The organism is Deinococcus humi, from assembly GCF_014201875.1.
Lineage (GTDB): Bacteria > Deinococcota > Deinococci > Deinococcales > Deinococcaceae > Deinococcus > Deinococcus humi.
This window is the reverse complement of sequence record NZ_JACHFL010000011.1, coordinates 57672-114927: the sequence shown is the minus strand read 5'-3', so window position 1 is coordinate 114927 and position 57256 is coordinate 57672. Positions and strand designations below refer to the sequence as shown.

Here is a 57256-nt window from a genome sequence, read left to right as displayed (position 1 = left end):
GCCAGATCGGCCAGCACCAGCACTGCGGGGTCCGGAGCTGCCAGCGACGCGCCCCAGCCGTAGACCAGCGTGGGCTGGGTGCGGCGGGTCAGCCGTGCGGCGAGAGCTTCCAATTTGTCGGCGTCGTAAAACTCGCGCAGCGTGTGCGGCGCCATCACACCCAGCACTCGGTCAGGCGTCAGGAAGCGTTTCAACAGCGCGCCAAGGCTGTCACCGTCCAGGGCGGCCTCCTCAGCGTCAATCAGTTCGTAGTCAGGCCACTGCTGGGCGGCAGCGGCCTGGAGTTCGTTCAGATCGGTGCCGGGATAGGTGTCCACCACGATCAACGGCGCTCCGGTCTGCTGACCGGCGTGACGGCGCAGTTCGGACAGCACCTGGGGCCAGCCACGCCACGCCTGCTGACCGGGCACGGCGATCTTCGGGAACTTGTCGTAGTTGGAGGGTAGGCGCTGGGCAATGTCGCTGGCGGGGCCATCCAATTGAATAGTCATGCTGACCTCGGAGCAGGTGGGGAAAATAACGCGGCATGGGCAACAGCCGCCTGGATCCTCTGATCGTCTCGCCTCTAACCACTTCGCTTTTCGACGTTTGGTCTATACCATTGTTGATGCGTGGAGCCTAACAGGTTGCCCCACGTTCGTCAAGACTCACTTAAGGACCACATATTGTTGCAGGGCAATGACATTGCAATTTAACCCTTAATCCCCGGAAGAACGTTGAAAACGGCTGATACCAACACCACGCAGCGCCCGCATTTGACCCTCCGCCTCATCGACTGCTACAGTCGGCAGGACTTAAAATGGTATAGACCAAGACACGCAGACGGGATAACAGAGTGTCAGCCAGGCGACTCGCTGCAAAGATTCAGCTCTAGGAGAGATATGGGGAATGGTGAATTCATTTTCGTCACGGGAGGCGGCAGCGGCATCGGGCGGGCCTTTGCTCTGCATTTCTCAGGGCTGGGCTACGGCGTGGCAGTGGCGGACCTGAACGGACAGGCCGCTGAGACCACAGCGCAGGACATCCGCACGGCCGGCGGTCAGGCCCTTAGCTTCGCACTGGACGTGAGCGACTTTGCCGCCACCCAGAGCGTCGCGGCGCAGGTACTGGACGCTTTCGGACAGGTGGATGTGGTCTTTGCCAACGCCGGGGTACTGAGTCCCGCCGATTACTTTGATGTGCAGCCTGCTGACTGGGACCTATCGCTGGACGTAAACGTCAAGGGCGTGGCGTACACCTGCCGGGCCTTTATCCCCAGCATGATGGCACGCAAACAGGGGCGTATCCTGACCACTGCGTCCTACAACGGGTTCCGGGCTGGAGCACATGTCATTCCCTACCGCGTGACCAAAGCGGCGGTAGTGATGTATACCCGCTGCCTGGCGCTGCTGCTGGCCGAATCCGGCATCACGGTGAACGCCATCTGTCCCGGCGTGACCCTCACCCCTATGCAGCTCGAATACGCTGAGAAAACGGCTGGGGAGCGCGGTATCACCCGCGAGGCATACCTGGCGGAGCGGACCGCCAAGATCCCTATGCACGAGCTGACCACCGTGGAAGACTTGAACGCGCTGGCAGAATTTCTGGCCTCCAAAGGAAGCCGCCTGATCACTGGACAAGCAATTGCAGTGGACGGTGGGGTGCTGGTGTCCTCGTGAAGTGTGCCCAGGTGGAGGATCCCATGCTCTCATGGCCGTTCTTCGGAGGCGGACTGAGCGGCGTGGGCGTTGGTGGACAGCCGGTGTTGGAAGCCATTCCCAACCCTGGCCCTGATGAGCTGCTCGTCAGGGTGGACGCGGTGACGCTGTGCGCCTCGGATGGCAAGATGCTGCGGCTGGGAGCCAGCTATCCCCTGCTGCGCGGACGTGACCTGGCGGCGCAGCCTACCCGCCTGGGCCATGAAGTCGCGCTGACCGTGGTGGCGGTGGGTCAGCAGCGGCGCGGGACGTACCGGGTGGGTCAGCGGCTGGCCCTGCAACCCGACGCGTTCGTGGGGGGCGAGCGCCGCTGCTTCGGGGTGACGCTGCCCGGCGGCCTGACCGAGTATCTGGTGCTGGGCAGCGATGTCCTTGAAGGCGACGGTGGGCCCTACGTCTTTTCGGTAGATGACCTGGACCCGGATGGGCGGCTCAGTCTCGCGGACGTGGCCGTCACCGAGCCGTGGGCCTGCGTGGAGATGGCCTATCAGCCCAAACGGCGACTCCGGCCCCTGAAGGGCGGACGCCTCTGGATTCATGGGGACAGTGCGGCGGCGGGGTTTGTGCTCCCCACATTCGCAAGCGGTGAGGTGGTTCTGAGTGGAGAAGCGCGGGACTATGCGCAGACGCTGGGCACAAAGGGTCATGCGGTCAGGGCAGCCGAACTGGCAGACGTGTTAGACGGTTCACAGACCTTTGACGACATCATCCTGCTTGACCCAACCGATGGTCTTCCCGAACTTGCACTGCCGCTCCTCTCGCGAGGTGGGCTGCTGAACTTGAGTGTCTCGGTAGACAACACGCGGCGCTATGAAACCAATGTGGACGCCAGTCGATTGCACTATGAACCGATCAGCCTGGTAGGTCAGGCAGGACCAGACATCAGCGCCGCTTACGGTGAACACCGAGCCGAATTGCGCCCCGGCGGCACGTTGCTGATCCACGGCGCGGGCGGAGCGATGGGCCGGATGCATCTGGAACGCGCCCTGAGTCTGCCAACTCCACCCAGCACCATCGTTGCTACCAACCGAGGGGTGGCGCGGCTCTTGGAATTGAAGACGTCCTTCGCAGAGCGGGCGGCCGAACGTGGCATCACGCTGAAGCTCATCAGCCCCGTGCAGCAACCGGGCCTTCTGGAGGCAGAAGCGCGGCGGTTGGGTGGTTTTGACGATGTGGTGGTGAATATTCCCAGCGTGACTGAGATGCAGTACGCTGCTGGTTTTCTCCGCCAGGATGGGCTGCTGGCCCTCTTCGCAGGCATTCCAGAAGGCCAAAGCCTGTGCCTGCCACTGCAAAACGTCGCCCACTTCCGCGCCGAGTTTACCGGCACCAGCGGCTCCACCATGGCTGATCAGCGCCGGGTAATTCAAAAAACACTGAGCGGTGAGTTGGAAGCCACATCGGTCATCGCGGCAGTGTGCGGCCTGCGGGCGGCGCGGGAGGGGCTGGCTGCCGTGATGGACGGGCGCTACACCGGCAAGATCATCGTGTATCCACCGCTGCTGGATTTGCCGCTGCTGGGGCTGGAGGAGTTGTTAGCGGTGGCTCCCACGGTTCACGCTCGTCTGCGCGAGGGGCGCTGGACGAAAGCCGCCGAGAAGGCCCTGTTCGCGCAATTCGCGCGGCCTGATGGACCGGAAGCGATCCGCCCATGAGCGCCCCGCTGATGCTGTGCCTTGATCTGGGAACCAGCGTGATTAAAGCAGGCGTGCTGGACGCTGGGGGGACAGTGCTTGCCCTGGCCACCACGCCGACGCCGATGCACCAGCCCGCGCCAGGGGTGGCCGAGCAGAAGGCGGACGGAATCTACGCGGGGGCCTTGCGGGTTTTGCGCGAGGTCATGGAGCAAGTGCCCCAGCGTAGCATTGCCGCCCTAAGCGTCTCCGGGCAGATGGGCGGCGTGATGGCCCTGGACGCGGCGGGCGAGGCGCTGTCGCCGTGGTTTCCCTCTACCCTGGACCGCCGCTATCAGGCTGATCTCGAGCAGGTGTGGAATGCGGAGCAGGACTGGCTGCCCCAGCGCATCGGGGCCAGACCCATCAGTGCGCCACGTCTGCGCTGGTGGAAGCGCGAGCAGCCTGAGATGGCGCGCCGGATCGCCAAACTGTCCACGCTGGCGAGCTACGTCGTAGGTCGGCTCTCGGCCCAGACGGCGGAGGCCGCGTTCATAGACTCCACTTATCTGACATGGTTCGGTGTGGCCCACACCGCCCAGCGGGACTGGGACGCGGAGCTGCTCGCGGCCTTCGGCGTCTCGCCCGATCAGGTACCGCGCATTGTGGCGGCAAACGACGTGGTGGGCCACCTGAGCGGAGCCGCCGCTGATCAGATCGGGCTGCGGGCCGGGGTACCGATCTTCGCCGGAGTGGGCGACTCGGCGGCAGGCTTTCTGGGCGCGGGCCTCAGTGATCCGGCGATTGCCCTGGACATCGCCGGAAGCTACAGCGTCTTCACCCAGTATTCGCGTGGCTATCCTGCCGATCCCAGCCTCACGCTGCAACCTATTGCCAGCCCACTGGGGCCGGACGACTGGTACGCGCTGATGTACATCAACGGCAGCGGCCTCACGCACCGCTGGTTCGTGGATGAGTTTGGCGGCGGCGATTACGCGGCGCTGGACGCGCGGGCCAGCCTTGTGCCGCCCAACCGGGGCCTGTATTTCTCACCGCACGCACTGGGCCGCGCCTGCCCAGACACGCCCGCCTTGCAGGGCGGCTGGCACGGACTGACCCTGGCGCACCGTCCAGCCCACCTGCACCGCGCCCTACTGGAGGCGGTGGCCTACGAATTCAGTGGCGCGGTGCGGCAGCTCGGCACACTCTCGGCGCGTCCACCCTTGCAGCAGGTGCGGGTGATGGGCGGTGGAGCGGTCAGCACACTCTGGAACGGGATCAAGGCCGACGTGTTGAATGTGCCGTACCTGACGCTCACTGGCACCGAGGTCACGTTGCGCGGTTTGGCGCTGGTGGCCGCGCAGGGACTGGGCCTGCACCACGACCTGCGCGCCGCCTCCACCACCGGAGCGCAGACCGAAAATGTCGCCACACCCAACCCTGAGCGTCACCGCGAATACGCCGTGCTGGAAACGGAATATCACCGCTGGCTGTCCGGGTATGCGCGATTGTGTGAAGAGTTGAGGGCTGCGTCCACCCTTGCGCTTTCCGGGAAGGAGGGCCAAGAATGAGCCGCATGGCCCCTGAGGCAGCTTCCCCGCTCTACCTGCAAGTCAAGCGAGATCTCCGAGAAAAGATGTTCAGCGGCGAGCTCAACCCCGGTGACCGGGTGCCGTCCGAGCGCGAACTCGCCGAGCGCTTTCAGGTCAGCCGGATGACTGCCCGCCACGCCCTGCGCGAGATGGAAGCCGAGGGAACCCTGACACGGGTACAGGGATCGGGCAGCTTCATCAGTCAGCCCAAACTGATTGAGAATGTGGTGGAACTGGCCTCCTTCACCGAGGACATGGAGCGGCGCGGTCTGACGCCGAGCGCGCGGGTTCTCAACGTGTCCCTGCAAAAGCCGGATGAGGTGGTGCGCGGGGTGCTGCACCTCAATGTCCGCCAGCAGGTCTGGCAGATCAATCGTCTGCGCTTTGCCGATGGGGTGCCGATGGCGCTGGAGACGATGTTTCTGGTGGCCGATCAATTCTCCACCCTGGGCGAACATGACCTCAGCGGCTCCATCTACCGCCTGCTGGAAGAGACCTATGCCCTGAAGATTGGAGATGCCACCCAGACCATCGAAGCAGTCTTTCCCAGTGCCATGGAAACCCAGATGCTGTGCGCCCCGCCTCAGACCGCCCTGCTACGCCTGAAAAAACTGACGCGTACCCAGGGAGGCCAACCCTTCGAGTTCGTGACGGCGCTGTACCGGGGAGACCGTTACGCCTTCGAGGCGACGCTGTCACGCACTCAGGACACCCTTCCACGCTGAGAACGGAAAACGGCTCTGGCAAGCTAAAGCTGTTGGGATGGTTGTGTTGCCTTAACTTGTTTCGCGGCAGACTGAGGGCAGGGGTGGTCTGAATCTCAGACCACTCCTGCCGCGACCGTTAACCAAGTCTGGAAGGCTTGGTTTTGGTTGTTTCTTCGAGTCGTGGCGGGAACGCTGGTACGTGAATGATGGTGGAGGTTAGTGATCCGGGCATGCAAGCGCAGGAATTCTTGAGCACGTTTCCGCCGTTTAAACCCTTGTTGGGATCGTTCTTGTCGTCGCGTAGACCGGTGTTCTTGCTCAATGACGTTGTTGCAGCGTGCAGTGGACATCACCTGCCAGTGATCGACGTTGGTGAGGCTCGGGATTTCCCGAATCGCGGCACGGTAACTGCGCAGCTGATCAGTGCAGATCGTGTCTGGAACACCGTATGCGCCAAGCAACCTGGTCAGGAAGGTTCTCGCCGCCTCGGTATCACGATGTCTCTGGAGCAGGATATCAAGCACGAAGCCGTGCTCGTCCACGGCCCGCCACAACCAATGTCGGACACCGTCCACCGTTGTGCAGACCTCGTCTAGAAGCCAGCGGGAACCCCGGCGGGGTTCCCGCTGACGAAGTTCCTCAGCGAACAGAGGCCCGAATTTTATGCACCACTCGCGCAGCGTTTCGTGGCTGACCTGGATATCGCGCTGGTGGAGCAATTCCTGCACGTCACGGTAGCTGAGAGGGAAGCGGTGGTACAACCAAACGGCGTGTTGGATGATCATCATCGGAAAGCGATGGCGGTAGGGCTTGGCATCGCTCACGGACGGTCAGCCTACCCTGAACTGGTTAAGGCAACACAACCGTCCCGAATGATCCAAACCTGCCCTTCCTGCACCCAGCACGGCACGTTAAGTCCCGCAACCGGCACTTGCTGGGGGCTAATGGCCGGAGGGTCCGGGACAGGGCCAGATCGGATCTTCACAACGCGGCTGGGGTCTGATCCACTGGAATACCCCCAGTGGCGCCGCAGCCATGGCCTGGTCTCCGGACCAAGACCGATCAGGTGCATCTCCGCGTCCAGGCTCAGGAAGCGGTCGAGATGGCTGGTCATGGCGCCACAGAACGAGGGGTACAAACCTGTATGGCCCGTTCAGGAGCTTCCGCTGGCATTCCGGCAGCCTAGCGCGGCTGGACGTCAGGACGAGGATCACCTGCACACCTCTCCATGGAGGACACGCAGGTGATCTTCACGGTGTCAAGATTTAGCGGAGAGTGTAGACGCCGGTTGAGTTATCGCTAAAGGTCACGCGGAAAGTGATTGTTCCGTCCGCCGCCAGGCCCATGGCCCGGCCGTCCTGACCGCCCGAACCCGACGTGAAGGAGATGCTGTTGACGGTCTTCAGGGTTTCGATATCGGGACTGGGGTTGGTGTCGATCTGGTCTCCTTTGCGGGCCACCAGTCTCAGGTTCTCAGGCGTACCGACATACAGGGCCTGACCGTTGCCAGAAAGCGTGGTGGTGAATGCCACCTGCCCGGAGTCGTTCAGGGCGACAGTGGTCCCGAACGCGCCAAGGGTCAGTCCCGGAGCATCCGGCGCAGGTGAGCCCTGCAGGGCCACCATCTGAACCGAATCCGGCGTGCCCAGGAAAATGCCGGCGGTGGTTGTCCCGCCGCTCAGATTTGCCTGAAACGCCACCTGACCATTGCCATTGATCGCCGGCGCGCCCAGAGCCCCATACACCGCGCCACTGGCATTCGGAGCCTGGGCATTCTGCCGCGCCAGGATGGTCAGACTGTCAGGGGTGCCCATCGCAACGGCCAGCCCACCTCCGCTCAACGTCCCCAGGAAAGCCACCTGCCCCACGTCGTTGAGCGCCGGTGGGTTGGTGTTGAAACTGCTGAACTGCTGGCCCGTTGTCCCCCGGAGGGCCACGGGTGCGACGGCCCCGCCTTGCTGCAGGAACACGCCCCCATTGCCGCGAGAGGAACCCGTAATGGATGCGACGAACGCCACATCCCCACCATTGTTGAGCGTCGGTGTGACAGGGCTGGGAAAGCTGTACGTCCCACCGACTGGAGTGCTGTCCCCTGAGACCACCACACGGGTCAGATCGCCCGGCTGGCCTGAGAAGATGCCCACGAGTTCAGTCGTCGACGACGAGTCGGGGGGCGAATAGAAAGCCACCTGCCCCGCGGCATTGGACACGAAGTTGTTCAGCCCAACATTGAAGGTGCTCCCGGCCGTCCCTGGGGCCGCCTGGCCCTGGATCACGACCGGGGTCACCGCGTCTGGCGTCCCCACGAAGATCGCGGTCCTGCCATTGTTCAGCACGGAAGAGAACACAAGCTGACCAGCTGGATTCAGCACGGGGCTCGTACCGAACGTGTTGTACGTCGCGCCCCCAGCCTCAGGCGCCTCCTGTCCAGCCCAGGCCACCGCAGACGGAGCAAGGTCTTCAGCCGATTTCAGGAAGACGCCACGGGTGGCGCTTCCCATCAAGGTCGAGTAGAACGCCACCTGCCCCGCGTCGTTGACATTCGGCGTGGCGCTGAGGGCGTCGAACGTGCTGCCGCCAAGGTTGGCGACGGCCTCGCCCGTCAACGCCACTTGGGCCCGGTGGGCAGGATCAAGCAGGCGGACGCTGGCCGCTGTCTGAGTCCCCATGGTGCGGACATTCATGATGTTGGTGGTGACGCAAGACGCGCAGCTCGTGATCGCCAGGTCTCCTGGCATGGTCGCGACCGTGACGGGCGCCCCCCCGTTTGCCACACTCAACGCGTTCGCGCGGGTGGCGGTGCCATTGCCATCCAGGTCCTTGTTGCGCTCAACAACGTCACGGGTGGTGCGGATCTCGCTGTCCGTCACCACCGCGACTGCCATAACAAGTGAGGCTACATTGGTGGCTTTGGGGACGCGAACGGCAAGGGTGAAGTTCGCTGTTGCGTTCGCCGTCCCGTTGGGCCCAAGGGTACGCCCCCCATCCTCACGGGTGGCCACATAGCCCCAGGGGAACGCGTTCTTGATGTCGCGAATGCCATTCAGCTGGGAGACGTCCCCTTCCTCGTACGCCTGGAAGCTCGCCCGCGTCACACTCGTGTCAGGGACACCAGGGCCCACGAAGCCGTGAGACGGACGAATGTCCGCCGCGATCGCTGAATCCAGCCCTTCGCCGTTCTCGTCCCTGAACACCCTGTAAGGGCTGCCAGGAATAGTGGCGTCCGTTCCGATGGCCAGCAGGGTCACGTTGCTCCGGGGGGTGGAGGACAGATTGCGTATCACGAAATCGACGCTGACATACCGATAGAACGCGTCCTCATAGACTGCGCTCTCCCCTCTGGTGAGGCTCATGCCAGGGATGACACCTGAGCTGACCGCCTGGCCGCCCAGCGTGGTGTCCACGTTCAGCTCCAGGGTGCCCAGGACCTGGATCGAGGAGTTGGGCTGCGCCGCGTTCGGAGGCGTGACGCTGGGCGCCTGGTTACAGGCGGCGAGGAGTAAACACAGGGAGATGCCCAGGCCGGCGAACGCACGCACGATTACAGGCCGCCGTTCTTGGGCTTCCCGGCGAGGAGATTGCCCAGGCCAGTGCCGAAGCCGATCTCACCCGTCCCGCCGCTGAGCTGCAAGGTGACGACGGTCCACGCACCAAGGTCCTGGACCTGTGGGCGCTCATAGGCGGGCTTCTGAACGGTGTCGATGGACTGCAGGGTGACGGTTGCCGTGATTTGCTGAGACATGACACTTCCTCCAAAGTTGGCGGGATAATGAAATGCGGACACATCAAATTAACAGCCCTTTCTTACAAGGACTCGAATGATGAAGAGATTCATTGATGAAGTGAAATATCTTATATTTTAAATGCGAAGTATTTAATAGAGCTGGCACTTTCTGTTTAAAGATGAGATCTGGTTATCAGAGAGGTTTTAGGAGGGCCTCCTTCCGCTCACCGCTCGAAGAGTGGCAGGAACGGCCTGAAGGCTGAAAACCCCGACAGCAGATCGTGCCTTATCCTTGACCAACCATGTGGACGAAGGAAGCAAATGTCCTAGAGACGGACCTGGGGGATGAGATGGTGCTAATGCACGCTGGTCTCGGCGAAATGTTCAGCCTCAACGATTCAGGCCGTGTGATCTGGCAGGCCCTGCCAGCCACGGAAGACACCCTGGAACAGCTGCTGATCACCACCTATGGCCTTGACGCCGACCAGGCCCGCGCTGATCTGCGTAGCCTGCTGTCCGAACTGGCCCACCGGACCCTGATTCATCAGCATTAATCTCGAGCGCGGGCGCCCGTCTTCAACGCACCCACCACGGGGCCCGTTATCAAGATGCATGCCTGGACGTTTCCCGAGGTCCCCGCTTTCCTCACGAGACTGTTTGCCGAAGAGTCACCCGTTGATGGGCGATAGTGGGTCCTATGGTCACTCTTGATCGGAACGTCATTGTCCGGGCGCTCACGACCGATCCCCCGGATGTGGCGGAGGATGACCTGCCGCACCTGCTCCAGGCGCAGATCGCCGGTGAAGTGCGGGCCCGTCTCCCCCAAGGGCATCCACTCAGGGCAAAGCTGCAACACCGACATCTGCAACTTGGATTGCGGCACGCCGCCATCCGGGCAGAATTGAGACCTCTATTGGCGGCCTGGGCCCAGGAAGACATCCCGGTGCTCCTGTTCAAGGGGTTTGCGCTCGCTGAATTTGAGTACGCGACGCCCGGAGAACGGTTTTACGGAGACGTTGATGTCCTGTTGCCGAATGACCCGGCACAGCTGACCCGCGCCGTTCATATCGCCCTGGCGCATGGATGGCGCAGCGACGGATTTCACGCCCTCCCTGGGCAGTGGACCCATGAAAGCGGACGCCTGATGGGCCAGCACACCCGAATTGACCTTCACCGGTTCGCGCTCGCATGGTTTGGTGGTCCTCACCACCGCCGTCCTCAAGACCAGGTTCGCTCCATCACTCAGCAGGTGTGGGCCAGAGCGCTGAGGGTGGACTGGAGCGGCATCCCCATCTGGCGCCCACACCCAGAGGACGCTGTTGTGGTCAACGTTGCGCTGGCCCGGCAATGGGGCAACGATGTGGGCCACCTGAAAGCAGCGGATTATCCTGATACACGTTTGCTGATGTCCAAGTATGGCTTGACCTGGGACGCCCTGGCCGCCCGGGCACAGTCCCTTGGAGGACCGAACACCTGGGCCGCCTTCCGTTCCGTCTGCGATCCAGAGCGTCATTCTTTTGCGTGGAACTCGCCGACCCTGTGGCGCCTGAAGACCGCTGCCCAACGCGACGGCCATCACACGCTCCGCGCCCGCTGGTTCACCTGGTGGTTTCCCTGGTCGGTCGCTTGGCGTCCTCGGCTGCGCAAGCTCACTCGCCTGCCTGGGCTGTTGCCTGACGTCCTGGCTGCCTGGCAGGCGGTCCGCGCAGGCGGTGATCCCCGAGAACATCTGGACAGGTGGACGCCGATTCCGCCCGGGCGCACCGTATCGGCAGCGGCCGTGATGGACATCGTCGCGGGCGTTCGTGTGCTGACGAAGCTGTTCTACCCTCGCCAATCCCTGCGCGGCACTTGTGTGCCGCGGGCCTATGCGACGTATCGGGCGTTGCGGCGACGTGGCTTTCCGGCCGTCTTTATCAGCGGCGTCCACCGTGACGAACAGGGCATCCAGGGACATGCATGGATCGAAGAACTCCACGCACCCCTGAAGAACTATGGCGAGCCTCTCAACCATCTGCGCTTCAAAGAAATGTTGAGATATCCGGAGGTGCAGGACCCACCTCGGGTGGGCTGAACAGCAAGACGTTGTGATGGCATGCGAGCGACCTGGCCAGGGCACGACCCCCAACTGCATCTGGCCCAGTGGACACACAGATTCCTCCCTTCGCCAGAAATCGTATGGGAGATCGTGTTGGCCTCCCCGCGTCTACGCCACCTGCCATTTGGATCACCTGGCGGACACGTGAGCGACGCCATTCACACGAAAACGAATATTGTGGGGTACGCATGGTGCGAGGTCATCTCCCCGCGCTGAACGAATCCAGCAAGTGGGAGTATCGGCAAGGCTTCAAGGAAACGCTTTAGGATCCGGATTGATCCCAGTTGTCCAGGCCAAGCCTGGGCCTGACAACTCTCAGCACGTCCTCTCGGGTGACGCCTTGAATGTGGAGATGACGCAGCAGGACACCAACTCCGGACGCCGTGGCTTGACGGCCCGTCTGTGTCAGGGGAACTCCAGTGGCGTCCCATAAAGCGCGAATCCGCTCGGCGAGACTGGGCTCTGGGGAAAGACCGAAGACCAACAGGCTCTGGAGCGTTGCCTGAGCGCCTGGATGCGTGAGCGGCAACAGCAATTTGCCGTAGGCGTCGTGGCCTGCCGCTTGCGACAGCAGGTGAGGCGCAAAGGTCCGCACGCTGTCGTCAAAGGCCCGCAGGTGTTGATCGAACCCCACCACCCGCTGGTCTTCCGGCCGGACCCAGGCTTGGTCCTCGGAGAGAATGGTGACGCCCAGCCCCGCGAGACGAAGGGCAGCCGTACTTTTTCCTGCCCCACTGACGCCCGTCAGGCCTACCGCCTGCTCGCCCTGCATCAGGACGGCAGAGTGCAGGGGCAGCCATCCCCCAGCACGGTGTGCCTCAGTCCAGGCGAGAAACCAGGCCTCTGCTGGAACCGGATGGTTTCCCAGAGTCAGGCAGACGTCGCCGCCCTGGACCTCCAGATGCAGCGCCTCTCCCAGCCACAGCTCATCACCTCTCACCCTGACGGGGAGGGGCATGCGTGCCACCATCACTTCCACAGGTGCCACGGGTGGCACAGGAGCAAGGGATCCGTAGCGCAAGATGATCTTGCGGGACGGTGAGCTCACTCCGGCGTATCCCCACTGCTGCCGCAAGGGCCCCAGCACGTCCTCGCCAATCCCGCTGGTGGTCACCAGAGCGTCGAGGCTCAGAAAGTCCTGTGCCCCCCGGGTCATCTGCGCTGAATCAGGTTTTTGGCTTCGAGGTCCGCAAGGAGGGTATCAGCGTCCCTTTCGGCCTGCGAATCCTCCACCTCAAAAGCTCCTGTCAACGTCGAGGCGATCTGCCTGGTCGTTGCGGGCAGGGCCTGCCACACGACTCGCCCTGAGCCATTGAGCTGGAACATCTGACTGCTTCCGGTGTGCATCAGGACGAGTTCGTCCCCGAGATCGGTGACGAGCACCTCTGGATGGGCTTCCCACATGCAGAAAGGGTAGCGCGATGCGAAACGGTCAGCATGGAGTCTGCTTCATGGACGAGGAGTGGCAGCTCGTGAGCTGACCGTCAAGAACCTGCGCCCCTCGAACCAATGGTGCCCTATCTCAGCTGGAAGGGACGTCGTAAGGAAGCTACGCCCACATTGACACCATGCTGGCCACCCACAGGACGATATTCAACACGTCTGCGTGGGCCGACGTCTGCTGCCCAGTATTTTCAGACCACTTTGCCCTCTTCCGAGGCTTTTCCTAAAAATGAGACCTGTTCTTCGCAGTCTTCGAGCGCCACTCCGTCTTAAGGCTCATGAGTTCACTCTACATGCAATAACAATCTAAAGGTCATGAAAGTAATATCATCCGCTCATGTCAAATCAGAACTCGGCTGCGATTCCGCCAGCACAGCTTTCGCCTGCCCATAAGGAACCCTATGAGCGGCCCAGCCTGACCGCTCTGGGCGCGTGGAGCGTGGTCACGCTGCAACAGAGTGTTCCCATTACCATCCTCCCCAGCGTCACGTCCTGGCTCAAGGGCCGCGATAGCTGAAGCTCTTGTCCCAGGTCATCAAGCCCTCAGGAGGGGCTCGCCCTATGGTTTCCAATTTGCCCTTGCAGCGCCTGCTCCTCCTCACCCTCACTGGTCTTCTCGCCAGTTGTGGGACTTCACCCCTCCAGTCGGTCCCCGTACCCAACGCACTGGGCGTGATGGAACTGACCTTTACTGGCCTGGGAACTTCCCACGTCAGCGCCACCGTCGAGCCCCTGGGGGTTTTGAGACCTCAAGACACCACGGCGCTGGCCTCCGGCATCCAGCTGCGCAGCGTTGCCACCTCTGCTTTCGACGTTGGCCCTCGGGGTGCTGGCGGGCAACGGTACCTCTCGGCCACCTTCGAGGTCCGGAACGCGAGCGCTGACGGTACGGCTTACTCCACTGTACGGCAGAATCTGACGTTCTTCGCAGCCAACAGGGTCAGCAACCTCAGTGGTACGGCCGTGACCAAGCTTGTGCGGTTTGACAACACCGACGCAGATCCTGCCATTGCGCTCAATATGCTTCCCACTCACGGCATGCAGTTCAGCCCCACGTTGAATAACGTGATCGTTGATCCCCAAGCCGCAGACTTCCAAGCCTTCCGGGAAACGGAGGTGGACGCCAGCACCTTCACGCCCGCGAGTACCGTGGCCCTCTTTCCCTACGGCTTTGTGGTCCGCAATGCCAGTGGCACCGGACGTGATCTGCCGGGCAACCCCACTCCGGAACAGTTTAACGGCCGGGTGACTTTCGCGTACCGCTTGCCCCTGCAGAGCGCGGCTGACGCCGATCCCTACCAGGTTCGCATTCTCGTCCAGGCCGCGGATACCAGCCTTGTGCGTGTCACCGAAAGCCTGGAAGAGCAGAGCACCGCCGCAGCGCAGACGCCTGCACAGCGGGCGGCAGCCCTCGGAGGCGCGGAAGTGGCGACCTTCAAAGGCAGCACCTACAGCGGCGCGAACGCCGTTCCCCTCTGTCAGGTCCGCACCGCAGGGACCTCAGCAGCCCCCACCGCCTTTCTCGGAGGTCCCTGCTGATGAAGCGCTCCACGTCCCTCGGCCTCGTCACCGCCCTGACCCTCAGCCTCATCGCGGGTTGCGCACAACCCTCGGTTCCGCAAACCCCGAGCGCAGGCATCACCCCACCCACCACTGGGGTGAGCCCCGCGCCGGGAACGAAGCCTCCAGGTGTGACCCCCACACCAGCGACCCCAACCCCTACGCCCCTCCCAGGAGACGGCCTGGTGGAGATCACGTTCAGTGACATCGGCAGCGAGGCCATGGGCAGCAGCGCGAAAACCTGGGTGGCGCCGCACCTGGCCGGTCAGGGGTTACAGGCGACCTCCGGCAACATTCAACTTGAACCAGTCTCGCGCGGTTCGTTCACGAGCGGCATCCGGGGCAGCGGGGGGTACCGGTATCTGTACGCCACCTTCAAGGTCCGAAATGCGGGCACAGACGGCACACCGTATGCCACGGCCCGCAGCAATCTGACCTTCGTGGCGGCCAGCACGTCCGGAACGCTCAGCGAGAGTGCCCTGCGCACCTTCAAGAAGTTCGACGGGACAAACGCCGATCCGAGCATCGCGCCGACCATCGTTCCGACGCACGGCATGCTCCTCAACCGGCTGAGTGGACAGCCCACCCTGATGCCGGGCGGAGAGGACTTCCAGATCTTCACGGAAGACGAAGTGGATCCCTCCCGCTTCACCACCCCCACCACCCCCGCTGCTCTCGGCGTCACCAAGCTGTTTCCGTACGGCTTTGTGGTGCGCAATACGAGCACCCCGGGCAGCCGGAGCCTGCCGGCCAACCCTGGCGTGAATCAGTTTGACGGCACCGTGACGTTCGCGGTGAAGGTGCCGTTGCAGACCACAGCGAGCGAGGATCCGTTCACGTTCAGCATGATGTTCCGTGCGGTGGACGATCCCGTGACCCGGGTGACCGAGAGCGTGGAGGAGCAGGGCGCCAGCACGCAGGTGGGCACGCGGGCGGCGGCGCTGGGAGCAGCGCAGGTTGCGGCCTTGTGCGGCTCGAATTACGCCGGGGCGAACCTGAAGTTCATTCCCAGTGTGACCCTGGCGGGCAACACCCAGCGTCTCTCGCGCCTCGGTGGTGACTTCATTTTGAGGGACACGACGGTGCCGACCGTTTCAGTGGTGGGCAACACCAGCGTGAACGGAACTGGACTCCTGACGCGGGTGGAGGCCCGGCCGGTGAGCGACGCGCCAGCCCCGACACTGACGGTCTCTGCACCTGCGAGCAGTGCACAGGGCGGAGATGTGACGGTGACTGCTGATGGCAGTTACGTGTTCAACCCGAAGGCTGGGGCAACCAACGTCACCGATACCCTGAATTACGCGGTGTCGGACGGGACCTGTATTACGCCTGCGGGAACGCTGCAAGTGCCACTGGCCATTGGTCAGCGCGTCTGGTATGTCAACAACACCAACACCACGGGGACGCCGGACGGCCGCCGGTCTGGACCATTCTCCACCCTCGCCGCCGCGCAGAGCGCCTCCAGTGACGGAGACATCATCTACGTGTACCGGGGAGACGGAACCAGCACCGGTCAGAACGCTGGCATCACCCTCAAAACCAACCAGAAGCTCATCGGCCAGGGCGTCCCGCTGACTGTCAGTGGCACCAGCATTGAAGCTGCGGGGCAAGCGCCTGTGATCGGACACACTGCTGGCGCGGCCATTACGGTGGCTGCAAACAATGCGCTGCAGGGACTGAGCGTCAGTGCCAATGGAACGGGTGCCAAAGGCATTGCCGGGACCGGTTTCGGCACCCTGGATCTCTCGAACGTGGACGTTTCGAGCACCGGTGGACCAGCCCTCGATCTGACGAACGGGACGCTGAACGGAACGGTCAATGGCCTCTCCAGCTCCAACAGCGCCACCACCGGAGTGAACCTGAATGGCGTTGGCGGGACGCTCACAGCTGCGGGCGGCTCCATCAGTGGCGCCACTGGAACGGCCTTCAACGTCACTGGCGGCAACGTCAATGTAAGGTACGGCGGCTCGATCACCTCGGGCAGTGCCCCGCTAAGTGCATTGCTCAGCGTGTCCGCCGGCCACACCGGGACGCTGGCCTTTGAGGGGGCCCTCTCCGCCACCAATGGCACTGGACTGCAGTTCGACGACGCCGATGGCACCTACAACTTCAATGCACCCACCAGCACGACCTCCCTGAACGGCGGGGATGCTGGCATTGATATCTTGCATGGCTCAGGCGGGACGTTTGCATTCGGTCGCAGCGAAGCCCCTGCGGACTTTGCAGTGACCAACCCCTCGGGTTCGGCCCTGGTCGTGAACGCTTCTAGACCGAACATCACGTACAACGGGAACCTCACCAAGAGCGGGACAAGTGCGGGCCTGCTCGTGGACATCACCAACCAGGCGAGCGGCACCGTGACCTTCCAAAATGGCACGTTGAGTTCGTCCTCCACGACTGGGACGGGACTGAACTTCTCGAATGCCGACGGCACCGTCAACTTGAACGGCATGACCACTTTGAACGGTGGAGACGCCGGGATCGACGTCATCGCTGGGTCAAGCGGGACGATCAAGATTGCCGACGGCACGGGCAGTGCCAGCATCACGAACCCGACAAATGAAGCGGTACGCATTGACGCGAGTACCCCAACGTTCTCCTATGGCGGGTCGATCAACAAGACGAACGGTTCGACGGGCATCACCGTGAGCAGCAACACCGGTGGAACCATTGACTTCAAGGGCACCACGAAGACCATCACCTCGTCGGGGAGCGCTGCCGTGAACCTTACAAGCAACACGGGCACGACCATCAGGTTCATCAATGGTGGCCTGGCGGTGACCACGACCACGGGGAGTGGCCTGAATGCGAAGGGCGGCGGCACCCTGAGTGTTGAAGGCCCGAACAACACACTCTCGAGTGTGGGTGGCACGGCACTGTACGTGCAGGACACCACCATCGGGGTAGGTGGCTTAAGCTTCAAGAGCATCTCTGCCAATGGTGGCAGCAACGGGATCCTCCTGGACAACACGGGGGCAACGGCCGGGCTGAGCGTGGCAGGTGATGGAGCGACGGCAGGCTCGGGCGGCACCATCCAGAATGCAGGCGGCGCCGACGGAGCGGTGAGCGGCAATGGCGTGTACCTGAACCGCACGAGCAACGTCAGCCTCAAATGGATGAACTTTACCGGGAGCCAGAACAACGGGGTGTACGGCACCGGCGTGCGTGGCTTCACCCTGGACCAGGCGCGCTTCACTGGCAACACAGGAACGAGCAACAGCGGCCTGTACAACGAGTCTGACGTCCAGTTGGTCGACGTGGGCGGCGCCGTGAGTCTCACCAACTCGCAGCTCGACGGTGCCGCCATGAATGCGGTGCGGATCGAGAACATCACCGGCACGGCACCCACGATCAACCCACTCACGATCACCAACAACAAGGTCTTCACCATGCAGGGCAGCACGTCAGACGTGCGAGGGACCGCGCTGCTGGTGACCCTGATGGACGGCACGGCCAACGCGCAGATCAGCAACAATGACGTGCGCGTCTGGTGGGGCAACGCCATCCACGTCCTGATGCAGGGCAGCGCTTCCGGGACGGCGCGGATCAGCAACAATTTCGCAGACAACACCAACGGCGCACTCGCCGGAGCTGGGGGCATCTGGGTGGCGGGGTGCAACTTCGCCTACAACATCTCTGGCAACACCGTTAGGCGAACCAACGGCACGGCGATCAGCGCGGACAAGGCCAATTGCGCCGGGGCAACGTTCCAGGGCACCATCGACGCCAATACCATCGGCCAGTCGGGGGTCGCGAACTCCGGTTCGGGCACCGGCATTGGCATCTTCGCCTCGGGCCGCAATGGCACGTCGACGGTCAGGATCAGCAACAATGTGCTGCGTCAGATCAACGGCTCAGCGAGCGGCGCCATCACGCTCCAGACCGGCGACAACGTGGCCTTCTCGCCGTCCGGCACCTTGAACGCCACGGTCATTGGGAACAACATTCAGGAGTCTGGCACGACCGTCAACAACGCGCAGCACGGCATTCTGATCACACACGGTGCCACCAGCTCGGGCGCAGGCGACTCGCACCAGGGCTGCTTCGACGTGTTGAACAACACGATCGTCAACTTCACCAGCGGAACGGCGAACAACCGCATCCGGGTCAACCAGCGCTTCTCGACCACGTCACGTTGGCCTGGGTACACTGGCACAGCGACCGGGAGCACCTCAACGACCGACCTGGGGAACTACCTGCTCAGCCGGAACACGGCGTCGACGGCCACCAACGCCAACCTCTCGACCGGCGGGTTCCTCAACACCACTCCACCTGGCTCCGCCTGCCCGCAGCCATCCATGTAACCGTTCTCAAATGTCGGTGGCTCCCACGGCTTCGTGCCTGGGAGCCACTTTTATCGTGCAAGCGGGGAGCCGGTGGCACGATCGCCAGGCCAACGGCGATCTGCCCTGAAGGTGGACCGGCGAAGGGACATCTCACCAGCCCACTGTCTGCTGAGAACACCCACACCTCCAGCCCAAGCCAAGGTGTGGGTGTTCTGAATCATCTGTCCTCAGGGTCTTTGCGGGAAAACACCTTGCAGAGCAATGCAGAAATTCATGACCAGTGACGGCATCATGTTCGAATGCGGAAGACTGCCGCCAGCGGGCGTCAGGGCTTGCGGGGCCATCTGAACGAGATTTGCGGTGCTCGGCTGGTACGCGAAAACCCCCTGCGATTGCGCAAGGGTCCGACTTGGATTGGGAGCATTGAGGTCGGCCGGGTCAAGGGTGTCCGCCATCTGGAAGTGGATATGGATGGGCATTTCAGTCGGAAGAAGCGTGACGTTCTCGCTTCCTCCACTTTGACCGAGGTCATAGGCTGACAATCCGTTCCCCTGACCAGGCATCAGTGGCGCGGCACCCTGAAGATTAGGCAGGCCGAAAGTACTTTTGCCGTCTCCTCCGTAAGTGACGCCCAGGAGAGAAAAAAGGGCCGTGTTCTGCGAGATGGGAAGCAGTTGCCCGTTGCACAGCGCCCAACCGCTGGGCGCAAAGGTAAAGGGGAACGCGCGAATTTCAGCCAGAAATGGTTCCATTTGGTCGCTCCTTTACCCTTGAGTGGGGAAAACGCCGAAGAGAGAGATAATGAAGTTCACGCAGAGATAGGGTTGAAGGTTGGTGTGGGGTTGACTGCCGCCCACAGGACTGATCGCCTGATTGTTCATGGGGTCTGTACTTTGACCTTCGTAATACAGCTGTACGCCGCCGCTGGTCTGCGCCAGGACGCTTCCGGCTGGCGACGCGTTGCTGCCTGATGTTGTCGTTGCGGCCAGGGGATGAGAGTGCACCGGGATCTGCTGAACCGTCAGGGTAACATGCTCCTCGCCACCCGTTTGAGCCAGAGCGAAGCCGGCTCCTTGATGCACGGGAACGCGGCTGCGCAGGTCGGGCAGGGCAAATGTGTTTTCACCGTCTCCGCCATACGTGGTCCCAATCAGTTGAAAGAGCACTTCGTTCTCGGAAATAGGCAGCAGTTGACCCGCACAAAATTCCCATCCCACCGGCGCGAAGTTCCCAGCGAACATCCGGATTTCTCCAACATAGGGTGTCATAAACGTGACTCCTGTTTAATTTGGGGAGGGGAAAACCCCAACCAAGGCGATGCAGTAGGACAACGTGAGGTAGGGCTGCATGTTGTCGTGGGCCTGGCTGCCCCCCACAGAGGTGATGGTTCCTGGTTCGAGGGTGGTGAGTGCCCCGCCTGTTCCGTATCCGCCGTTGACGGGCGCCAGCAGTGCACCTGATGGGTCTGCCTGAGTGCCAGCGGCATCGCTGGAGGCTTGCAGCATGTGGGTGTGTTGCGGGAGTTGCTGCATGCTCAACGTCACGTTCGGTGAGCCCATCTGCTGTCCGAGGGTGTAGCCACTTCCGGTATGCACTGGAACCCGGCCCCGGAGATCCGGGAGGGCAAAGTTGGTCTGCCCATTTCCGCCGTACATGGTGCCCAGCAGGGCGAACAGCGCCTGGTTCTGGTTGATCGGCAGCAGCTGACCATTACAGAGAGCCCAACCTTGGGGCGGGTAGTAAAAACTCATCAACCGGATCTCGCTGAGGAACTGATCATCCATGAAGGTCTCCTTGTTGTCTGTCCAGGAAAGGACTTGCAACCAATGCTGAGGAAGTTTGACTTGTTGGGCTTCACTGCGGGAGGACACAAACGGTTGGGATGTCAGGCGTGCGAAAAGAGGAAGGCTAGCCTGACCAAAAGGCACCCCCATCCCGAACCGGGGATATGGGGCGTGAAGATCAATCTCCCGACAGTCAAGGCGATTGATGGAGCCACAGCAGTTCGTGGGATCAATCATAAATGTTGGGAAGGTCCTCGGAGGCGAAAATCTATGCCGCCCAGGACCTTTCGCTGAAGGCCAGGGCATCCTGGCCTTCAGATGCGAACGTGGTGGGCGTGGCGAAGGCGAAGAGCGCCTACATGGTCGACGTCGCCTCCCTGCAACATGGGGTGGGCTTCGGCCCCTGGACACGCATGAGTGGATTCAGTGAGCAGTGAATCGAGGGGCGGGAGACGGTGCTCGAGTAAACGCAGCCTCAAAAGCAAGCCCCCGCCCAGGCCAGCAATGGCCGAGCGGGGGCTCATCCATGGTTCGGGCCAGCGACGCTGTGTTCAACCCTCGTGCGGGTGCTGAAGGTCTATCAATCTGCTTGGGAAGCTCTTCCCGCCCGCCAACAGGTTAATTTTTCCAAATGTTAGGTGCTGAGCACAACCCCTTAAAACACACCTGATCCCCCAGGCCACTTCAGGCATACATTACGGTGTCCACGGTCAAGAGTGGGCGACGCTCTGGCCGGATTGTGCCAGGAACTGGCGTTGGAGGGTCACCGGCGCCTTGCCGTTGAGCCGAAACGTTGTCGTTTCGTCAAACGCCCCGTCGAGCACCCGGGGGGTCAACGGGATGTACAGAAATTCAACCTGCTCGTGCTGAAAAGTCAGCGGTGGAAACAGATCCAACGCCACTCCAATTTCAGGGGCGAGCGTCACGACATCCTCCACCGTCGGAGGGCGCCCGTGGCGTTGCTCAAACAACCGTTGACCCGTCGCACTGAAAAACTCCGGCCCTTGCAAGACGCCAGGCTCGCCTTCCTCCTGCAGGAGGACTGGGGGAAGCTGGCGCAAGGCCCAACCCGGCAAGGGTTGCTGCTGCAAGCTGACGTCCACTACCGCAAAAGGAGGCGCATACACCCAGGTGTGGGCTGTGAATCCCACTCGCTCATTGGTGCTCAGCGGTCCAAAGTTCAGCCGGTGTCCGCTGGGGAGCCCTGCCTGATAGGCCCCGGCGACCACGACATTCCAGATGCCCTGCCGTTCGAGCAGGCGGGAAAGCAGGGTGGCGGCTTCCAGGCAGCGCCCGGGACGCCCGTCGGCCACCAGTTCCGCGTGGATGAAGGCGGCGGTCCGGTGGATGGCCAGTCGGGCGCGTTGCAGGTAGGCCGCGCTGGGTTCCAGGGCGAACACGTAGCGGGCATACGCTTGCCATAGGGTCGGATCCTGTCTGACCCGGTGGCGAAAGGCAGGTTGATCGTAAAAGCCTGGGCGAGAGGCGTCGACGCCTGCCTCGAGGAACTGCTGGCGCAACTGACGTCGGAGACGGCGGGCGCTGCCGGGCAGGCTTGAAGGTCTGGCACTCAAGCGGGCCAGCCTTGCCAGGAAGAGGCAACATCATGGGGTTGGCCAGCCTCCAGGGACCGGAGGTGCGGTTGGCCTGAGCAGTCGAAGTTTTCGGTCAAGCGTGTCAGAACGACGGGCGTGGGAACACCTGGAGGGGCAAAGCGGGGGACCAGTCGTCCAACCATCAGGCGAGCAGAACATAGCGAGAGGAAAAGAGAGGGGGATTCATCTGAACTTAAGGTTACCCGACAGCTCTGCGTGAGACCACCAGGACGAGAGATACCCTGATCCAGCTTCCTACAGGTTGAACTGATATTCCGAAGTGTCAGGTCAGGTGCTGAGGTCCGAGCTAAGTGGTCGGATCGTCCGATAGGGGCGCCCGAACTTTGCCTGCTGGGTCTCGGCGTCTTGGTATCGGGCCACCCAGAGTCGGCTCAGGTTCGCCAGAGGCCGTTCGAACAGGATCTGGGCGGCAATCTGTCGACGTGTGGGCCGTGCAGCAGCGTGGCTACATCGAGCCGGTACACCGCGTCCCCAACTGCCATGGTGTATTCGGTGGCCACCTCGGTGTGTGGTCCGGCAATGGGGTCAAATGGGAGTGCCACCGTCTCCGGACAGCTGGGCCAGGAGCAGGGAACGTGCAGGACGAACGGTCGCTCGCGCTCGCGCAGGGCAAGCGCCAGCTCAAGTTTGGCGGCGTGATGGACCACGCCCTCGCCGGTGCAGTTCGTGATCTCGTAATGGCTGAAGTGCGGCGCATTGACGGGTCCGCGGCGAAGTTTGACCCGGGTGGCGCAGTCCTGGCAGATGTATGGATGCTCGGGACCCTTGAGAGCCACAATGGCCCTTGTCACGGTCCCGTCCGCCAACAGTGCGTACCGCATTCGAACTTCTGCCATGGCTGGTCAGTATGACGCGCGGCACAGCGTTCTTCTCAACCAGGGGCGTTCCGTATCAGCTGCGACGCGGTATGACGAGAGGGGACAGTCTTAGGCAGGGGGTCTTGGTGGCCTGCGTCATCGTATGGTGACCTCAGGAGCGCTTAGCTCCCAATCGATCGAAGTAAGAAGCCACAGCAGAGCGCCTTGCAGGCGCGGCCCTCCATGCGAGTTCCCCCGCCGTGGGCAGGAACGAGGCCTCCAGGGCAGCGGCGTGCCGTGAGGAACGCCGCAGGAGGCCTTCTCGCATTCCGGTCCCTGACCTCGCTGGAAGGTGGGCAGTGCAGGGCGTGGCAATTCGGGGTGCAACCCATTTATGCCACCGGCAAAAAGCGCCGGTGGATGCTGGCGCAGGCGACTTCCGGCCAGGAGCTGGGATTCGGCCTAGAGAGGCAGATAGGGTGAGCGCGGACCTGTGACTACCCTTGCCGGAGCCTGAGCCGGGCTACTCGCCCTCGCGGACCCGGAGGACGTGATCTGGACGAACTGGACGCCGCGTGAGGTGCTGGCCTGGGAGGAGGCTCCAGCTGCTCGCCGCGCCCAACAAATGAAGTACAAGCTGCCAGACGGCGAGGGCCTCCGCAACTGTACGAGAGGGAGTCGATGGAGCTGGCGCCGCGCAAAGCCTCCTCCTGATAGCGCTGGAAACGAGCGTAACCGCCGCGCAACTGCCCACCCGCCCCCTCAGTTCTTGGTCAGGATGGAGATGGTATTGCCGGTGTAGCTCGCCGTCGCCAGATCAAGTCGGCCGTCGCCGTTCACGTCCCCCTGGGCGATGGAAAAGGGCGTGGAGCCGACTCCGTACATCACCTGAGAGGCGAAGGTGCCCCCAGACTGGCCCGCCAGGACGGAGACGGTATTGCCGTTAGCGTTCGCCGTTGCCAGGTCAAGCCGACTGTCACCGTTGACGTCGCCTAGGGCGACAGATATAGGCCTGGAGCCAACTCCATACGTTACTTGAGGAGCAAAGGTGCCTCCAGACTGGCCCAGCAGGACAGAGACGGTATTGGCCCCATAGTTCGCTGTGACCAGATCAAGCCGCCCGTCGCCGTTGAGGTCGCCCAAGGCGACAGATGCGGGATTAGAGCCGACTCCGTACGTCACCTGGGGAGCGAACGTGCCCTCAGACTGACCCAGCAGGACGGAGACGGTATTGCCGGCGTAGTTCGGTGTGACCAGATCAAGCCGCCCGTCGCCGTTGAGGTCACCTAAGACGACAGATTCGGGACTAGAGCCGACTCCGTACGTCACCTGGGGAGCGAAGGTCCCCCCAGACTGAGCCAGCAGGACGGAGACGGTACTGTCGTTCACGTTTGTCGTGACCAGATCGACCCGACCATCGCCGTTGACGTCGCCCAAGGCGACGGAATAGGGATAGTTGCCGACCCGGTAGAACTTCACCTGAGGAGCGAAGGTCCCCCCAGACTGACCCAACAGGACAGAGACGTTGTTACCGCCAGAGTTCGCTGTGACCAGGTCAAGCCGACCATCACTGTTGACGTCGCCCAGGGCGACAGACACAGGCCCGGCGCCAACCCCATACGTCACTTGAGGAGCAAAGGTGCCTCCAGACTGGCCCAGTAGGACAGAGACAGTATTGGCCCCAGAGTTCGCTGTCACCAGATCGAGCCGACCGTCGCCATCGATGTCGGCCAGGGCAATGGAATAGGGAGTAGAGCCAACCCCGTAGGCCACCTGTCCTTGAAAGCCCGCCGCACTCTCGGCTTTGGTGCGAACCCGGAAGCGACTGACCACCGGGGCACACAGGTGGCCACCGTTGGTCTGCCCGGTCAGGTCGCTGCTCAGCACCTGCTCGACCTCCTCACCTGCGAACAGCGGCCTTGTCCCTTTCAGTGCAGGTCCGCTTGAAGCGTTCGTCAGCGGGCCACTCTGGAGGCCACGCACCGCAAAGCCGCCCGCCGAGGCCAGCGGCTGGTCAAAGCTGGGCTCGAAGCTCGTCTCCGGGTCCAGGAAACCTGCGGCGGCGGCAGGATTGGCCGACAGGCCCAGCAAGGACAGCAGGGGTGTGGTGTTGCCCAGCATCGCGGTGGGCGCGTCCGCCGTCCCTGCCGTTCTCAGCGATGAGAGTCGCTGAGCGACCGGTGAACCACCGGCAGGGCAGCCTACGCTCTTAAGGAGCACTGGCGTGCCGGGAAACTGCGCTTGCAGGGTGCTGATCCTGGCCTGTACCGAGGCGGTGTCGGCGGTGCCGAGTTCGTCCGGACCCTGGGTGACGGTGGGGATGCTGTCGGTGTACGCCTCCACCATGATCGAAACTTTGAAGGGATTGGCCTGGGCGCTGCTCTGGAGGGGCAGGTCGAAGCTGAAGGTCACCTGGCCGGTCGCGCTCTCAGCAGGTAGGGTGCGCGAGCCACTGCCCGGAATTGCCGTTACGAAGCCGTAAGGGAAGATGTCGCTCACCCCGGCAGGATGAGACAGGGTGCTCGTCGAGACCTCGGCCTCGGTGTATGCCTGGAAGAGGGCGAGCCGCTGATTGATGAGTGGATTGGTGCCGTCGAGGATTTTCGGCTGGCTGGGTTTAAGCTGGGTAGCGATGGCCGGGTCGGCCGCCGTACCATCGAACTTCTGGAAAGTACTGACGGGCGTTCCGGCGATGGTCCTCGGGGTTGAGACAGCCAGGAAGGTGAGATTGGTCAGAGCAGTGCCGCTGGTGTTGGTCACGCCGAACGTCGCCTGGTAGTTGCGGTTCCCAGCCTGGTCGAAGTTGGCCCGGGCAAGTAAAGCCAGCGACACGGCGGGCTGATCCGTCAGGGACTGACCCTGGATTCCTGCGGGCCGGGCGGTGACACTCAGCGGCTGAGTCCCTCCACCGATGAAGGTAATCTCGAATAAGCCCAGGGAACGGCTTGGACCGGATACTGGCACCGTTAGAGGCGGCGGCACGGTGCCGACGACAGAGCTGGGGGAGGAGCAGGCCGAGAGCAGCAGAACGGGGAGCAGGAGTAGGGACCGTGTACGCTTCAGCATGACTTTTCTCCAGTGTAGATATTGAAGCCAGTTGCTCAGATCAGAGATCGAGCAGAGTCCTGATGATTTAAGAGTAGAGTTTCTAACAAATTTGTGACTTTGGTCCAGCAGTGAGAGCAACAGATTATGGCAGCGCATGGCGTCATGCGGAGGGCGGAGCTCATGCAGCTTCGGCCTTTCGAGACATCGCTACCCAACTCCTGCTTGCGTTGGCGCGTTCTGAATACCCTTGGTGCATTTGAACTGTGCCGCAGGGAATGACTTCCAGCATTCGGCGAACGGTTTCTTCGTGGCCTATTGTTACTTTATCGGTGGGCTTCTCAGAAGGACTCTTGAGATCATGCTTCTTAGAAGGCGGCACATCTCCGATTGAGATGCTGCCTTATCCATCGAATATTTCCGCAGCCCATGCCAGCCCAAGTGCCCACTCGAAATCGGTGGTCATCCAGCTAAATGACTGTGTGAGTCGCACAACTGGCGCAGTGGGTTGTGGCAAGTTGTTGGGGTAGGGTGACGCGGTGGCCAACAGTCAGAAGCTCCCCGCCTCCCGGTTACCCTTGGCAACCATCGGCTAGAGAGTTCTGTTAAGTCTCGAAGTACAGCGGCTCCTTCATACGCAGGATGGCCCCGATTAGCACGTGATCTTCAATACGTCCTTCCTGCCAGACCGTTGGCGTGCCACCCTCGTAGCCCTGACTGCCGGCGATCTTGAGCTGCTGATCGGTGCGGTCGACGAGCAACGCGATCCCAGCGACGGCTCCGAGCGCTTCCACGGCGGGCGTCAGGACAATCTCGATCACTTCCCGTTCCGTGCTGGCGGCGCCGAGCGCTGCGGTGATGTCCTGAAGATCCTTCGCCAGTGGAGCGAAAGGCTCCAGATAAGGAGAGGGCATGGCAGTGCCTTACCCGCATAAACGTTGGGCAGGGCACCCCTGCTGCTGGAGACCTGCATGATCGTTCCCCCATGTCGTATCTCGCGATTGAGGGTTTCAGCTCAACTTTTTCGGGCGTCAATTCGATTTCGGGTCAGCGCTTCAGCCAGACACTCCCAGCCATGCGCAAGTCATCCAGTGCTTCCAGCGCGGGATGATCCGTCCTGGCCGGGTTGCTTACACTACTTGGCATGGAGTCTTTTTGGACCGAGCTGAAACTGATGCAGGGTGTCCTGGCGGCCTTTGCGCTGAGCGGTGCGATTGGCTGGGAACGGGAGCGTGTGAACCGCAGCGCGGGCCTGCGGACGCACATGCTGGTGGGCATGAGCGCGGCCCTGTTCGTGGTGCTGGCCGAAACCCTGATCCTCAGTTTCGGGGACCGGGACAATGGCGTACGCTTCGACATGATCGGGCTGTTCGGCGCAGTGGTCAGTGGCATTAGCTTTCTGGGCGCGGGCGCAATTTTCTCGGATCGGGGCCAGAAGGCCACGGGGCTGACCACCGCGGCGGGCCTTCTGGCCACAGCGGGTGTGGGCGTAGCCTGTGGCTTGCACCTGTACGTGCTGGCCACAGGGGCCACCCTGCTGTTCCTGTTCACGCTGGCGGTGGTCCGGCGTCTGGCCGAGGGGGAGGACGACAGTGCTGCTGAGGACCAGGACTAACGGGTTGGTTGTGGCAAGTTGTTGGGGTAGGGTGCCCCAGTGCTGAGCGGTTAGAAACTGCCGGGCTACCCGTTTCCCCCAACGTGATCGGCTACGCCGCCAATGCTGTACCACCGATTCATACTGAGTTATCGGGACGTCGAGGAACTCTGACTGGAGCGAGGGATTGCCTTTACCCGCGAATCCCTCCACACTTGGTGCCTCAAGTTCAGTGCGCTGTTCGCCTAGGGCCTGCGGCGCTGGAAACAGGGAAGGGGTTTCCGGTCACATGTCGACGTTACGGCAGGTGGACGTCGGTGGCGTCAAACACTGGTTGGCAGTCAAGGGCGGCACCAGCGCTGCCGACGCAGCACACCTGGGTCAGGATGGCCGGGGCAGACCCGAGGTACGGGTGGTGGATTCTCCTAGCCTGGGCGCATCGGTGGAATCTCCTGGACCGGTCTCGGCCAGTTCGTCAGGCGTCGCGCTACCGGTTGCGCTGACCACTGAGGCCGGCCGCCGGGCCGCCGATGCGTTCGCAAGCGCATTCAACGCGTTCTCAAACCGGGCGACGCCAGCCAACCCCTGGCCAAGATCACGTGGCTACGCCGCTGGGCACTGAAAACAGTCCAGACTGATTTTCTGCGCAGGCGCACGGGACCGACAAGACGACTTGGGCTGCGGCCGCCCTCCGCTGGCCATGGACTCTACGGTCTGTGCCCTGAACCTATTGCTTTGCCGTAGGGCAGAGGAGTTCCTGCTGGCAGAGCTCGAATCCGGAACATACCAGGTTCCCCTCGCAGACTTGACCGATACAGTAAGCTGCGTATGCTCCCCCAGAAGGTGTCTCCCGCCTGACCGCACCGAGGCTTGCCTGTGAACACCTCACCGAGTGGCTTCGCCTATCAAGGGCCGGGGCCCGCTGACTGTTTCGCTCCCACCTCTTCAAGGAGTCAGATCATGCGAAGCGCCAAGCTGTTGACTGCCATGCTGATCTCAAGTCTTGTGACCCAAGCAGTGGGCCAGACCCTGACAGTGGGTCTGGATTCCGATGTGGTCAAGCTCGATCCGGCCCTGTCGGCCGCGGCGATAGAACGACAGGTGCTGTATCAGGTCTTTGACCGCCTGGTTGACGTGGATGACACGCTGAAGATTGTCCCTTCCGTTGCCAAAAGTTGGAAAATCAGCCCTGACGGCCTGACGTATACCCTGACCCTTCGCAGCGGCATCAAGTTTCACGACGGCACGCCCCTTGACGCGGCGGCTGTGAAGTACTCGTTGGAGCGCAACATGACGCTCGACGGCAGTTCGAGAAAAAACGAGCTGGCGGCCATCAAAAGTGTCACGGCGGTCAATCCCACCACCGTCCGCCTCGATCTGAGTGCGCCGTTCGGACCGTTACTTTCCATTCTGGCCGACCGCGCCGGTATGATCGTTTCTCCAACGGCGGCCAAAGCGGCAGGTGCTGATTTCGGCCGCAATCCAGTGGGCAGCGGTCCATTTAAGTTCGCTGGTCGCGTGGTCCAGGATAACGTGACCCTGAATGCCTTCGCCGGCTACTGGGATGGCACACCCAAAATCGACAAGCTCGTCTTCCGCCCCTTCGCCGATGGAGATGTACGCTACGCCAATCTGCTGTCAGGCGGGGCACAGGTGATCGTGCTGGACGCCAAGGATGTCGATAAACTCCAGGCCAACACCCGCTTCGAGGTCCTGAACATTCCCACCCTGGGATTTCAGGGCATCTGGCTCAACACCACCCGTCCACCTTTCAACAACAAACTTGTCCGGCAGGCCGTGGCAGCAACGATCGACCGCAATGCCGTGACCAGCGTTGTTTTTCGCAATCTCGCCAAACCGTCAGCCGGGCCGTTTCCGCCTGGAACGCCTGCCAACAGCACCAGCATCAAGGTTCCGGCTCCGAACATTGCCGAAGCCAAAAAGAAGCTGCAGCAAGCTGGGCAGAGTAATCTCAGCTTTACCCTGATTGCTGGGACAGGCACGATCACCACCTTGCTGACACAGTTGTACCAAGCGATGATGGCCCAGGCCGGCATCAACGTGAAAATCGAACTGCTCGAGAGCGGCGCGCTGAGCAGCCGCGCCACGACCTACAACTTCGATGCGGCGCTGCTGAACTGGAGCGGTCGGGTGGATCCTGACGGCAATATCTATGACTGGGTGCGCACAGGCGGAGCGTACAACTATGGGCGCTACAGCAACAAGGAGGTGGATGCCCTGCTTGCCAAGGCGAGGCTGCAAAGTGCGATGAGCGCCAGAAAGGCCACCTACAACGTGGCGCTCAGCAAGGTGCTTGACGACATGCCATACATCTGGGTGTACCACCAGAACCTGCTCTACGGTGTGACGAAAAACCTGAGCGGGCTCAAGCCCAGTCCCGACGGCATCTTGCGGTACAAGAACGTGAGCCTGAAATAGTCTTCTTGTCTCTGGCTTTGTCATGGCTTGAAACGGTTGTGTGGCTTTCACTTGGCCCGCAGGGGTGACCTGAGGTGGTTCTGGCAACTTAACCTCGGTAGACTGGTGAGCTGTGCATGACCGGAAGCCATACCGCCACCGTTTCCCCCTGAGCGTCATCAGCTCTGCCCTGCGGTTCTACCACCGCTTCCTGCTCAGCCAGCGTGACGTGCAGGAGTTCCTGCACGAGCGCGGCATCCACGTCAGTCACGAGACCCTGCGGCAATGGAACATCAAGTTTACTCCGCTGCTGACAGAAGAACTGCGCCACCGAGAACCTCGATGGGGTTCCCGGTGGTATCTGGACGAGGTCTGCGTCAAAGTTGGCGGGCTCAAGGATTGGTTGAAGCAGGCGATCAACGAACATTGGGATGTGTTGGACAGCCTCCTTCAGGAACACCGCGACACCAAGGCAGCCAAGTCCTTCTTCAGGCACCTGTTGAGGGAATACGACGTGCCACAGGTCATTCACACCGATAAGCTGTGGAGCTCTGGGGCGGCACTGCGCGAGCTTCCCGTGCTCCACCATGTAGAGCACATCCAGATCATCTCCGCCGCCCGCTGCCATAACCTCGTGAAAGGGTCACATCGCAGGGCACGGCAGCGGGAGCGCAGTCAGCTCGGCTTCAAACGAAGACGGCGAACTCAGGAATTCCTCGCCCTGCACGCTTGAGTCTCGAACCTCCACCGCCACACCCGAACCACCGTCCCTGCCACCGCTAGAAGAAGGAACCAAGGCGCTGCGGTGCGTCTCTGGCAGGAAGCCATGCACCAGGTGGTTTAAATCGCAAGCCACCTGTCTGACCCCTCGTGGTTCCACCCAGGTTAAATTGCCAGGACATGGAGACTGGAACATGATTTCCCCCTACGATTGTCGCCCAAGCTTCATGGCCGGGTCATAACCATAGGCTAGGATTTCCTGGCCCGAACCAACAGAACCAGGAGGTGATCTGCATGCCGCGCGTTCGTCGCCGCACCCCCACATTCCTCAACACGTATCCGCCGCAGTTTGCCACCATGGCCCAGTTGGAAGCCGAGGGCCTGCGTCCGGCTCAGAACCAACTGCCCGCCGCGCTCTTTAAATGCAAGCAACAGGACCGAGAGTCAACCTCCGCCCTGTACGCCCGTGCCGACGCCACACCTATCGTCCGGGGAGAATCGGGGCGAAGGTGATTCTTCCTGTTCACCGCGAGATCCCGGAAGGCCTGAACCGTAAGACCGATTTGAAGAAGCTGGGGTTAGCCTCGACAGGAGACCCGTTGACTCGGTACGAGTACCGGACCCGCAAGGGCTGGGAGCACTGCAACCTGTACGCCGTGGCGGCCACCACCCCGATAGACTGGAAAGCCAATGAACAGGCCAGAAAGACCCGAAAAGCCCAGCGTGAACAGCACCGACAGGATCTGGAGACGATGTTCAGCGAGGAACTCGCCAGCCTGGAAGCCGACACCCTGGCAGACGCGCAGCAGGAGTGGCGCAAAGCGGTGAAGCGCTTCAGGCATTGGGCCGACGATCCACGGCTGCTGATCGTCGGCACCCAGACCACTGGCCTCACCGGGCAGGTGGTCGAGATCGCAGTGGTCACGCTGGACGGCACGCCGCTCGTGGACACCCTCGTCCGGGCCACGGTGCCCATCGAGCCGGGCGCGCACCGGATCCACGGCCTGACCGACGCGGACCTCAGGGACGCGCCGGCGTGGCCGGAAGTCATGGAGCTCCTCAAGCCGGTCCTGCAAGGTCGGCTCTGCCTGGCGTACAACGCCGAGTTTGACCGGCGGGCCTGCGCTACCAGCAACGCAGCCCATGGCATGTACAACGCCCTGTCGGACCGGCAGTACTGGCTGTGCGCGATGACGGCGTACGCCTCGATCGGCTGGGCCTGGAGCGATCGTCGCGGGGAGTGGCGCTGGACCTCGTTGCGGAATGCCTGCTTCGAGCAGGGCGTGGCCCCAGAAGCCGACACCCACCGCGCCCTGGGTGGCGCGCAGGCCTTGGCACGGCTGGTGTCCAAGCTGAGCAGCATGCCGCCAAACCCCCCCACCACACTGCCGGAAGGCATGGCCATCACTACCGAAAACGTGGGCTGGACCCCTGAGGAGCACCCGAGCTGGTGACGGTCCCGGCCGAGACGGGCACAGACCCCAGGTTTCCGTGCCCGGGACGGCGCGTTGAATCCCAGCATGGTTAAAAACCAACCGGCCCACATCCTCCGCCCCTCATACTGCCTGAGAGTTGAGGACATCTGCCCTAATGCACCGATATTTCCTCAGCTGGGTCTAAATGCGCCCCTCTCCCCTGCCCCGGCGTGTGCGTCGGGGTTTTGACGTGTTATACGCTGACATCTAATGAAAACGCTCACCGTATTCAATCACGCAGGCGGCGCGGGCAAGACCAGCATCGTCCGCGACGTCGGCTTTGAGCTCGCACAAGCTGGCCAGCGCGTCCTGCTGATCGATCTGGACCCCCAGGCCAGCCTCACGAAGTGGCTGGGGGTGACCGATGTGATGGAGGACGAGACGGTCCTGCCCGTGGCGGTAGATGGTCAGCCATTGCCCACACCGCGCGAGGCCCATGGCCTGCACCTGATTCCCTCGCACATCAACCTGTCGCTGGCAGAGGCGCAGATCAGCGGCCAGATCGGCGCAGTGATGACCCTGCGCGCCGCCCTGTTTGCTGTAACCAACCAGTACGACGTGGTGTTGATCGATAGTCCGCCCAGCCTGGGCCAGCTGGCCGCGCTTGGGGCTCTGGCGTCCGACATGATCGTGGTCCCAGTCCTCACCAGTCAGAAGGGCCTGGACGCCCTGCCCGGTCTGGAGCGCGCCCTGGAAATGTACCGACGGCTGCGACCTGAGCTGCGGGTAGGTCTGTACGTGCCAACCATGTACGATGGCCGACGCCTGCATGACCGGGAGGTGCTGTCGGCCCTCCAGAGCAGCCTGCCGGGTCTAGCTGACCCCATCCCCTTCCGCGGCGCGATCTGGATGGACAGCACCACCGCCGGGCAGCCGGTGGGCGTGTACGCCCCAAACTCGGTCCAGCAACAGGACGTGCAACGGCTGACGCGCCGGGTGTTGGATCTTCTGGAGGTGAGCGCGTGACACGCTCAAAGCGTCCCGCCCGCGATTTGGGCGATCTGCTGGGCCGCTCCGCGGAGATGATGAAGCCGGCGGCGTCAACCGTAACGCTGCCAGTTGCCGCCCTGCGTCCCGGTGCGTTCCAACCCCGGCGCACGTTCGATGACCCAGCACTCCAAGCGCTGGCCGCCAGCATCCGCGCCGAGGGCATCCTGCAGCCGCTGCTGGTGCGTCCAGTGAACGGCGGGCACGAGATCGTGGCCGGGGAGCGCCGCTGGCGGGCTGCGCAGCTGGCCGGGCTGACCGAAGTGCCAGTGCTGGTGCGAGACCTCGACGATCGACAGGCCCTGGCCGCGAGCTTGCTAGAGAATCTGCAGCGCGAGGACCTCAACGTGATCGATGAGGTGGACGGCAAGCTGGCCCTCGTTGCCCTGGCCCTGGGAGTGGACGCGGAGGCGGCGCGGGGGCGCCTGATGCAGCTGCTGACGGCTGAGCCTACCGAGGACCACGTCCGGCTGACCGAGGTCTTCTCTTCCCTGGGGGAAACCTGGGAATCGTTCGCCAAGAACAAGGTTCGGATCCTGAACTGGCCGCCCGAGGTGGTGGACGCCCTGCGCGGCGGCCTGCCCCTATCGGTGGCTGCTGTGGTTGCTGGGGCCGATGAACGGCTGCGCACACAGCTGCTGGCCCTGGCTCAGCAGGGAGCCTCGCGTGCCGAACTCCGGGCCGAGGTGCAGCGGCAGGCGCTGGCCGCGCCGGATCGCAGCAAGCTGACGGCGGCCGCCACAGTTGTCCGTCGCCTGTCAAGCCGCCGTTTCATGACCCGCCTAAGCGCCGAGCAGAGCAAAGAGATGGAACGCTGGCTGGCGAAAATGCCGAGCTTCATGCGGGATGAGGGGGACGACTGAGCTTCTTCGTTCCGGAACGAAGTGGTGTGACCTTAAGCGGATCAATGGTTGTTTTTGCCGACAGCAACACACAAAACAGAAGTGATCGGCATTCTGTTTACCGGCACCCTAAGATAAAAATCAGCTTCGATGCGGACTCTCGAACGTTGGTGAACTATCCTTTACTTTCCAATTCTTAGACGTGAGTCTGTCGGGCCATTTAGAGCTGACAAATTCATCGTAGATCACAGTAGACATTCAGGGAAATACGTTGAGCGACGACCGAAGATCAATCTGTTCGGTCCTCGCACACTTAACTTGAAGAATGCGTTCCTTGAAGGCCCGCTGGTCCTTGCAACGTGCGGTCTCACCCTCAGACCACCCCAGAGTCGATTTCTACTGCATGAGATTCAGTTGACGGCATCGATGAGATCACCACATTGAATCCTCGTGAACCTCAACGGCCTTCCTGATAAGCAATGGCTAGGGCGTCGAAACTCCTCTTGGGTGTCCATCTCGGTGCCCCTGCTTGATCAGGCCCACCAGGGTGGACTTTCACGATCCCAAAACTTCCCAGATCCAGATCCGACTCGCCGTCTTCCCGGTGTGGGAGGTAGAAGCACGCAAAGGTACACACGAAGGCACTGTCCACACCCTCCTCTTTGAAGAGGGCGACGAGTTCCGCGATGCACCTCGCCTGTTCTGCCTCGTCGCGCTCGTACTCTCCTTTCAGGGCGACAGGGTATCCACCTTCGTACTCCACGATATCCACCGCTCCCCGGTCCGCTGCCCCGTGATAGGTGGCGCACCCGAACTCTGTGATCGCCAGGGGTTTGCCCCACGCCATCAGGGACTGAAGGCCGGAGCGGAGGTGTGGCGCAGTCTCCTTCGTGCGGTAGAGATCCAGAGCGAGGAAATCAAAGGGCGCCCAGTCGACGCCCTCGAAGTGAATAGAGGCGTATGTCAGGGGTCCGGCAAACCGTGCGCGCAGAGCCTCGGCGGCACGGTGCAGGAAAGTGTTGATCCGGGCCGGCAGTTCGGCCAGGCCAGCCAGAACCGCTGGGTCCCTCTGAAACAGGCCGTTCAATCGGATCTCGGCTGTATCGCCGGGGAGGAAGCCGTGGGTAAACAGACTCAGTTCGGCGCCGGTTACCAGCACGATGCAGGCCCCCTGCTGACGCAGCCGTTCGGCACGGTCGGCACAATCCAGGAGCAGGGCAAGCAGCGCTTCCTGGCTCAGTTCATAGGTGAAGGGTGAGAACCAGATCTCAAGACCCAGCTCAGCAGCGTGGCGTGCGGCGAGTTCAAGGCGCTCCGGGTCGCCGCCCGTCACCCGGACGGCCGTGCAGTGCAGGTCATCACGGATCGCCTGGAGGTCCCGGCGCACTGCGTCGGGATCGAAGGGTTCATGGGTGCTGGTGATGCCGTTGAAGAAGCCGGTGTCGTAAGTGATTCCCTTACCTCGCATAAGCCCTCCCGGTAAGGTACGCCAAGTACCTTAATGGAAAGATAGGCGCTCAAGATCAAGCTGTACAGTGGAATGACCAGCGTAATGCCCGACGACACCCCAGTCCCCAAGCGCCGCCGTGGCGCCGTCCTTGAGCAGGCCATCCTTCGCGCAGCCGCCGCCGAACTGCTGACTGCGGGATATGCCAACTTCAACATGGATCAGGTGGCGCGCCGTGCGGGGACCAATAAGAACGCGCTGTACCGCCGCTGGCCAGGCCGCGCCGCCCTGGCGTTCGCGGCCTATAGACACCTTGCCGCCGAACAATTCACGCCGCCGGATACCGGGAACTTGCGCGAGAACATCCTGACCATCATGCGGAGCGCGAATCAGCACTGGGCTTCTCCTCTTGGGGAAGTGCTGCGCGGCCTGCTGGCTGGCCTCCCTGAGGACCCGGAAGTCCTGAAGCAGCTGCAGGCCAGGGGAGCTGAAGGTGGGGCTGAGCTGTTCATGGCCGTTCTGGAACGCGCTGTGGCCCAGGGCGAGGCGCGCCCAGAGGCGCTGCGCCCACGGGTGGCAGGCGTGGCCCTGGCCTTGCTCCGCCACGAGTACCTCATGCGTGGTGTGGCTGAAGTTCCGGATGACGTCCTGATGGAAATCGTGGATGAGGTCTACCTGCCGCTCGTGCGCCGCCAGTAAAGGGTCAGGGAATAGGGGAGGGGAGAGCAGAGGTGTTCCGCCTGGGCCCTGGAGATCGCAGCGCCTAGAGAACTTCATCGCATGGTTGTGGCAGGTTGTTGGCGTCAGGGGTTATGGCAACTTAATTTCAGAGGGCCACAGTAGGACAGCAGGCAGCTTGATTCTCAAGCCGCCTGCTGCATGGCGTCCCGCCAGCGGAGCAGCACTGCATCTTGATTGCTTCGTCGGCGGGGGGCGAGGACGGTGGTTCGGGTGTGACGGTAAAGGTTCGAAACGCGAGCGTGCAACGCCAGAAATTCTTGAGCCCGTCTACGGCGTTTGAAGCCGAGCTGACTGCGTTCCTGCTGCCGTGCCCTGCGATGGGACTGTCCAACCAGGTTATTGCAGCGGGCTTTGGAAATAACTTGGACGTGCTCCACAACGTGGAGCACAGAAAGTTCTCGGACCACTGCGCCGTAGCTCCAAAGTTTGTTGGTGTGAATGATCTCCGGCACGTCGTAGTCCCCCAACAGACGCACAAAAAAAGACTTGGCCGCCGCAGTGTCGCGGTGTTCCTGAAGCAGGGTGTCCAGGACAGCCCCAGATTCATCCACAGCCCTCCAGAGCCAATGCTTGACCCCACCGGCCTCCACGCACACCTCGTCCAAAAACCACCGGGAACCCCGGCGTCCCCTCCCGGTGGCGCAGTGCCTCGGTGAGGAGTGGCGCGAACTAGATGCTCCATTGCCGGAGGGTTTCGTGGCTGACCTGAACACCGCGCTCGTGAAGCAGTTCTTACACGTCACGCTGACTCAGGGGAAGCAGTGGTCCAACCGCAGCGCGTCACCGATGACGCTCAGGGGGCAACGGTGGCGGTAGGGCTTACGGTCCGTTCACCGCTCACCAGCCTACCGAAGTTCACTTGCCAGAACCGCCTCAAAGAGGCGTTGGGAAAACGACGACAACGCTTTATCTCGCTGCTGTGGCGGCTCAATTTGGGCAACGGGTCACGGTGATTGATGCGGATAGCGAACACAGCGCCCACCGTTGGGCCGCTCATGCTGAGCTTCCATTCGAAGTGATTCAAGGTGAACCGGACCGCCTGGCCCGTCAGGTCAAAGCTGCTCAGGCCACAGGGAGTATGGTCATCATTGACACGCCGCCAAACTCCCGTGAGCTGCTGCTCCGGGCTGGCGGCCTGGCGGACATCGCTCTGGTCCCTGTGGCGCCAACAGGTCTGGAAGTGGACCGCCTGGGACCGACACTCGAACTCCTGGCCGATCTTCAGGCACAGCGGGAAGAACTCGCTGTGGCCGTTCTGCTCACCCGGTACAACCCACGTCGCCGCCTGGCCCGTGAAGCAGAGGATGCACTGACGGGTCTCCCTGTACTGAATGCCCGGGTCCGCGAGCTTGAAGCGTACAAGGCGGCCTTCGGTGGAACACCGACAGACCTGGATGAATACGCCGCAGTCTGGAAGGAGTTACTAGAATGACCAAGAGCAAGCGCCCGAAATTGGGTGACGTTCTCCGTACGGGTGAAAAAGCTGCACCAGTGCCCACCCCTGCTGCAATTCCTGACGCCTCCCAGCAGGGAAGGGGAAAGGCTCAGGGCACACCACCGCCAGTGGATGCGCCAGCAGAAAAGATGGTGCAGCTGAATGTCACTGTCCCTCCAGAGTTGAGGCGGGCGGTGCGGATCAAAGCCCTTCAGCAAGGGGTTGAGGTCAGCACAGTGGTTCGCCAATTGCTGCAGCAATGGTTAGATCGAAAATAGCATTCTAATAAAATAGATTCCTAGGTAAATAGCATTTCCGGATCTGCTGCGCGCCCGCTTCCTTGTCCAGGTCGTCCGGATCTGCTTGAGGGCCGCCACGGTGGCCTGCGCCGCAGCCGCACTACGTCAAGCTGGGGCTTGACCGCGTGGGGATCGGCAGTGAGTCCTGGCTTTTCCTGATCGTGTATGTGGCCGTGTTGATCGCCGTGTCTATCGCTGCTTTCCGCTGGGTGGAAAACCCGGCGCGGAAGGACCTGACGAGACGATTTAAGCGCAGGGAAGCAGCCACCACGTAGCGAGAACCCCGTCAGAGCGGGCTTTCTCATCCAGCATCGCTGACATCACATAACAATGGTCCCAATATTGGCCACCTCTCAACGCACGCCCCCACCTCTCAGTGGTGGACGGGGGTTCGCCCTGACGACACCACTAGGCGCAAAGGCAGAATGCCAACCGCTCTTGTCAGGGAAGAATCGGACACACGGCGCGTTGTCTGTGCCGGATACCCTGCGTCCCGAAGGTGGGTATTCAATAGGACTCCCTCCGAATCTTGTGGCGTTGAACCCTCAGCGTGCCCTTGCTGTCCAGACTTCTGGACGAACAGTGTCCAAAAAAGCCACTTCCATTCTGGAAGTGGCTTTTCCGAGTGACGAGGGGGGATCAGCGTGGGCCAGTGACCATTCCCGCAGCTCGGGCGCGGCCTTCCCAGGCGGTGACGGCCTGGGCCAGCAGTTGCGGATCGACGGCGCGTTTCTGATTCTGGACGCGGGTGTTGTTGCGTTCCACCCCGGCAGTCGCAGACCAGTCCCAGCGGGAATGAGGGCTTTTGCTGCTTGGGACACTCCAGCCCACGGTGTTGCCTTCGGCCACCACCGTGCTGGTGTCATTGGGCGTCGAGCAGTAGTTGCGCAGGTAGAAGCCCGCGTCACTCTCGGCGTCCAGCAGCGTGCCATCACTCAGTTTGCCCAGCGCCAGGATGGTGTTGCCCTTGACGCTCTGGTGGTGACCGCCGGCCACGGCGATGCCGTAGTTGCTGGTTTCCAGCACGGTGTTGTTGGTCGCCTCGGTGTAGCCCGAACCGCAACCGTCACCCATCATGATGCCGCCGCCGCTGTACGAAGCGTCGGGACGTCCGGCGAACGCACCGTTGATCAGGTTGTCATGGATGCGGATCGGGCTGCTGGCCGTGCCGTTGGAGGCGTAGATGTTGATCACGTCTTCGACGTGACTCTGGCGGGCGGTGTTCTCCACACGGTTCCAGGCAATCTCGGCACCGCTCAGATCCAGCATGCCATTGAGTTGCACGAACTGGACCCGGTAGAACTTGTCCTGAAACCCACCGTTGCCATCACTGTAGCGGCCCTCAATGTTGCGGGCCAGGTTGTTGCGGATCACGACGCTGACGGGCAGCCCCTTGTCGCCTTGCCACTTGTTGACGTAGATGCCAGCCGTCTTTTCCATGAAGTTGTTTTCGATCAGCAGGGAGACGATGCCCTGGGCCTGCACAAAGCGGCCGGGGATGCGGGTGGGATCGTTGGGGTTCAGGCCATACCCTTTGCAGTTGCGGACGATCAGGTTGGCGGAGGTCCAGGAGGCGTCGATCAGGTGGCCGCGTCCACGCAGGGTGCAGTTTTCGAGGATGACGGGCTCGGCGGTCTTGATCTTGACGGCGGCGACGGTGGGATCGTTGCTCAGGTATTCGCCGGTGTAGGTGCCACCTTTGGTGATGACCAGCGGTCCGCTGACAATCGCAGGGGCTGGTGTGGGCGCAGGTACAGGAATCACAGGCGCAGGTAGAACGGGCACAGGAGCGATCGGGAGGACGGTCTTCACCGGGACCACGCAGCCCTGCAGCATAGGTGCGGCCCAGTCTGCGTGATCGTAAGCATTTTTATCGCTTGCGTCGGTGACGGTCAGCTTCAGGACCTTACGGCCTTCGATATTGACCTTCAGGCTCTTGGTGGTGCTGGCCCCCGTCATCTTGCCGCTGTCGTAGAGTTTGACGTTGTCGCCGTACACCTGAAAATTGACGCTGCCCTGTTTCCCCACCTCGTCGTCGATCCCAATGTCGGCTACGAACAGCTTGCATGTGCTGGCCAAATTGAAGGTCACTGAGGAACTGGCGTGAACGCCCAGACCAGTCTTGTACTTCTTGCCGTTCAGGGTGATGGTCCGCCCGTCGCCGCTCTTGGCCTCGCCGGTGCTGGTGTTGCGTTCGACTGGTCCCCAGCCGTTGGTGGCCGCTGCCCAGGGCATGTTGCTCAGCGTGTTATCTCCGGCACTCAATCCTTGCTCGGTCAGGCGAGTGCCCACCTCTTCATCGGTCCAGGAGCGATCCGCGCTGTTGTCCACGCTGTCCTCGAGTGCTGGCTGCTGAGCCGTCACCTCCGCCTGGTCCTCAGGGGTGCTGGGCCCGGAGCAGGCCGCCAGGATCAGGGGCGCACACCACACCAGCCAGCGGAGGGAACGGGCGGATTGGGCGAGCAGGGACAGAGGAGCTGAAGCGGGGAGGGGGGACATGTGATTTCTCCTGAGAGCTTGGTGAGAGATGGGAGACAAGAACTGTAGATGATTGGATTGAGGGCGGCGAAGTTGTCGCCTTAGTGGGATTCCTTCTCGGCTGTCATCACGCTACAGAATTTGCCAAAGCTTCATCTATGAAGTATCCATAAATGACCCACTATCCTTGCTGAGTTTTTTACATAAAAATCGTTTCAGTCTTAAATTTATGGGGGTATAGGGGGAGGATCAGACCTCGCAAGAATAATCTGTATGAAATTTGTAAGAGAATTTTTTTGAACAGAAAGATCATATTGATCTCACATCGCTTCCCAATTCTAGATGAGTAAGAAAGCTGTAAGAGAATACTTAGCTCGTCGAATTTATAAATCAGAATGAGGCTCTTGGCACTCATAATCAATAACTAGAGTTCCTTTACAAAACAATTAATCTCTGATCTTTAAAATAGAAGCGGTTTAAATATATTTATATCGTTATTTTTTATGATTCTTTGGCCAGAATCGGTATTTTCAGAAGAGACCAGAAACTGCTTGTGGATTTAGCGCAGTAGCCAGCCTGTGTGACGTCCGCTCTGAAGTGGCGCGGCCTCACCACCGTCATAGACACGGAAGCTGGCCCCTGCTGAGCGTGAGCATGGCCTGCCTGGCCAACTCCATCGGATGACGGCCTGATGTGGTTGACCAGCGAGGCGGAATCGGCTCGCTCAGAGGGAGGCCAGAAAACCCCACCGCTCAAGCGATCACCATTGGCAGCAGGACCGGTGTGCGGCCCGTCAATTCGTACACCCTGCCCAGCACCGTCTGGTGCCACTCCTTCGCCAGCGCTTCGGGTGCGGCCCCCGCCCGCATACCCTGTTTAAGCACGTCTTCAAAGGAAGACAGAACGCACCTTGCGTCCTGTCTTCCTCGTTCTGGGTGTGTTGATTCAGTGGCCGGGGGCACGGTCGAGTGCGCCGGGCTTGTCATAGACGGCCACACGGTCGATCAGGGTGGCGCTGGCCTCGTTCATGCCCACCACTTCCACGTCCACGCCCCGGCGCATGAACTGCAGCGCCACCTTGTCAATGGCCCCGACGGCGCTGCTGTCCCACAGGTGGGTGTGTGTCAGGTCGATCACGACCCGGTCGAGGTCCTCGGTGATATCGAACGCGTGCGCGAAATCGTAGGTGCTGACGAAGAACATCTGGCCATCCACCCGGTAGTGGCGCTCGCGCCCATCCGGGCTGAGTTCGCTGGTGATGGTGGAGAGCTGTGAGACCTTGCGGGCGAAGAAGACGGCACTCAGCAGCACGCCGATCAACACGCCAATGGACAGGTCGTGCGTGATCACGGTGGCCGCCACGGTGGTCACCATCACGATGCCCTCGCTTTTCGGGAAGGTCCTCAACGTGCGGAAGCTGCTCCAGTTGAAGGTGCTGAACGCCACGACGAACATCACGGCAACCAGCGCCGCCATCGGAATCTGGATGACCAGCGGTTGCGCCACCACGATCAGCAGCAGCAGAAAGGCGCCGGCGACGAAGGCGGACAGGCGGCCCCGGCCCCCGTTGCTCACGTTGATCACGCTCTGCCCGATCATCGCGCAGCCCGCCATGCCCCCGAAGAAGCCCGTCACGATATTGGCGGTACCCTGCGCACCTGACTCCTGGTTCTTGTCGCTGGTGGACACCGTCATGTCATCGACGATCTGCGCGGTGAGCAGCGATTCAAGCAGGCCCACGATGGCGAGTGTGGCGGCGACGGGGAAGAGAATCTGCAGGGTCTCGAGATTCAGCGGAATCTGCGGCAGGCTGAAGAAGGGCAGGGCGGTGGGCAGCTCACCCATGTCACCTACGGTCTTGACGTTCACGCCGGTGAAGATCGCCACAGCGGTCAGCACCACGATCGCCACGAGGGCGCTGGGGATGGCCTTGAACAGCCGGGGCAGCAGGACGATGATGGCCAGTCCCGCGGCCACCATGGCGTACATCGGCCAGCCCTCGCCCACGAACTGCGGCAGCTGGGCCAGGAAGATCAGGATGGCCAGCGCGTTCACGAATCCGGTCATGACGCTGCGGGGCACGAATTTCAGGTAACGGGCCAGCTTGGCCCAGCCGAACAGCACCTGAATGACGCCGGTCAGGATGGTGGCCGCGAAGAGATACTCGATGCCGTGGTCCCTCACCAAGTCGATCATCAGCAGCGCCATGGCGCCCGTCGCGGCACTGATCATGCCGGGGCGGCCACCGATGAAGGCGGTGATGATGGCGATGCAGAATGAGGCGTACAGGCCAACTTTGGGGGCAACGCCAGCGATGATGGAAAAGGCAATGGCCTCGGGAATTAGGGCGAGCGCGACCACGATGCCGGCGAGCACGTCGCCCCGGATGTTGCCGAACCATTCCTGCTTGTAAGTTGCAAGATTCAAATCAAGACCTCTCATCGTCAATTTCCGCAGTGGCGGCTGAGCACCGGGGGACAAAGACATCGTCTTTGTCTGGGGTCACGCTGTCACCAGTTGTTCTCCAGGGGCACACTCGGTAAGGAGGTGCCGCACCTGCGGTTGAGGTCAGTATGTCGAAAGTGTCCAGCGAACGCAAACCCTCGAAGCTGTACCGCGTGGGGGACACTGCGGCAATCGAGGCCCTACCCGCCTGGAAATCAGGCTGCTGGCCGGCTTCCCCCCGGCCAGTTCAAGTGCCGTCCTGGTTCACAGCTGGAACTGGAGTTTTCCAGGCCACGGCAGCCAGCAACAGGGGCACCAGGGCGCTGACCAGCAGGACAGACGCGTAGGACCCAGTCCAATCCTTGCCAAGCGCGAAGAGCAGCGGCCCGAAGGCCGTGCCTGCCACCGAGGTGGTGAAGGCCAGACCCCGGATGGCCCCCAGGTGTGTCCGCCCGAAGTAATAGCCCCATGCGCTGACCGAGACTGCGGACTGCATGCCCTGCATTAGACCCAGCAATCCACCGTAGGCCAGGGCGGTGGGCCCGTCATGGATCAGGAGTGGCGCCAGCAACGCGAGGGTCAGTGCCACCAGCGACGCGGGAATCAGCCGGCGGGGGGAGAAGCGGTCGAGGAACACGCCGCTCAGCAGGTTGGACGTGGCGTACACGGCGGCGATCGGAACGAACACCAGTGCCGCCGTGTCGCGGGTGACCCCCGCGTCGGCCAGCAGCGAAAAGTGATGAAAGATCAGACCGGTGCCCAGAGCGGATTGCAGCGCGCCGCTGGCGATCAGCAGCCAGAACATGGGCGTGCGCCGGGCCTGGGGCAGCGTGAGGGCCTGCTCGACGGGTAGGGGTGCGCCAGATGGGGCCGAGTGGCTGTCAGGGATCAACCCATAACGTTCGGGGCGGTCCCGGAACAACATTGCCCCAACCGGCAGGATTGTCACGGCGACCAGCCCTCCCAGCATCATGTAGGCGCTGCGCCAGCCGTGGGCTTCGATCAAGGCCTGGATCACCGGGGGAAACAGGCCGTTGGCGAGGGCCGCCCCGAGTCCGGTGAGCCCGAGGGCCAGGCCCCGGCGGCGCACGAACCACAGGTTGACCACGTGCGCGCTGACCAGCCCCAGGGCGCCCTGGCCCAGCCCACGCAGCAGGACGAAGCCCACGAGCAGCGTCCACGGCCCACGCACGAAGCCCATCAGGACACAGGCCAGGGCGAAGAGCGCGGCCACCACCGTCACGATCCGGCGCGGCCCGAAGCGGTCGATGGCGCGGCCCACGAACGACATGGCGAGCGCGCCCATCAGGGTTCCCAACAGGTACAGGGTAGACACCAGAGAGCGGCTTAATCCCAGCTCCTTGATAATCGGATCGAGAAACGCCGAAACGCCCACCGTCTGTCCGGGCGTGGTCATGATCACGCCCAGCGTGCCCGCTGCCACGATGACCCAGCCGTAATACACGGGCGAGGCTGCAATCACGCGGCTGCGGGCGGGAGCAGCCGAATCAGGCGGGGTCAACGGCACTCCCTGGAAATCACCGCGTCATCCTGCGCGGTTTGTGGCCATGGGTCAATCCCCGGGTGCGTGACCCTGTAAGAGGATCTCGCACACCAGCTCTTGGGCACTGCCCATCTCGCTCCCAGTGAATCGCCCACTTCCAGGCCGACTCAGCGTCTGCTCGGTTGGGAATTCGCGGCTGACCATCAGCACCTTCACTTTCCGCCAGACCGCGTCGAGGTCCGGGACCAGTCGCACGGACACCTCGCGCCCGGACATCGGTTCCCGAAGGGTCAGGATGGCTCCGATATCGAGCACGTCCGTTTCGGCCTCGCCCTGGAGTTGTACGCGGGTGGCCACGGGCTGAGCTGCCAGTTGCCACAGCTCAGCCCGTCCCTCGTTGCTCAGTTCTTCGATCTTGAGACAGCTGGTGCTGAGGCCTGTGCGTCTTGAGGATTTTGCCATCCACCCTTGACCCTACTTGCTTACACTCCAGGCATGAGTGACGACAAGAAAGGAATAGGAGAACGCCTGGGCGAGGCCGTAGACAGCGTGAAGCACAAAGTGAATGAAGGCGCGGACCGCGCCCGCGCCGAAGGGCACGATTTCAAGGCCGAAACCACGGACAACCCGGTCGAGGGTGCTGTAGAAAAGGGCAAGGGCATGGTGGACCGCGGTAAAGCCGAACTCCATGAGAGCGCCAGCGAGAAAGACGCCAAAGACGCCAGCCGCTAACTGGCTTGACCTATAGGGTGCACGGCCAGAAAGCCGTGCGCCCCTGGCTTGCTTGCCCATAAAGTATGGCAAATGTCCATGGCGTCTCGATCTGTGCCTGGGGCAAAGCAGCGATTCCCCCCTGGTCCTCATCCGTGGCCTGCAGCCACCTCTATTCACCCGTCTTCCACGCACCTCACAGTGGAGTGCGAGATCTGGGCTTGTGATCGGCTTGGTCACAGCCGCACCGTGGCTTTGAAAGACGGCTTCCTGACCTTCTCGGCTCTGGGCTGCGCATTGCGGCAGCGCTCACAGCGTGGCTCACCCGGGCAGGAATTGCCAGGGCGCCTTGTTCGGGCATTTGCTCTCAGATGAGCGTGGGCGCAGCGGAACTGTCTACACTGCCGCAATGCGACGTCCATTCCTGCCCATCTGGCGAGCCCTGAAAGGCGAACCCAGACAACGTTGCCTCCGTACCGTGCGGGCGACATTGCCCTGGGCTTCGCCCACACGGAACAGGAGATCTACGGTGAAACCATGGGTCACTTCCCGCGGCGGGTGCGGGACATCCCCATGCGTGATGTGACCAAACTGCGGCGGCACGCCAGGGTCGCCAAGTTGGGGAGCGCGTCACAGACCGAACCCCTGAAGTCAGGTTCCTTCAAAGACCATCTGACGGTCGGCCCGCACGCTCTAGGGCTGGTGCCGGCGGCATCGTTCCTGAGGACGACAGTTGAAGTACCGGCACTGTGGGTGGCGTGTGGCGGTCACTGATCCCACGCACTGGTTCCTGGGCCCTGACCACGTGCCCCGCACCCCCCACTTCACCAGTGGGAACGCCGCTGAGGCCCTGATTGACGGCGCGGCGTACTTCGGCCACCTGGCCGGCCAACTTGAGCAGTTGGGGCAGGGCGACGAAGTGCATCTCGCGGGCTGGCGGATCACGCCAGACCAGTCCCTGCGGCCTCTGGTCCCTGGGGCCCCGACGTTGAGTGCACAACTCAGTCACCTGAGCGCACGGGGCGTGCGGGTGCGCGCCCTGCTGTGGCGCTTTCCCTTCCCACCCGCCGGCTGGGTCCTGCCCCGCTTCCGGGACAACGTACGTTTCGCCCGTCAGATTCGCGCCAGGGGTGGCGAGGCGGTCCTTGATGGCCGCCTGCGCCGGGACGTGCCCAGTTCCCACCACCAGAAAGCGGTGGTGCTGCGTTCTGCAAACGATGTGTCCGCCTATGTCGGGGGAATAGACCTGTGCCGTGGGCGCTGGGACACTCCAGACCACACCGGCCGCCGGGCAGACCTTCGGGGCGACTTCCAGGCATGGCACGACGTGGCGTGCCTGGTGCGCGGGAAGGCTGCCGCGCAGGTTTGGGAGAATTTCACCGAGCGCTGGAATGACCGCACCCGCCCCGGACGCTTCGATGCACCGCCACCCCCAGTGCAAACGCCTCGTCCGAAGGGCCTGTGCTGTGGTCAGCAACATGTTCAGGTGCTGCGGACCCTGGCGCCGGGCGTCTACCCCTTCGCGCCCCAGGGAGAGCAGAGCGTGCGTCTGGCCTACGAGCGGGCCATTGAGCGCGCCGAGCACTACATCTACCTTGAGGACCAGATGGTGTGGCCCTGCAGCCTGATCGACCGACTGCGCGCCGCGGCGGGCCGTGGGGTACAGGTCATGCTGGTGATGACGCGGGCGTATGAGGTGCCGGGCCTGCTTGCCTTTCACAACACCCTGCGCCGCCGGACCCTGGAGCGCGTTCGTGGGGGCAACCCAGCCAACCTCCACACCTTCCATCTGCGGCAGGCAGCCCGAGGGTCCGTGATCTACCTGCACTCCAAACTCATGGTTGTGGATGACTGCCTGGCGATCATCGGTTCAGCCAATGTGAACTGGCGCAGCGCGACCACAGATTCCGAGCTCGCGCTCTCCATAGTGGACGGTGAGCGGGTGGCGGGACAGATGAATGGGCAACCGATGGAGGTGGCCCGCTTTGCCAAAACGTTGCGCCTCGCGCTATGGAGCGAACACCTGGGTCTGGATCATGAGGTGCTCGACGACCCCATTCAGGCCCTGGCGGCCTGGCCATGCGGACGGCCCGGAACGCAGCGACATCACGCAGTGGTTCATCGCGTACCGTACCCACGGCTTCCTGTCCCGCATTGGATTGCCCACCTGATGAACCCACATGTCGTTGCCGCCAGGCGACCTTGACTTCATCTCTAAGCTCGATAGGCTGTATCTCCGCCCCACAACACCTCAACAGTGCTGAAGATCGGAGAGCACATGATCCATCCCAGTAACCACGTGACGCGCAAGACCCAGATGTCTGCACGGTCGAAGAGACTGAGGCCGTGACCCACACCTGAGCTCCCTCAAACCTGTATGGCACGCGAAGGCGTCTGGGGTGAAGGGGTTGAGGCGCAGACTGCCTACCAGCAATAGGTTGTGCCTGCAAAGCCTCAAAGCATTCCATCAGGCAGGCGATGGTGACTATCGCTCCGTAGTAACACCCCTGCTTCTCAAGCCGAGTGGTGATTCTCTGAGAGCGCTTCAGTCGGCCCCCAACCGCTCAATGACGTTGCGCTTTCGGCACAGGCCACGGTCATACGGCCGTGGCCGCTTGTGATCCCGTTTTGGAGGAACGGTCAAGCGAATCCCTCGTCTTCGACCAGCCGATGAGCCTTGTCGCCGCAGTACGCCCGACGCGCCAGGACAAAGGTGGAGCGGAGCCCGAACGTTGAATCCAAAGGATGCCGTTCAACACGGTTCAGTGATCAAGAGATGGGCGGCCCGTTCGGGGTCGTCGTGGAGGGAGCAGTAGGGCCACTCAGCCCCACTGCTCGTCAGTCAACTCATACTTTCGCACCACACGTCATTCTCTCAGCCCTGCAGGAGTTTGCGGACATACCTTAGCAGGACTTTGGCACTCTTGAAGGCTCTCCCCAGGTGCGCTGAAGGCAGCAAGAGAGTGGCTATAGCCTAGCCCTGTGTCGAAACATCACTATGAGCTCCGTCCTCTTGAAGGGGTCCTCTCTGTCCGCTTCAGCATGACCTCAGACCAAGTCAGAACCGCCGTATCGGGTGACCCCTTCATCTTCCGGAAAACACCAGACAGTGGCGAAGTCTATGCCTACCAGGGCAATGCGTTCCAGGTCTTCTTTAGCACGGCTCAATCGGTCGAATTTATCGAGCTGTCCAGGTCAGAACACTTCAGTGTCTCCTATCAGGGCATTGACCTGTTAGGCACCCCGGCTAAGCAGGTCATTGAACAGATGGCCCAATGGGCAACGTATGACCGGGACGCACCAGGACAAGGGTATACCTATACTTTTCCGACGCTGGAGCTTGCCTTTTGGCGTCCTGTGCGGCCTGGCCGATACACCATGGGAGATGGCCGTTACTTCAGCACCGTGGGCATTGGCCGTCCTGGGTATTACAGCGCAGGATGAAAGAAGGTCCGTGCCCCTGAGTGGCCTTCAAGAATGACAAAATCCTGCGAGTGCCGGGAAAGACAGTCACAGCGAACATCAGTCCCAGCGTCACAGTCTTCAGAAACCCCCTAAGTCCCTGACGCGGCCGCCAGTCAGCTGGGCTGGGTTGGCATGCGGGTGGAGCGGTGGCCGTCCTAGACATGGGCTGGATATTGTGCTCCTCAGCCGCTAATCTCCGCCCCCTGGTACACGTAGTGGCCGCCTGGCGGTTTCGAATGGTCACCAGCAAGTCGCCTCATCCCAGCGGAACAGCCTGCCAGTCAGCTTCCTGTGTGTCATCCGGGCTGTGATGGCCAGGGGTGCCCACGGTGCGACAGGTAAAGCTCATCAGAGGCAGGCGTGTCCTGCCGGCAGTCAGGGTATAGGTGCCATGTTGCGCGGCATTCTGGGCATCAGCACTGCTGTGCTCGTAACTGATCTCGACATTGGTGCCCTTGCGGAGTCCGGCCAGATCGGAATGAACAATCTGGCCTCTGAACATCCGGTGGGGATTGGTGACATGTCCATCCCATAGACCGCGTACGGTAATGAGCTGTTCGGCAAGAGGGGTCATGCCTTACCAAAGCAGGCGGGAGGGTGAAAGGAATGAGGGTTATGACTCAAAAGTCCAATTAATCCTGGGGGTTTTGGCCAATGGTTCGCTCTGCAGAAGAGAGCCGCAGGAACACGGGCAGCTCAGATTCCAGGCCGCCTGTTGCGCGACTTGCTACCCGGTCTGGAAGGCTGCTTCCTGGTGAGAACGGCAGTCAGGGACAGGGACGGTGGAGCGGGTCGGTCAAGGTTCGAGACTTGGGCCCACGGACGTGACCTGAACCCCCGCCACTGACGAACACGGCGCCCTGTCGCGCGGTGGGACGGCTCAACGGGTTTGTTGTAGCGGGCTCTCGAGACGACCTGGGCGTGCTTCACGCCATGGATCGGATCGCCGTCCTATCGCTCCGGAGCTTATCCGTGTGGATCACCTCAGGAGCGTTGTCCTCCCCAAGCAAGCGGACGAGAAAGGCTTGGGCCGCCCTGGGGTCACGGTGTTCCTGAAGCAGGATGTCCAGGACAGCCCTGAACTCATCCGCAGCCCTCTAAAGTCAATGCCTAACCCTACCGACTTCCACGCACACCTTGTCCAAGAATCACCGGGAACCCCAGTGGGCTCCCGGTGGTGCAGTGCCCCGGTGAGGAGCAACGCGAACTTGATCCATCATTGTCGGAGAGTTTCGTGATCGGAAGGGAGCTGTACGGGCTTGAATCAGCTGGTGCCCGTCTGACCTTTATTCCGTTGGCTGGACGAGGTGGCCTTGGCTGTCACCGTGCTGGTGTCGTCGCCATGACCCGCCTGCTCATTTCTCTTGACGCGAATCTGGTTGTGGACATCCTTGATGCCGCGCACGCTCTCGGCGCAGTCCTCCGCACGCCGCTTCTGGGAGCGGTCCTGCACCGTACCAGTGAGGGTCACCTCGCCGTTTTGCACCTGAACTTCAATGTCGCTGGCGTCCACGCCGTGTTCGTCCTCCAGGACATCACTGACCATTTCCTTCAGGCGCTCATCGCTGCGCTGGTAACCCTTGGGGCCTTTGCCGCGGTGACTGACCGCGCCCGACTGGCCAGAGCCCATGTCGCGGTCAAAACTCCCCATCCTGGAACCGCCACGGTAGTCAGGATTGCCCTGATAGGGGTCACTGTACGAGCCATAACGCATCCCAGCGCTGTAATCGTCACTGTAGCCAGAGCTCGCCTGGCCCATGTTCCCATAGCGTTGGCTGTCGCGGCCCATGCCACCGGAGTTACGGTCAAAGCCCTGACCATATCCCTGGCGGTCAGAGCCTCCACCCGAACCCTGGCCACCATACCCCTGATTGCCTCGGTACAGATCACCCATACCACGGTTATCACGGTTCATCCCACCGTAGTCTCGACGCTCACGGTCCATGCCGCCACCGGACTGGCCGTAACCATCCCGGTCCGAAGAGCCGCCCCGGTCATAATTGTCGCGACCAAAGTTCTCACGGTCCATACCACCATAACCGCCACGTTGGTCCAGACCACGGTTATCACTCATTGACGAGAAGCGGCCATCATCGCGATCCTGAGACATGTCCGTGGAGCGGTCCATATCATTGCGGTACATGTCATGGCGGGGGTCGTATCGTTCATTACGATTACGGGTCATCTCAACCTCCTGTTCTAAGGTGTAGAAAACCAGTGCCCAGAACTTCCAGGCAGAGCTTTTTCTACTGACTAAATATTCTTCTTTATACCAAAATCTTGGTTTTGAAGTATGTCCTTTGTGTCAAGATATCGCAACGTCCAACTAATGAAGTATCGGTGACGGTCTATCTTCACGCTGATTCATCTTCTATTTTTTGTCTTCCGAGAGCATGACTTTATTTGTACGCATCGCGGTCCGGCTGAGCTGTAAACCGGTCACAATCTATGGCACGTCATCAATAAGCTTCGCGCCGGTAAGTCATTGTGAAATCTGGCTGCCAAGTGGTCCCACCGTCGCGAGAGGCTGCGCCGCTGCCTGTCATGACGTCCGGCCCTGAAACTGCATCTGAAAACACTAGGAAAAGCCCGATTGAGGTGGATCATGGACCAACCCACGTCGTCAATCTCAAAGTCAAAGATGCGGACAATGCCTCGCACGTCAAAGGAGTGAGCCTGTTTTTCCGACAGCAGGGCCAGGGCGTCTGGGAAATCGGGGTGATCGTATGTCCATTATTGAAGGACGAACCCACCGTCCAGCACCCGTTCATACCGCTGATGACCAGTGATCGGTTCTGCGAGGCCGGAATGGTACATCGTGAACACCCAGCTCCCGAGCAATCGATCGAGCGGGCTCATTCGCAGGCCCGCCGATCCCGTACCGGTCCACTGTACGGCTATACCCCAGCTGCCCAGCTAGGAGAGACGCTTTGCCCGCCGCACAGTTCGGATACGTCACCAAGCCCGGCGGCCGAGCGGGGGAGGGTGCCGGTGTTGTCTTCCGAGTCTGAGGCATCATTCCGGTCCCCTTTTCCGTCATGAGAGCGTACGTCCACCCTGGGGTGGCCTGCGCATCTGTTGCTGAACGGATCAGCTCAGTTTGAAAGTTCATGGGTGCTTTTGCCGCCGTCCCCTGAGGTCTGTGCCCCCTGCTCTTGCCTTTCCAGGGCGCCGAGGAAGCGCGTGATCTGCTCGAGCGTGTTAGGTTCAAAGCGATTGCCTCCCAGATGGGGTCCACTCAGGGTGAGCAGGCCGCCAGCGTCGGGACGGTGTGTGTCCCAGGCCCCCAGCTCAAGTGTGGTGGCACTGCCCTGGCGGGGAGCTAGTGTGTCGTCGGGGCTCCACAACGCCAGCACCGGGATGGTCGGCTCAGGCAATTCGGCCGGGGCGGGGTCGCTGGGCGCCAGATTGTAGGCTCGGCGGATCTCGGCCTGGCGGCTGACGGCACTTGCAACTTGGTCCAGCCGTCAATCAATACCACGCCTCGGACGCGGTAGACAGCGCTGCTCTCCGCACTGCGCAGGGCCATCAGCCCCCCCATGCTAACGCCCACGGCATAGCTGCGCCCGTTCCGGGCAAAATGCCGAACGGCCAGGCCCTGATCGCGCTCGGCCTCCTGCATTTCGGCTGGACTGCCCCACTCCCGGGCGCTTTCCGAGCGTACAAAAAGCGTGGCGTAGCCCTCGGCACGGGTCCGCCGGATACGGCCTCGCGAACTCATCAACGGTTGAATGAGGGGCGCAAGGGTTCAAGTTCCGAAGGATCTCGGTAGCCAGAGGCAGGTCTCCCTGCATCCAAGCGATTCTGCGAGTGGGACAATCTGTTGCCCCCTCGGCGTCACCTAGAGGGCGTCGATCTCGGTGTCAAAGGGATCTTCGACACGCAAGGCTTAAAAAGCCAGAATTTCAGACAAACGCATCAGAGATTGCTGGCACTATGGCCTAGGAAATTGCAGAAACGAACGTTTCTAAGCCGGGTAATCAAATAGTGGACGATGCGCATAGAAGGTGACATCAGGACACCGACCTGCGGCAGCACATTGATTCAGGCCACCCGCAATCTGGCTGAAGCTCAGGGCGCTCCGGCCGCGCTGCGCGAGCAAATAGTGTGAAACTCCCTCTGGCTTTCACGTTCGAATTTTCATTCCTGCTAACGACGGCTCAGGTCACCGCGCTGCTGCAGCTCAGTGCGGCCAGCCGCGCGGCGGAGCTGCTGGCCAGAGATCAGGCGGCTCTGGCGCTGTCCGGTCAAGATGTGGCCCTGGCCATGTTCGAATGAGGTTATCTATCACCTCCTTAGTGAGGAAGGCGGTCTTTAAAGGCGCCGTAGAGGTAGGTGCCGAGCAGGGCGAAGGCGAGCACCAGCAGCATGGGCCAGATCCCGGCTCCGAGCAGCGTGAAGATCGGTCCCGGGCAGACCCCCGCCAGCCCCCAGCCCACCCCGAAGGTCAGGCCGCCGAACACGTACCGCCGCCAGCCCTTTTCTTTGTCGGTGACGCGAATGGTCTGTCCGTCCAGGCTGTTCAGTCCACTGCGGCGCAGGAGCATCGTGGTGATCATCCCAGTGACGACGGCGGAACCGATCAGGCCGAACATTTGGAAGGACTCGAAGCGGAACATTTCCTGGATGCGGTACCAGCTGGCCGCCTCTGACTTGACGAGGACCACGCCGAAGTACAGCCCCGCGAACAGGTAGACCAGCAGTCCGGTGACCGTTCGGGCGGAAGAGGCGGGCTCAGTATGGACGCCGGGAATCTGGGAGGTCCTGGTCATCCCATCACCGCCATGAAGAGGGGAAGGAGGACGTTCGCACTCAAGATGCCGCCGACGAAAAAAGACACCGTGGCCATCAGGGAGGGGACTTGCAGGGTGGAGAGGCCCGTGATGGCGTGCCCCGAGGTGCAGCCACCGCCGTACCGGGTGCCGAAGCCCACCAGCAGGCCGGAGACGGCCAGCAGCAGCCACACGGCGGGGTTGGAGAGGTTAGTCAGCTCCGCCGGGACCAGACCAGGACGCAGCTGCACGCCCAGCGCCTGCACCGACCCCGCGCCGGCGGCACTCAGGCGGGTGGGTTCCGGGTTGGCCAGCACGACGCCAGCCACGATCCCACCCAGGATCAGTCCGCCCGCGAACATCAGATTCCAGCGTTCGTTGCGCCAGTCGTAGCGGAAAAAGCTGGGCTTGATGGCATCGGGCAGCAGGATGGCGCAGGCATGCCGCAGGTTGGCAGAGATCCCGAAGCCCTTGTTGCCGAGCCACAACAGTAATGGCACGGTCAGGCCGATCAGGGGGCCCCCCACGTACCAGGGCAGCGGGGAACGGAGAAAGTCGAGCAATTCAGTCATGGAAAAGGACCTCAGGGAAGGGAAAGCCGCAAAGCGGAGGCGCGGATGTGATGTGGGCTTCAATGCCGCAGCTGCGCTGTGGCGGCCTGGGACGGGTTGAGCACCTTGGGCACATTGGTGGCCAGGACATACACGCCCATCACGACCAGAAAGCCCGCGAAGCCCCGTTTCAGGCTGTCGTTGGAGATGCTCTTACCTACCCGGGCGCCCAGGAAGCTGCCCACGATGCCAATGATCGTGAAGAGCGCGATCAGGGTCCAGTTCATCGACAGGTTCTGCTCGGCCAGAACATGCACGTACTTGGAAAAGCCTGCGAAGCTCTTGGCGGCGATGATCAGCAGGCTGGTGCCCACCGCGAGACTCATGGGCAATCCGCCCAGCAAGACCAGCGCAGGAATGATCAGGAACCCGCCGCCCACGCCCACCAGCCCGGTCAGGACGCCGACGCCCAGTCCCTCCGCGCCAATCTTCAGGGGGGAGCGCAGGTGAGGTGCATAACCCTGCGGGGGCACGGTGGAAGGCCGGAACATCATCACGGCAGCGAGCAGCATGACGGCAGCGAAGAGCAGCAACTGCACCACTCCTGACAGATAGACGCTCAGGGCCGCGCCGAGGGACGTGCCCACCACGCCGGGCCCCCCGAACCACAGGACTGAACGCCAGTCGATCTGGCGCTTGACGGCGTAAGGAATCGCTCCGATCAGGCTGATCCCGCCCACGATCGCGAGGCTCTCAGCGATCGCCAGCTTCTCGGGTTCGCCGACCAGGTAGACCAGCACAGGGACGGTCAGGATTGAGCCGCCCGAGCCCAGCAGGCCGAGGCTCAGCCCGATTAGGGCAGCGCCGATCCAGGCGAAGATCATGGCTGTTCGCCCCGGTTGAGGGCGCGGCCCTCGCGTATCCACACTGTGATGCCGCCCGAGAGGTTCATCAGCCCGGTCCTGCCCAGCGAGGCAAGGTAGGCCGCGGCCTGCGAAGAGCGGTTGCCGCTCGCGCAGATCAGGATGGTGTTCGGCGCGATCTCGTCCTCGCGCCCGACGAGCTCGCTCAGGGACAGGTTCACTGCGCCCGGGATGTGCCCCTGGGTGTACTCCCCAATCTCGCGCACGTCGATGAGCCGCGCGCCGTCGCGCTTCTTGCCTTCGACTTCAGTGGTGAAGATGTCCTGGTAGGTCATAGAAGCTCCTTTCAGCAGAAGCGGAGGCGGCCCAGGGGGCGCCGCCTCCGCCGGGTGAGGATTAAACGGACTGGCGCTCGTTCTGCGTCTTCGTCCAGGCGTCGTAGCCCCCGGCGAGTTCCAGCACGTCGAAGCCCTCGGCACGCAGCAGACTTGCGGCGGCGGCACTCCGGGCGCCACCCTGGCAATGCACGACGATCTCGCGGTCTCTCGGCAGGGTGTCCAACGTCCAGGGCAGACGTCCGGCGTGCAGCTGGCGGGCGCCGGGGATGTGACCTTCCTCGTACTCGGTTTTCGCCCGCACGTCGAGAATCAGGGCGTCCGGGTGCGAGCCCAGTGCGGTCGCGAGGATGGGCTGCGCGGCTGCTGTCTCCAGCTCCTGAGCGCTGGTGATAAAGCCGACCACGTGGTCCAGACCGACCATCCACAGCTTGCGGCGCAATTCTTCAGCACGTTCCTTGGAAGCGAGCAAAATCAGCTCGCGGCCCGGGGTCAGCAGCCACCCAGCCCAGGTCTCCTGGGTGCCACCGTCAGGGATGTTGACGCTGCCGACAGGCGCAGCGGCCTGGTGCTCTTCTTTCTTGCGGGTGTCGATCAGCCGGGCGCCAGCGGCCAACTTTGCCTTCACAACATCGGCGCTCAGTTCACTCAGCGGCACGACTTCACCCAACACGACGGGACCGTCGCGGTTTTCTGTCTTCATCCGGCCGTAGTACAGCGGCGCGTCGGGCTGGCCAGCGAGCAGCTCCCGCGTGAAGGCGTCCTCGTCGCCCTGTTCCACCAGCTTGCCCCACCAGCTCAGCGCCCGCTCGTAGCCGACAGTGGTGGTGGGCACCGCGCCCAGCGCCTTGCCGCACGCACTGCCCGAGCCGTGACCCGGCCACACCTGCACGTAATCGGGCAGCGTCAGGAACTTGTCGCGCAGGGAGGCGAACATCTGGCTGGCGCCGACAAAGCGGGTGTCCTGGCCCCCGGCTGCCTCGTCGAGCAGGTCGGGGCGGCCCAGGTCGCCGACGAACACGAAGTCGCCGGTCAGCATCATGCTCGGCGTGTCCCCGCGGGGGGTATCGGTGACGAGGAAGCTCAGGTGCTCTGGGGTGTGGCCGGGCGTGTGCACGGCCTGAAGGCGGATGTTGCCCACCATGAAGGTGTCGCCATCATAGAGCCAGGTCTGGTTGCCGTCGTTGTAGGTGTAGTGCCAGCCCTCGCCGCCCTCGTCGGAGAGCAGCAGCTTGGCGTCTGTTGCCTTGGCCAGTTCGCGGCTGCCCGAGAGGTAATCGGCATGGATGTGCGTCTCGGTGACGTGGGTGACGCGCAGCTTCTGGTTCCGCGCCTCGTCGAGGTACTGGGCGATGTCGCGCACCGGGTCCACCACCAGGCATTCGCCGGTTTTCTGGCAACCGATCAGGTAGGACGCCTGCGCGAGGTCCGTGTCGTAGAAGCGTTGAAAGTACATGCCTAGAGGTTATACCCCCCTCCCCTATTCTGTCAAATACCCCAGGGGGTATACTGACCGCATGACTGCGACCATGCCCATCAGTGACCGTGAAGCTGAAAAGACGAAGATTCTCAACCGTCTGCGCCGCCTGGAAGGACAGGTTCGGGGCTTGCAGAAGATGGTGGAGGAAGAAAAGGACTGCGTGGAGGTCATGACCCTCTACGCCAGCGTCCGAAGTGCGCTCGAGTCCACTGGCGACGTGATTCTGGAGACCTACGTGGAGATGTGCCAGGCCCGCGAGGAAAAGCCGGCCAACCTCGTGAGGCTGCTCAAGCTCGCCCGGTGAGAGACGCTGAGAGCGTCACTGAACTTCTTGTTTTAACCACACGCCGAATTAACTGGGCCTGGGCAGAGGGATGCCAAGGGCAAAACCAGGGGGAGAAGCGGCTGAACTTTGCATTTAAATCGCAGTTGGTCAGGACGCTCAGGACTGATCGGCGCTCATCCCTGCTCCTGCGAGCGGATCGGTGGTCGCCGCTGTCCACCCCTCCAGTCCACCACAGGTGCAGCCCCCCAGCAGACCGCTGACCTGCTGGACCCGCCCGCAGTTCAGGCAGGCCACAAACCCCTGCTGAGGCAGATCCGGGTTCAGCACCGTAGGCGGCTCCAGGTCCCACGGCGGCACCACGGGAAGACCGGGGGGCGAGTCCGTGTCGTGTCTGAAGACGGACAGGTCACCGTCCTGCTCGAAGTAGGCACGGCGGACCTCGCCCA

Annotated in this window: 53 protein-coding genes and 3 pseudogenes (2 of these 56 only partly in view); 26 read left to right on the top strand and 30 right to left on the bottom strand. The window is 62.2% G+C overall.

The features are described from left to right. Window positions 1-491, bottom strand: the 5' end (the start) of a protein-coding gene (locus HNQ08_RS18050; protein WP_184135249.1) for a class I mannose-6-phosphate isomerase. The gene continues 1303 nt to the left of window position 1, outside the view; only the first 491 of its 1794 coding nucleotides appear in the window; the start codon lies at window positions 489-491; its stop codon lies off the left edge, out of view. Window positions 492-881: 390 nt separating this feature from the next. On the opposite strand from HNQ08_RS18050, the gene HNQ08_RS18045 reads away from it, so the two are divergent. Genes HNQ08_RS18045 through HNQ08_RS18030 form a run of 4 tightly spaced genes read left to right on the top strand, consistent with a single transcriptional unit; the run spans window position 882 to window position 5627 of the window. Beyond that, the gene (locus HNQ08_RS18045) at window positions 882-1658 is read left to right on the top strand and encodes an SDR family NAD(P)-dependent oxidoreductase (RefSeq protein WP_184135246.1); all 777 of its coding nucleotides are present in this window, start codon (window positions 882-884) and stop codon (window positions 1656-1658) included. A 23-nt stretch (window positions 1659-1681) separates the two neighbouring features. Then, window positions 1682-3352 carry an alcohol dehydrogenase catalytic domain-containing protein gene (locus HNQ08_RS18040; protein WP_184135243.1) on the top strand — a complete coding sequence of 557 codons (1671 nt, stop codon included), beginning with the start codon at window positions 1682-1684 and terminating at the stop codon, window positions 3350-3352. Next, the gene (locus HNQ08_RS18035) at window positions 3349-4881 is read left to right on the top strand and encodes a xylulokinase (protein ID WP_184135240.1); all 1533 of its coding nucleotides are present in this window, start codon (window positions 3349-3351) and stop codon (window positions 4879-4881) included. Before HNQ08_RS18040 ends, HNQ08_RS18035 begins: the two co-directional genes overlap by 4 nt. Then, complete coding sequence (locus HNQ08_RS18030; RefSeq protein ID WP_184135237.1) at window positions 4878-5627, top strand: GntR family transcriptional regulator; 750 nt, start codon at window positions 4878-4880, stop codon at window positions 5625-5627. The genes HNQ08_RS18035 and HNQ08_RS18030 overlap by 4 nt, the downstream gene beginning before the upstream one ends. Window positions 5628-5722: 95 nt before the next feature. On the opposite strand, the gene HNQ08_RS18025 is transcribed toward HNQ08_RS18030, so the two are convergent. The 3 genes from HNQ08_RS18025 to HNQ08_RS18015 form a co-directional block, all read right to left on the bottom strand. Beyond that, complete coding sequence (locus tag HNQ08_RS18025) at window positions 5723-6433, bottom strand: IS6 family transposase (RefSeq protein WP_184135235.1); 711 nt, start codon at window positions 6431-6433, stop codon at window positions 5723-5725. A 441-nt stretch (window positions 6434-6874) separates the two neighbouring features. Further along, window positions 6875-9148, bottom strand: coding sequence for a DUF7453 family protein (locus tag HNQ08_RS18020; protein ID WP_184135232.1), 2274 nt, complete (start codon window positions 9146-9148; stop codon window positions 6875-6877). Between the two features lie 2 nt (window positions 9149-9150). Next, a complete protein-coding gene (locus tag HNQ08_RS18015) occupies window positions 9151-9351 on the bottom strand; it encodes a hypothetical protein (protein ID WP_184135230.1) in 201 nt (66 codons plus the stop codon). 284 nt (window positions 9352-9635) lie between these two features. Here HNQ08_RS18015 and HNQ08_RS18010 point away from each other — a divergent pair, with 284 nt between their 5' ends. Together HNQ08_RS18010 and HNQ08_RS18005 are read left to right on the top strand one after the other, a co-directional pair. After that, window positions 9636-9887, top strand: coding sequence for a PqqD family protein (locus HNQ08_RS18010; RefSeq protein ID WP_184135227.1), 252 nt, complete (start codon window positions 9636-9638; stop codon window positions 9885-9887). Between the two features lie 143 nt (window positions 9888-10030). Then, window positions 10031-11407: a nucleotidyltransferase family protein gene (locus HNQ08_RS18005; RefSeq protein WP_184135225.1), complete on the top strand. Its 1377-nt coding sequence runs from the start codon at window positions 10031-10033 to the stop codon at window positions 11405-11407. 286 nt (window positions 11408-11693) lie between these two features. On the opposite strand, the gene HNQ08_RS18000 is transcribed toward HNQ08_RS18005, so the two are convergent. Together HNQ08_RS18000 and HNQ08_RS17995 are read right to left on the bottom strand one after the other, a co-directional pair. Beyond that, window positions 11694-12587 carry a nucleoside/nucleotide kinase family protein gene (locus HNQ08_RS18000; RefSeq protein ID WP_184135223.1) on the bottom strand — a complete coding sequence of 298 codons (894 nt, stop codon included), beginning with the start codon at window positions 12585-12587 and terminating at the stop codon, window positions 11694-11696. After that, a complete protein-coding gene (locus HNQ08_RS17995; RefSeq protein WP_184135220.1) occupies window positions 12584-12835 on the bottom strand; it encodes a PqqD family protein in 252 nt (83 codons plus the stop codon). The genes HNQ08_RS18000 and HNQ08_RS17995 overlap by 4 nt, the downstream gene beginning before the upstream one ends. A gap of 376 nt (window positions 12836-13211) precedes the next feature. Here HNQ08_RS17995 and HNQ08_RS17990 point away from each other — a divergent pair, with 376 nt between their 5' ends. The 3 genes from HNQ08_RS17990 (at window position 13212) to HNQ08_RS17980 (ending at window position 18738) form a co-directional block, all read left to right on the top strand. Next, window positions 13212-13391 carry a hypothetical protein gene (locus tag HNQ08_RS17990; protein WP_184135218.1) on the top strand — a complete coding sequence of 60 codons (180 nt, stop codon included), beginning with the start codon at window positions 13212-13214 and terminating at the stop codon, window positions 13389-13391. A gap of 44 nt (window positions 13392-13435) precedes the next feature. Further along, the gene (locus HNQ08_RS17985) at window positions 13436-14413 is read left to right on the top strand and encodes a hypothetical protein (protein WP_184135215.1); all 978 of its coding nucleotides are present in this window, start codon (window positions 13436-13438) and stop codon (window positions 14411-14413) included. A gap of 152 nt (window positions 14414-14565) precedes the next feature. After that, on the top strand, window positions 14566-18738 hold the full coding sequence (locus HNQ08_RS17980) for a cadherin-like domain-containing protein (protein ID WP_189366281.1): 4173 nt from the start codon (window positions 14566-14568) through the stop codon (window positions 18736-18738). A gap of 209 nt (window positions 18739-18947) precedes the next feature. Here the strand turns inward: HNQ08_RS17980 and HNQ08_RS17975 are convergent, their stop codons facing one another. Genes HNQ08_RS17975 through HNQ08_RS17965 form a run of 3 tightly spaced genes read right to left on the bottom strand, consistent with a single transcriptional unit; the run spans window position 18948 to window position 20504 of the window. Further along, entirely contained in the window at window positions 18948-19472 is a 525-nt protein-coding gene (locus HNQ08_RS17975) for a phage tail protein (protein ID WP_184135211.1), read from the bottom strand. Window positions 19473-19484: 12 nt separating this feature from the next. After that, window positions 19485-19988 carry a phage tail protein gene (locus HNQ08_RS17970; RefSeq protein WP_184135208.1) on the bottom strand — a complete coding sequence of 168 codons (504 nt, stop codon included), beginning with the start codon at window positions 19986-19988 and terminating at the stop codon, window positions 19485-19487. A 15-nt stretch (window positions 19989-20003) separates the two neighbouring features. Continuing rightward, the gene (locus HNQ08_RS17965) at window positions 20004-20504 is read right to left on the bottom strand and encodes a phage tail protein (protein ID WP_184135206.1); all 501 of its coding nucleotides are present in this window, start codon (window positions 20502-20504) and stop codon (window positions 20004-20006) included. A gap of 239 nt (window positions 20505-20743) precedes the next feature. On the opposite strand from HNQ08_RS17965, the gene HNQ08_RS17960 reads away from it, so the two are divergent. Next, complete coding sequence (locus HNQ08_RS17960) at window positions 20744-20941, top strand: hypothetical protein (RefSeq protein ID WP_184135340.1); 198 nt, start codon at window positions 20744-20746, stop codon at window positions 20939-20941. A gap of 273 nt (window positions 20942-21214) precedes the next feature. Here HNQ08_RS17960 and HNQ08_RS17955 read toward each other — a convergent pair whose 3' ends face one another. From HNQ08_RS17955 to HNQ08_RS17940, 4 genes are all read right to left on the bottom strand, one after another. Beyond that, entirely contained in the window at window positions 21215-22078 is an 864-nt protein-coding gene (locus tag HNQ08_RS17955; protein WP_184135203.1) for a hypothetical protein, read from the bottom strand. Window positions 22079-22491: 413 nt separating this feature from the next. Continuing rightward, window positions 22492-22956 carry a competence protein CoiA family protein gene (locus HNQ08_RS17950; protein ID WP_184135200.1) on the bottom strand — a complete coding sequence of 155 codons (465 nt, stop codon included), beginning with the start codon at window positions 22954-22956 and terminating at the stop codon, window positions 22492-22494. A 723-nt stretch (window positions 22957-23679) separates the two neighbouring features. Next, window positions 23680-25983 carry an FG-GAP repeat domain-containing protein gene (locus HNQ08_RS17945; protein WP_184135197.1) on the bottom strand — a complete coding sequence of 768 codons (2304 nt, stop codon included), beginning with the start codon at window positions 25981-25983 and terminating at the stop codon, window positions 23680-23682. A 584-nt stretch (window positions 25984-26567) separates the two neighbouring features. Beyond that, the gene (locus HNQ08_RS17940; protein ID WP_184135195.1) at window positions 26568-26876 is read right to left on the bottom strand and encodes a hypothetical protein; all 309 of its coding nucleotides are present in this window, start codon (window positions 26874-26876) and stop codon (window positions 26568-26570) included. Window positions 26877-27106: 230 nt separating this feature from the next. Between HNQ08_RS17940 and HNQ08_RS17935 the strand changes: the two genes are divergently transcribed. The 7 genes and pseudogenes from HNQ08_RS17935 to HNQ08_RS17905 all read left to right on the top strand — a co-directional run bounded on the left by HNQ08_RS17935 (window position 27107) and on the right by HNQ08_RS17905 (window position 34019). Then, a complete protein-coding gene (locus HNQ08_RS17935) occupies window positions 27107-27577 on the top strand; it encodes an MgtC/SapB family protein (RefSeq protein WP_184135193.1) in 471 nt (156 codons plus the stop codon). A 939-nt stretch (window positions 27578-28516) separates the two neighbouring features. Then, on the top strand, window positions 28517-29995 hold the full coding sequence (locus HNQ08_RS17930) for an ABC transporter substrate-binding protein (RefSeq protein ID WP_184135189.1): 1479 nt from the start codon (window positions 28517-28519) through the stop codon (window positions 29993-29995). 112 nt (window positions 29996-30107) lie between these two features. Then, window positions 30108-30818: pseudogene (locus tag HNQ08_RS17925) on the top strand (IS6 family transposase). A gap of 170 nt (window positions 30819-30988) precedes the next feature. Further along, window positions 30989-31207 (top strand): hypothetical protein, encoded by a 219-nt coding sequence (locus HNQ08_RS17920; protein ID WP_184135186.1) that lies wholly within the window; start codon window positions 30989-30991, stop codon window positions 31205-31207. Beyond that, window positions 31204-32148: a 3'-5' exonuclease gene (locus HNQ08_RS17915; protein ID WP_184135184.1), complete on the top strand. Its 945-nt coding sequence runs from the start codon at window positions 31204-31206 to the stop codon at window positions 32146-32148. Before HNQ08_RS17920 ends, HNQ08_RS17915 begins: the two co-directional genes overlap by 4 nt. Window positions 32149-32379: 231 nt before the next feature. Then, a complete protein-coding gene (locus HNQ08_RS17910) occupies window positions 32380-33135 on the top strand; it encodes a ParA family protein (RefSeq protein ID WP_184135182.1) in 756 nt (251 codons plus the stop codon). Further along, the gene (locus HNQ08_RS17905) at window positions 33132-34019 is read left to right on the top strand and encodes a ParB/RepB/Spo0J family partition protein (protein ID WP_184135179.1); all 888 of its coding nucleotides are present in this window, start codon (window positions 33132-33134) and stop codon (window positions 34017-34019) included. The genes HNQ08_RS17910 and HNQ08_RS17905 overlap by 4 nt, the downstream gene beginning before the upstream one ends. 436 nt (window positions 34020-34455) lie before the next feature. On the opposite strand, the gene HNQ08_RS17900 is transcribed toward HNQ08_RS17905, so the two are convergent. Beyond that, window positions 34456-35466 carry a glycoside hydrolase family 113 protein gene (locus tag HNQ08_RS17900; protein WP_184135177.1) on the bottom strand — a complete coding sequence of 337 codons (1011 nt, stop codon included), beginning with the start codon at window positions 35464-35466 and terminating at the stop codon, window positions 34456-34458. A gap of 72 nt (window positions 35467-35538) precedes the next feature. On the opposite strand from HNQ08_RS17900, the gene HNQ08_RS17895 reads away from it, so the two are divergent. Then, entirely contained in the window at window positions 35539-36144 is a 606-nt protein-coding gene (locus HNQ08_RS17895; RefSeq protein ID WP_221284282.1) for a TetR/AcrR family transcriptional regulator, read from the top strand. Window positions 36145-36308: 164 nt separating this feature from the next. On the opposite strand, the pseudogene HNQ08_RS17890 reads toward HNQ08_RS17895, so the two are convergent. Further along, window positions 36309-36983, bottom strand: a pseudogene (locus HNQ08_RS17890) (IS6 family transposase). Between the two features lie 62 nt (window positions 36984-37045). On the opposite strand from HNQ08_RS17890, the gene HNQ08_RS17885 reads away from it, so the two are divergent. Both HNQ08_RS17885 and HNQ08_RS17880 read left to right on the top strand, forming a co-directional pair. Continuing rightward, window positions 37046-37618: a ParA family protein gene (locus HNQ08_RS17885; protein ID WP_244977214.1), complete on the top strand. Its 573-nt coding sequence runs from the start codon at window positions 37046-37048 to the stop codon at window positions 37616-37618. Continuing rightward, entirely contained in the window at window positions 37615-37899 is a 285-nt protein-coding gene (locus tag HNQ08_RS17880) for a hypothetical protein (RefSeq protein ID WP_184135172.1), read from the top strand. Before HNQ08_RS17885 ends, HNQ08_RS17880 begins: the two co-directional genes overlap by 4 nt. Window positions 37900-38559: 660 nt before the next feature. On the opposite strand, the gene HNQ08_RS17875 is transcribed toward HNQ08_RS17880, so the two are convergent. The 5 genes from HNQ08_RS17875 to HNQ08_RS17860 all read right to left on the bottom strand — a co-directional run bounded on the left by HNQ08_RS17875 (window position 38560) and on the right by HNQ08_RS17860 (window position 44809). Next, a complete protein-coding gene (locus HNQ08_RS17875; protein WP_221284281.1) occupies window positions 38560-40419 on the bottom strand; it encodes an NPCBM/NEW2 domain-containing protein in 1860 nt (619 codons plus the stop codon). A 731-nt stretch (window positions 40420-41150) separates the two neighbouring features. After that, window positions 41151-41282 (bottom strand): hypothetical protein, encoded by a 132-nt coding sequence (locus tag HNQ08_RS27980; RefSeq protein ID WP_268240032.1) that lies wholly within the window; start codon window positions 41280-41282, stop codon window positions 41151-41153. A gap of 61 nt (window positions 41283-41343) precedes the next feature. Further along, complete coding sequence (locus HNQ08_RS17870) at window positions 41344-42825, bottom strand: SulP family inorganic anion transporter (protein ID WP_221284280.1); 1482 nt, start codon at window positions 42823-42825, stop codon at window positions 41344-41346. A 265-nt stretch (window positions 42826-43090) separates the two neighbouring features. Further along, entirely contained in the window at window positions 43091-44365 is a 1275-nt protein-coding gene (locus HNQ08_RS17865; RefSeq protein WP_184135152.1) for an MFS transporter, read from the bottom strand. Window positions 44366-44416: 51 nt separating this feature from the next. Then, on the bottom strand, window positions 44417-44809 hold the full coding sequence (locus HNQ08_RS17860) for a hypothetical protein (RefSeq protein ID WP_184135150.1): 393 nt from the start codon (window positions 44807-44809) through the stop codon (window positions 44417-44419). A 33-nt stretch (window positions 44810-44842) separates the two neighbouring features. On the opposite strand from HNQ08_RS17860, the gene HNQ08_RS17855 reads away from it, so the two are divergent. From HNQ08_RS17855 to HNQ08_RS17840, 4 genes are all read left to right on the top strand, one after another. Beyond that, window positions 44843-45079: a hypothetical protein gene (locus tag HNQ08_RS17855; protein ID WP_184135147.1), complete on the top strand. Its 237-nt coding sequence runs from the start codon at window positions 44843-44845 to the stop codon at window positions 45077-45079. A gap of 444 nt (window positions 45080-45523) precedes the next feature. Then, on the top strand, window positions 45524-45832 hold the full coding sequence (locus HNQ08_RS17850; protein WP_184135144.1) for a hypothetical protein: 309 nt from the start codon (window positions 45524-45526) through the stop codon (window positions 45830-45832). A gap of 31 nt (window positions 45833-45863) precedes the next feature. Next, on the top strand, window positions 45864-47264 hold the full coding sequence (locus tag HNQ08_RS27975; protein ID WP_184135140.1) for a phospholipase D-like domain-containing protein: 1401 nt from the start codon (window positions 45864-45866) through the stop codon (window positions 47262-47264). 776 nt (window positions 47265-48040) lie between these two features. After that, the gene (locus HNQ08_RS17840; protein WP_184135137.1) at window positions 48041-48502 is read left to right on the top strand and encodes a hypothetical protein; all 462 of its coding nucleotides are present in this window, start codon (window positions 48041-48043) and stop codon (window positions 48500-48502) included. A gap of 277 nt (window positions 48503-48779) precedes the next feature. Here the strand turns inward: HNQ08_RS17840 and HNQ08_RS17835 are convergent, their stop codons facing one another. The 4 genes and pseudogenes from HNQ08_RS17835 to HNQ08_RS17820 form a co-directional block, all read right to left on the bottom strand. Continuing rightward, window positions 48780-49097 carry a hypothetical protein gene (locus HNQ08_RS17835; RefSeq protein WP_184135134.1) on the bottom strand — a complete coding sequence of 106 codons (318 nt, stop codon included), beginning with the start codon at window positions 49095-49097 and terminating at the stop codon, window positions 48780-48782. A gap of 352 nt (window positions 49098-49449) precedes the next feature. Next, window positions 49450-49608, bottom strand: a pseudogene (locus HNQ08_RS28295) (DDE-type integrase/transposase/recombinase); the annotation flags it as partial. Between the two features lie 179 nt (window positions 49609-49787). After that, a complete protein-coding gene (locus HNQ08_RS17825) occupies window positions 49788-50708 on the bottom strand; it encodes a BON domain-containing protein (protein ID WP_229790220.1) in 921 nt (306 codons plus the stop codon). A 910-nt stretch (window positions 50709-51618) separates the two neighbouring features. Further along, window positions 51619-51900 (bottom strand): hypothetical protein, encoded by a 282-nt coding sequence (locus HNQ08_RS17820; RefSeq protein ID WP_184135131.1) that lies wholly within the window; start codon window positions 51898-51900, stop codon window positions 51619-51621. Between the two features lie 730 nt (window positions 51901-52630). Here HNQ08_RS17820 and HNQ08_RS17815 point away from each other — a divergent pair. Next, entirely contained in the window at window positions 52631-52801 is a 171-nt protein-coding gene (locus tag HNQ08_RS17815; RefSeq protein WP_184135129.1) for a hypothetical protein, read from the top strand. A 17-nt stretch (window positions 52802-52818) separates the two neighbouring features. Here HNQ08_RS17815 and HNQ08_RS17810 read toward each other — a convergent pair whose 3' ends face one another. From HNQ08_RS17810 to HNQ08_RS17790, 5 genes are all read right to left on the bottom strand, one after another. Beyond that, window positions 52819-53295 carry a YeeE/YedE family protein gene (locus HNQ08_RS17810; protein WP_184135126.1) on the bottom strand — a complete coding sequence of 159 codons (477 nt, stop codon included), beginning with the start codon at window positions 53293-53295 and terminating at the stop codon, window positions 52819-52821. Continuing rightward, on the bottom strand, window positions 53292-53867 hold the full coding sequence (locus tag HNQ08_RS17805) for a YeeE/YedE family protein (protein WP_221284279.1): 576 nt from the start codon (window positions 53865-53867) through the stop codon (window positions 53292-53294). The genes HNQ08_RS17810 and HNQ08_RS17805 overlap by 4 nt, the downstream gene beginning before the upstream one ends. 59 nt (window positions 53868-53926) lie before the next feature. Then, window positions 53927-54730: a sulfite exporter TauE/SafE family protein gene (locus tag HNQ08_RS17800; RefSeq protein WP_184135121.1), complete on the bottom strand. Its 804-nt coding sequence runs from the start codon at window positions 54728-54730 to the stop codon at window positions 53927-53929. Next, on the bottom strand, window positions 54727-55044 hold the full coding sequence (locus HNQ08_RS17795; protein ID WP_184135118.1) for a rhodanese-like domain-containing protein: 318 nt from the start codon (window positions 55042-55044) through the stop codon (window positions 54727-54729). The genes HNQ08_RS17800 and HNQ08_RS17795 overlap by 4 nt, the downstream gene beginning before the upstream one ends. A gap of 61 nt (window positions 55045-55105) precedes the next feature. Further along, window positions 55106-56500: an MBL fold metallo-hydrolase gene (locus tag HNQ08_RS17790; protein ID WP_184135116.1), complete on the bottom strand. Its 1395-nt coding sequence runs from the start codon at window positions 56498-56500 to the stop codon at window positions 55106-55108. 61 nt (window positions 56501-56561) lie between these two features. Between HNQ08_RS17790 and HNQ08_RS17785 the strand changes: the two genes are divergently transcribed. Beyond that, the gene (locus HNQ08_RS17785) at window positions 56562-56828 is read left to right on the top strand and encodes a metal-sensitive transcriptional regulator (RefSeq protein WP_184135114.1); all 267 of its coding nucleotides are present in this window, start codon (window positions 56562-56564) and stop codon (window positions 56826-56828) included. Between the two features lie 138 nt (window positions 56829-56966). Here the strand turns inward: HNQ08_RS17785 and HNQ08_RS17780 are convergent, their stop codons facing one another. Further along, window positions 56967-57256, bottom strand: partial view of a DUF421 domain-containing protein gene (locus HNQ08_RS17780; protein WP_184135111.1) — the 3' end only. Its footprint extends 448 nt past the window's final position; 290 of the gene's 738 nt are visible here — the last part of the coding sequence; its start codon lies off the right edge, out of view; it ends in the stop codon at window positions 56967-56969.

Coding starts and splice junctions, on each gene's coding strand:
- HNQ08_RS17995 (WP_184135220.1), bottom strand. CDS start 12,835: ATGTGGGAAGCCCATCCAGAGGTGCTCGTCACCGATCTCGGGGACGAA.
- HNQ08_RS17855 (WP_184135147.1), top strand. CDS start 44,843: ATGAGTGACGACAAGAAAGGAATAGGAGAACGCCTGGGCGAGGCCGTA.
- HNQ08_RS17875 (WP_221284281.1), bottom strand. CDS start 40,419: ATGTCCCCCCTCCCCGCTTCAGCTCCTCTGTCCCTGCTCGCCCAATCC.
- HNQ08_RS17990 (WP_184135218.1), top strand. CDS start 13,212: ATGTCAAATCAGAACTCGGCTGCGATTCCGCCAGCACAGCTTTCGCCT.
- HNQ08_RS17800 (WP_184135121.1), bottom strand. CDS start 54,730: ATGATCTTCGCCTGGATCGGCGCTGCCCTAATCGGGCTGAGCCTCGGC.
- HNQ08_RS17950 (WP_184135200.1), bottom strand. CDS start 22,956: ATGGCAGAAGTTCGAATGCGGTACGCACTGTTGGCGGACGGGACCGTG.
- HNQ08_RS17970 (WP_184135208.1), bottom strand. CDS start 19,988: ATGACACCCTATGTTGGAGAAATCCGGATGTTCGCTGGGAACTTCGCG.
- HNQ08_RS17940 (WP_184135195.1), bottom strand. CDS start 26,876: ATGCCCTCTCCTTATCTGGAGCCTTTCGCTCCACTGGCGAAGGATCTT.
- HNQ08_RS17790 (WP_184135116.1), bottom strand. CDS start 56,500: ATGTACTTTCAACGCTTCTACGACACGGACCTCGCGCAGGCGTCCTAC.
- HNQ08_RS17910 (WP_184135182.1), top strand. CDS start 32,380: ATGAAAACGCTCACCGTATTCAATCACGCAGGCGGCGCGGGCAAGACC.
- HNQ08_RS18045 (WP_184135246.1), top strand. CDS start 882: ATGGGGAATGGTGAATTCATTTTCGTCACGGGAGGCGGCAGCGGCATC.
- HNQ08_RS18000 (WP_184135223.1), bottom strand. CDS start 12,587: ATGACCCGGGGGGCACAGGACTTTCTGAGCCTCGACGCTCTGGTGACC.
- HNQ08_RS17835 (WP_184135134.1), bottom strand. CDS start 49,097: ATGACCCCTCTTGCCGAACAGCTCATTACCGTACGCGGTCTATGGGAT.
- HNQ08_RS17880 (WP_184135172.1), top strand. CDS start 37,615: ATGACCAAGAGCAAGCGCCCGAAATTGGGTGACGTTCTCCGTACGGGT.
- HNQ08_RS17920 (WP_184135186.1), top strand. CDS start 30,989: ATGCCGCGCGTTCGTCGCCGCACCCCCACATTCCTCAACACGTATCCG.
- HNQ08_RS17795 (WP_184135118.1), bottom strand. CDS start 55,044: ATGACCTACCAGGACATCTTCACCACTGAAGTCGAAGGCAAGAAGCGC.
- HNQ08_RS17810 (WP_184135126.1), bottom strand. CDS start 53,295: ATGACCAGGACCTCCCAGATTCCCGGCGTCCATACTGAGCCCGCCTCT.
- HNQ08_RS17900 (WP_184135177.1), bottom strand. CDS start 35,466: ATGCGAGGTAAGGGAATCACTTACGACACCGGCTTCTTCAACGGCATC.
- HNQ08_RS17895 (WP_221284282.1), top strand. CDS start 35,539: ATGACCAGCGTAATGCCCGACGACACCCCAGTCCCCAAGCGCCGCCGT.
- HNQ08_RS17860 (WP_184135150.1), bottom strand. CDS start 44,809: ATGGCAAAATCCTCAAGACGCACAGGCCTCAGCACCAGCTGTCTCAAG.
- HNQ08_RS18010 (WP_184135227.1), top strand. CDS start 9,636: ATGTGGACGAAGGAAGCAAATGTCCTAGAGACGGACCTGGGGGATGAG.
- HNQ08_RS18015 (WP_184135230.1), bottom strand. CDS start 9,351: ATGTCTCAGCAAATCACGGCAACCGTCACCCTGCAGTCCATCGACACC.
- HNQ08_RS17785 (WP_184135114.1), top strand. CDS start 56,562: ATGACTGCGACCATGCCCATCAGTGACCGTGAAGCTGAAAAGACGAAG.
- HNQ08_RS17985 (WP_184135215.1), top strand. CDS start 13,436: ATGGTTTCCAATTTGCCCTTGCAGCGCCTGCTCCTCCTCACCCTCACT.
- HNQ08_RS17965 (WP_184135206.1), bottom strand. CDS start 20,504: ATGGATGATCAGTTCCTCAGCGAGATCCGGTTGATGAGTTTTTACTAC.
- HNQ08_RS18040 (WP_184135243.1), top strand. CDS start 1,682: ATGCTCTCATGGCCGTTCTTCGGAGGCGGACTGAGCGGCGTGGGCGTT.
- HNQ08_RS17930 (WP_184135189.1), top strand. CDS start 28,517: ATGCGAAGCGCCAAGCTGTTGACTGCCATGCTGATCTCAAGTCTTGTG.
- HNQ08_RS18030 (WP_184135237.1), top strand. CDS start 4,878: ATGAGCCGCATGGCCCCTGAGGCAGCTTCCCCGCTCTACCTGCAAGTC.
- HNQ08_RS17805 (WP_221284279.1), bottom strand. CDS start 53,867: ATGACTGAATTGCTCGACTTTCTCCGTTCCCCGCTGCCCTGGTACGTG.
- HNQ08_RS18035 (WP_184135240.1), top strand. CDS start 3,349: ATGAGCGCCCCGCTGATGCTGTGCCTTGATCTGGGAACCAGCGTGATT.
- HNQ08_RS18005 (WP_184135225.1), top strand. CDS start 10,031: ATGGTCACTCTTGATCGGAACGTCATTGTCCGGGCGCTCACGACCGAT.
- HNQ08_RS17935 (WP_184135193.1), top strand. CDS start 27,107: ATGGAGTCTTTTTGGACCGAGCTGAAACTGATGCAGGGTGTCCTGGCG.
- HNQ08_RS17960 (WP_184135340.1), top strand. CDS start 20,744: ATGTTGGGAAGGTCCTCGGAGGCGAAAATCTATGCCGCCCAGGACCTT.
- HNQ08_RS17975 (WP_184135211.1), bottom strand. CDS start 19,472: ATGGAACCATTTCTGGCTGAAATTCGCGCGTTCCCCTTTACCTTTGCG.
- HNQ08_RS17945 (WP_184135197.1), bottom strand. CDS start 25,983: ATGCTGAAGCGTACACGGTCCCTACTCCTGCTCCCCGTTCTGCTGCTC.
- HNQ08_RS17825 (WP_229790220.1), bottom strand. CDS start 50,708: ATGACCCGTAATCGTAATGAACGATACGACCCCCGCCATGACATGTAC.